Origin of the sequence: Actinomycetospora cinnamomea (assembly GCF_003096675.1) — a bacterium.
Lineage (GTDB): Bacteria > Actinomycetota > Actinomycetes > Mycobacteriales > Pseudonocardiaceae > Actinomycetospora > Actinomycetospora cinnamomea.
Map to the genome: position 1 here is coordinate 57,672 of NZ_QEKW01000010.1, position 57,671 is coordinate 115,342.

50 protein-coding genes and 1 pseudogene (1 of these 51 only partly in view) are annotated in these 57,671 nt (G+C 76.2%); 26 read left to right on the plus strand and 25 right to left on the minus strand.

Going from position 1 to position 57,671, the window contains the following annotated elements:
- Positions 1-1,083 carry the 3' portion of a phosphoenolpyruvate--protein phosphotransferase gene (locus C8D89_RS18420; protein WP_165825790.1) on the plus strand. It extends 633 nt beyond the left edge of the window, so only the last 1,083 of its 1,716 coding nucleotides appear in the window; its start codon lies off the left edge, out of view; the stop codon is at positions 1,081-1,083.
- Here the strand turns inward: C8D89_RS18420 and C8D89_RS30795 are convergent.
- The 4 genes and pseudogenes from C8D89_RS30795 to C8D89_RS18435 all read right to left on the minus strand — a co-directional run bounded on the left by C8D89_RS30795 (position 1,070) and on the right by C8D89_RS18435 (position 3,651).
- The gene (locus tag C8D89_RS30795) at positions 1,070-1,654 is read right to left on the minus strand and encodes an RtcB family protein (protein WP_207787295.1); all 585 of its coding nucleotides are present in this window, start codon (positions 1,652-1,654) and stop codon (positions 1,070-1,072) included. The two genes, C8D89_RS18420 and C8D89_RS30795, sit on opposite strands and share 14 nt — an antisense overlap.
- 4 nt (positions 1,655-1,658) lie before the next feature.
- Positions 1,659-2,153 (minus strand): annotated as a pseudogene (locus tag C8D89_RS31185) (RtcB family protein); the annotation flags it as partial.
- 149 nt (positions 2,154-2,302) lie between these two features.
- On the minus strand, positions 2,303-2,947 hold the full coding sequence (locus C8D89_RS18430; protein WP_243418219.1) for a maleylpyruvate isomerase family mycothiol-dependent enzyme: 645 nt from the start codon (positions 2,945-2,947) through the stop codon (positions 2,303-2,305).
- Between the two features lie 119 nt (positions 2,948-3,066).
- The gene (locus tag C8D89_RS18435) at positions 3,067-3,651 is read right to left on the minus strand and encodes a TetR/AcrR family transcriptional regulator (RefSeq protein ID WP_116709592.1); all 585 of its coding nucleotides are present in this window, start codon (positions 3,649-3,651) and stop codon (positions 3,067-3,069) included.
- Positions 3,652-3,719: 68 nt separating this feature from the next.
- Here C8D89_RS18435 and C8D89_RS18440 point away from each other — a divergent pair, with 68 nt between their 5' ends.
- Entirely contained in the window at positions 3,720-4,847 is a 1,128-nt protein-coding gene (locus C8D89_RS18440) for a cytochrome P450 (RefSeq protein ID WP_116709593.1), read from the plus strand.
- Positions 4,848-4,894: 47 nt separating this feature from the next.
- Here the strand turns inward: C8D89_RS18440 and C8D89_RS30385 are convergent, their stop codons facing one another.
- Genes C8D89_RS30385 through C8D89_RS18450 form a run of 3 tightly spaced genes read right to left on the minus strand, consistent with a single transcriptional unit; the run spans position 4,895 to position 6,317 of the window.
- On the minus strand, positions 4,895-5,251 hold the full coding sequence (locus tag C8D89_RS30385; protein WP_243418220.1) for an FAD-dependent oxidoreductase: 357 nt from the start codon (positions 5,249-5,251) through the stop codon (positions 4,895-4,897).
- Positions 5,248-5,706, minus strand: coding sequence for an FAD-dependent oxidoreductase (locus tag C8D89_RS30390; protein WP_243418221.1), 459 nt, complete (start codon positions 5,704-5,706; stop codon positions 5,248-5,250). Before C8D89_RS30390 ends, C8D89_RS30385 begins: the two co-directional genes overlap by 4 nt.
- Positions 5,703-6,317, minus strand: a complete 615-nt coding sequence (locus tag C8D89_RS18450) for a PadR family transcriptional regulator (RefSeq protein ID WP_116709594.1) — start codon at positions 6,315-6,317, stop codon at positions 5,703-5,705. Before C8D89_RS18450 ends, C8D89_RS30390 begins: the two co-directional genes overlap by 4 nt.
- A gap of 109 nt (positions 6,318-6,426) precedes the next feature.
- Between C8D89_RS18450 and guaA the strand changes: the two genes are divergently transcribed.
- A complete protein-coding gene (gene guaA, locus C8D89_RS18455; protein ID WP_243418222.1) occupies positions 6,427-7,989 on the plus strand; it encodes a glutamine-hydrolyzing GMP synthase in 1,563 nt (520 codons plus the stop codon).
- An 87-nt stretch (positions 7,990-8,076) separates the two neighbouring features.
- Positions 8,077-9,198, plus strand: coding sequence for an aminotransferase class I/II-fold pyridoxal phosphate-dependent enzyme (locus C8D89_RS18460; protein ID WP_116709596.1), 1,122 nt, complete (start codon positions 8,077-8,079; stop codon positions 9,196-9,198).
- Positions 9,199-9,279: 81 nt separating this feature from the next.
- Here the strand turns inward: C8D89_RS18460 and C8D89_RS18465 are convergent, their stop codons facing one another.
- Genes C8D89_RS18465 through ureA form a run of 4 tightly spaced genes read right to left on the minus strand, consistent with a single transcriptional unit; the run spans position 9,280 to position 14,577 of the window.
- A complete protein-coding gene (locus C8D89_RS18465; protein WP_116709597.1) occupies positions 9,280-10,611 on the minus strand; it encodes an MFS transporter in 1,332 nt (443 codons plus the stop codon).
- On the minus strand, positions 10,608-12,293 hold the full coding sequence (locus tag C8D89_RS18470; protein ID WP_423717173.1) for an amidohydrolase: 1,686 nt from the start codon (positions 12,291-12,293) through the stop codon (positions 10,608-10,610). The genes C8D89_RS18465 and C8D89_RS18470 overlap by 4 nt, the downstream gene beginning before the upstream one ends.
- Before the next feature lie 8 nt (positions 12,294-12,301).
- A complete protein-coding gene (locus C8D89_RS18475; RefSeq protein WP_116709598.1) occupies positions 12,302-13,990 on the minus strand; it encodes an urease subunit alpha in 1,689 nt (562 codons plus the stop codon).
- Positions 13,987-14,577 (minus strand): urease subunit gamma, encoded by a 591-nt coding sequence (gene ureA, locus C8D89_RS18480; protein WP_116709599.1) that lies wholly within the window; start codon positions 14,575-14,577, stop codon positions 13,987-13,989. Before ureA ends, C8D89_RS18475 begins: the two co-directional genes overlap by 4 nt.
- A 107-nt stretch (positions 14,578-14,684) precedes the next feature.
- Between ureA and C8D89_RS18485 the strand changes: the two genes are divergently transcribed.
- The gene (locus C8D89_RS18485; protein ID WP_116709600.1) at positions 14,685-15,908 is read left to right on the plus strand and encodes a PucR family transcriptional regulator; all 1,224 of its coding nucleotides are present in this window, start codon (positions 14,685-14,687) and stop codon (positions 15,906-15,908) included.
- Between the two features lie 25 nt (positions 15,909-15,933).
- Here C8D89_RS18485 and C8D89_RS18490 read toward each other — a convergent pair whose 3' ends face one another.
- Positions 15,934-16,410 (minus strand): MarR family winged helix-turn-helix transcriptional regulator, encoded by a 477-nt coding sequence (locus C8D89_RS18490; protein ID WP_207787296.1) that lies wholly within the window; start codon positions 16,408-16,410, stop codon positions 15,934-15,936.
- Positions 16,411-16,454: 44 nt separating this feature from the next.
- Here C8D89_RS18490 and C8D89_RS18495 point away from each other — a divergent pair, with 44 nt between their 5' ends.
- On the plus strand, positions 16,455-16,826 hold the full coding sequence (locus tag C8D89_RS18495) for a cupin domain-containing protein (protein ID WP_116709601.1): 372 nt from the start codon (positions 16,455-16,457) through the stop codon (positions 16,824-16,826).
- A 28-nt stretch (positions 16,827-16,854) separates the two neighbouring features.
- Positions 16,855-18,078, plus strand: coding sequence for an FAD-dependent monooxygenase (locus C8D89_RS18500; protein WP_165825791.1), 1,224 nt, complete (start codon positions 16,855-16,857; stop codon positions 18,076-18,078).
- A 62-nt stretch (positions 18,079-18,140) separates the two neighbouring features.
- On the opposite strand, the gene C8D89_RS18505 is transcribed toward C8D89_RS18500, so the two are convergent.
- Complete coding sequence (locus C8D89_RS18505) at positions 18,141-18,410, minus strand: hypothetical protein (RefSeq protein WP_116709603.1); 270 nt, start codon at positions 18,408-18,410, stop codon at positions 18,141-18,143.
- A complete protein-coding gene (locus tag C8D89_RS18510; protein WP_165825792.1) occupies positions 18,403-19,617 on the minus strand; it encodes a PspC domain-containing protein in 1,215 nt (404 codons plus the stop codon). The genes C8D89_RS18505 and C8D89_RS18510 overlap by 8 nt, the downstream gene beginning before the upstream one ends.
- Positions 19,618-19,791: 174 nt before the next feature.
- On the opposite strand from C8D89_RS18510, the gene C8D89_RS18515 reads away from it, so the two are divergent.
- Both C8D89_RS18515 and C8D89_RS18520 read left to right on the plus strand, forming a co-directional pair.
- The gene (locus tag C8D89_RS18515) at positions 19,792-21,153 is read left to right on the plus strand and encodes a sensor histidine kinase (protein ID WP_423717174.1); all 1,362 of its coding nucleotides are present in this window, start codon (positions 19,792-19,794) and stop codon (positions 21,151-21,153) included.
- A complete protein-coding gene (locus tag C8D89_RS18520; protein WP_116709606.1) occupies positions 21,150-21,815 on the plus strand; it encodes a response regulator in 666 nt (221 codons plus the stop codon). Before C8D89_RS18515 ends, C8D89_RS18520 begins: the two co-directional genes overlap by 4 nt.
- 14 nt (positions 21,816-21,829) lie before the next feature.
- On the opposite strand, the gene C8D89_RS18530 is transcribed toward C8D89_RS18520, so the two are convergent.
- The 4 genes from C8D89_RS18530 to C8D89_RS18545 form a co-directional block, all read right to left on the minus strand.
- The gene (locus C8D89_RS18530) at positions 21,830-23,635 is read right to left on the minus strand and encodes a serine/threonine-protein kinase (protein ID WP_341477324.1); all 1,806 of its coding nucleotides are present in this window, start codon (positions 23,633-23,635) and stop codon (positions 21,830-21,832) included.
- A 100-nt stretch (positions 23,636-23,735) separates the two neighbouring features.
- On the minus strand, positions 23,736-25,229 hold the full coding sequence (locus tag C8D89_RS29815) for a hypothetical protein (RefSeq protein ID WP_207787297.1): 1,494 nt from the start codon (positions 25,227-25,229) through the stop codon (positions 23,736-23,738).
- A 256-nt stretch (positions 25,230-25,485) separates the two neighbouring features.
- Positions 25,486-25,803, minus strand: coding sequence for a hypothetical protein (locus tag C8D89_RS18540; protein ID WP_116709607.1), 318 nt, complete (start codon positions 25,801-25,803; stop codon positions 25,486-25,488).
- Between the two features lie 64 nt (positions 25,804-25,867).
- Positions 25,868-26,233: a chorismate mutase gene (locus C8D89_RS18545; RefSeq protein WP_116709608.1), complete on the minus strand. Its 366-nt coding sequence runs from the start codon at positions 26,231-26,233 to the stop codon at positions 25,868-25,870.
- Between the two features lie 485 nt (positions 26,234-26,718).
- Here C8D89_RS18545 and pcrA point away from each other — a divergent pair, with 485 nt between their 5' ends.
- Positions 26,719-29,058, plus strand: a complete 2,340-nt coding sequence (gene pcrA / locus C8D89_RS18550) for a DNA helicase PcrA (protein ID WP_243418240.1) — start codon at positions 26,719-26,721, stop codon at positions 29,056-29,058.
- A 157-nt stretch (positions 29,059-29,215) separates the two neighbouring features.
- Here pcrA and C8D89_RS18555 read toward each other — a convergent pair whose 3' ends face one another.
- Positions 29,216-30,457: a M23 family metallopeptidase gene (locus C8D89_RS18555; RefSeq protein WP_243418223.1), complete on the minus strand. Its 1,242-nt coding sequence runs from the start codon at positions 30,455-30,457 to the stop codon at positions 29,216-29,218.
- A 290-nt stretch (positions 30,458-30,747) separates the two neighbouring features.
- Entirely contained in the window at positions 30,748-31,683 is a 936-nt protein-coding gene (locus tag C8D89_RS18560) for an esterase/lipase family protein (protein ID WP_243418224.1), read from the minus strand.
- A 337-nt stretch (positions 31,684-32,020) separates the two neighbouring features.
- Here C8D89_RS18560 and sucC point away from each other — a divergent pair, with 337 nt between their 5' ends.
- From sucC to purH, 6 genes are all read left to right on the plus strand, one after another.
- Positions 32,021-33,190 (plus strand): ADP-forming succinate--CoA ligase subunit beta, encoded by a 1,170-nt coding sequence (gene sucC / locus C8D89_RS18565; protein WP_116709611.1) that lies wholly within the window; start codon positions 32,021-32,023, stop codon positions 33,188-33,190.
- Position 33,191: 1 nt separating this feature from the next.
- On the plus strand, positions 33,192-34,079 hold the full coding sequence (gene sucD, locus C8D89_RS18570) for a succinate--CoA ligase subunit alpha (protein WP_116709612.1): 888 nt from the start codon (positions 33,192-33,194) through the stop codon (positions 34,077-34,079).
- 52 nt (positions 34,080-34,131) lie between these two features.
- Entirely contained in the window at positions 34,132-35,727 is a 1,596-nt protein-coding gene (locus tag C8D89_RS18575; RefSeq protein ID WP_133251964.1) for a DUF5336 domain-containing protein, read from the plus strand.
- A 65-nt stretch (positions 35,728-35,792) separates the two neighbouring features.
- Positions 35,793-37,325, plus strand: a complete 1,533-nt coding sequence (locus C8D89_RS18580) for a cell division protein PerM (RefSeq protein WP_116709614.1) — start codon at positions 35,793-35,795, stop codon at positions 37,323-37,325.
- Positions 37,326-37,427: 102 nt separating this feature from the next.
- The gene (gene purN, locus C8D89_RS18585) at positions 37,428-38,045 is read left to right on the plus strand and encodes a phosphoribosylglycinamide formyltransferase (protein WP_116709615.1); all 618 of its coding nucleotides are present in this window, start codon (positions 37,428-37,430) and stop codon (positions 38,043-38,045) included.
- Positions 38,042-39,679 (plus strand): bifunctional phosphoribosylaminoimidazolecarboxamide formyltransferase/IMP cyclohydrolase, encoded by a 1,638-nt coding sequence (gene purH, locus C8D89_RS18590; RefSeq protein ID WP_116709616.1) that lies wholly within the window; start codon positions 38,042-38,044, stop codon positions 39,677-39,679. Before purN ends, purH begins: the two co-directional genes overlap by 4 nt.
- A 177-nt stretch (positions 39,680-39,856) precedes the next feature.
- Here purH and C8D89_RS18595 read toward each other — a convergent pair whose 3' ends face one another.
- Both C8D89_RS18595 and C8D89_RS18600 read right to left on the minus strand, forming a co-directional pair.
- A complete protein-coding gene (locus tag C8D89_RS18595) occupies positions 39,857-41,821 on the minus strand; it encodes an acyl-CoA thioester hydrolase/BAAT C-terminal domain-containing protein (RefSeq protein ID WP_207787298.1) in 1,965 nt (654 codons plus the stop codon).
- Positions 41,822-41,841: 20 nt separating this feature from the next.
- The gene (locus C8D89_RS18600; protein ID WP_116709618.1) at positions 41,842-42,657 is read right to left on the minus strand and encodes an NAD-dependent epimerase/dehydratase family protein; all 816 of its coding nucleotides are present in this window, start codon (positions 42,655-42,657) and stop codon (positions 41,842-41,844) included.
- 121 nt (positions 42,658-42,778) lie between these two features.
- On the opposite strand from C8D89_RS18600, the gene C8D89_RS18605 reads away from it, so the two are divergent.
- The 3 genes from C8D89_RS18605 to C8D89_RS18615 all read left to right on the plus strand — a co-directional run bounded on the left by C8D89_RS18605 (position 42,779) and on the right by C8D89_RS18615 (position 49,250).
- The gene (locus tag C8D89_RS18605) at positions 42,779-43,660 is read left to right on the plus strand and encodes a serine/threonine-protein kinase (protein WP_133251965.1); all 882 of its coding nucleotides are present in this window, start codon (positions 42,779-42,781) and stop codon (positions 43,658-43,660) included.
- Positions 43,657-45,396, plus strand: a complete 1,740-nt coding sequence (locus tag C8D89_RS18610) for a DNA polymerase Y family protein (RefSeq protein WP_116709620.1) — start codon at positions 43,657-43,659, stop codon at positions 45,394-45,396. The genes C8D89_RS18605 and C8D89_RS18610 overlap by 4 nt, the downstream gene beginning before the upstream one ends.
- A gap of 266 nt (positions 45,397-45,662) precedes the next feature.
- On the plus strand, positions 45,663-49,250 hold the full coding sequence (locus tag C8D89_RS18615) for an error-prone DNA polymerase (RefSeq protein WP_243418225.1): 3,588 nt from the start codon (positions 45,663-45,665) through the stop codon (positions 49,248-49,250).
- Positions 49,251-49,253: 3 nt separating this feature from the next.
- Here C8D89_RS18615 and C8D89_RS18620 read toward each other — a convergent pair whose 3' ends face one another.
- Positions 49,254-49,922, minus strand: coding sequence for a GPR1/FUN34/YaaH family transporter (locus C8D89_RS18620; protein WP_116709621.1), 669 nt, complete (start codon positions 49,920-49,922; stop codon positions 49,254-49,256).
- 192 nt (positions 49,923-50,114) lie between these two features.
- Between C8D89_RS18620 and C8D89_RS18625 the strand changes: the two genes are divergently transcribed.
- From C8D89_RS18625 to C8D89_RS18650, 6 genes are all read left to right on the plus strand, one after another.
- On the plus strand, positions 50,115-50,654 hold the full coding sequence (locus C8D89_RS18625) for a hypothetical protein (protein WP_133251966.1): 540 nt from the start codon (positions 50,115-50,117) through the stop codon (positions 50,652-50,654).
- Between the two features lie 48 nt (positions 50,655-50,702).
- Complete coding sequence (locus C8D89_RS18630; RefSeq protein ID WP_116709623.1) at positions 50,703-51,707, plus strand: DMT family transporter; 1,005 nt, start codon at positions 50,703-50,705, stop codon at positions 51,705-51,707.
- A gap of 40 nt (positions 51,708-51,747) precedes the next feature.
- Positions 51,748-52,596, plus strand: coding sequence for a bifunctional methylenetetrahydrofolate dehydrogenase/methenyltetrahydrofolate cyclohydrolase (locus C8D89_RS18635; protein ID WP_116709624.1), 849 nt, complete (start codon positions 51,748-51,750; stop codon positions 52,594-52,596).
- 7 nt (positions 52,597-52,603) lie between these two features.
- The gene (locus tag C8D89_RS30985; RefSeq protein ID WP_341477325.1) at positions 52,604-53,020 is read left to right on the plus strand and encodes a DUF3017 domain-containing protein; all 417 of its coding nucleotides are present in this window, start codon (positions 52,604-52,606) and stop codon (positions 53,018-53,020) included.
- A 129-nt stretch (positions 53,021-53,149) separates the two neighbouring features.
- The gene (locus tag C8D89_RS18645) at positions 53,150-54,382 is read left to right on the plus strand and encodes an NADP-dependent isocitrate dehydrogenase (RefSeq protein ID WP_116709625.1); all 1,233 of its coding nucleotides are present in this window, start codon (positions 53,150-53,152) and stop codon (positions 54,380-54,382) included.
- A 160-nt stretch (positions 54,383-54,542) separates the two neighbouring features.
- Positions 54,543-55,922: an AI-2E family transporter gene (locus C8D89_RS18650; RefSeq protein WP_207787299.1), complete on the plus strand. Its 1,380-nt coding sequence runs from the start codon at positions 54,543-54,545 to the stop codon at positions 55,920-55,922.
- A 4-nt stretch (positions 55,923-55,926) separates the two neighbouring features.
- Here the strand turns inward: C8D89_RS18650 and C8D89_RS18655 are convergent, their stop codons facing one another.
- Both C8D89_RS18655 and C8D89_RS18660 read right to left on the minus strand, forming a co-directional pair.
- A complete protein-coding gene (locus C8D89_RS18655) occupies positions 55,927-56,355 on the minus strand; it encodes a DoxX family protein (RefSeq protein WP_243418226.1) in 429 nt (142 codons plus the stop codon).
- A 127-nt stretch (positions 56,356-56,482) separates the two neighbouring features.
- A complete protein-coding gene (locus C8D89_RS18660; protein ID WP_116709627.1) occupies positions 56,483-56,974 on the minus strand; it encodes a GNAT family N-acetyltransferase in 492 nt (163 codons plus the stop codon).
- Between the two features lie 48 nt (positions 56,975-57,022).
- Here C8D89_RS18660 and C8D89_RS18665 point away from each other — a divergent pair, with 48 nt between their 5' ends.
- Positions 57,023-57,592: a TetR/AcrR family transcriptional regulator gene (locus C8D89_RS18665; RefSeq protein WP_116709628.1), complete on the plus strand. Its 570-nt coding sequence runs from the start codon at positions 57,023-57,025 to the stop codon at positions 57,590-57,592.
- The last annotated feature ends 79 nt before the right edge of the window (positions 57,593-57,671 follow it).

Here is a 57,671-nt window from a genome sequence, read left to right on the forward strand (position 1 = left end):
GCCGTCGTCGGGTGCCCCGGCGCGGCCGGGCTGGCCGACGGGACGCTGGTGCGTGTCGACGGGGCGGCCGGGACGGTCGAGACGGTCCCGGCGGGCACCGCCGTCGGAGCGGATCGCAGCGCGGCCGGGCCGACGACCGTCGACGGCCCGGTGACCACGACGGACGGGCACCGCGTGGCCGTCGTCGCCAACATCGCCGAGGCGAAGGACGCCGAGCGCGCCGCGGCGGTCGGCGCCGAGGGCGTGGGGCTGCTGCGCACCGAGCTGACCTTCCTCTCCGCGGCCACCGAGCCGTCGCCCCCGGACCAGCGGGCGGGCTACGCCGCGACGATGGCGCCGCTGCACGGACGGCCGGTCACGGCGCGCACCCTCGACGCGGGCGCCGACAAGCCGGTCCCGTTCCTGGCCATGGCCCCGGAGCCCAACCCCGCGCTCGGGGTCCGTGGCCAGCGGGTGTTCGACCGCGGTGCGGCCGACCACGACGGGGTGCTCGACCGCCAGCTCGCCGCGCTCGTGGGCGGCGCGGTGGACGCGGGCGTGCGCCTCAAGGTGATGGCGCCGATGATCGCCACCGCGGCCGAGGCGCGCCGCTTCGTCGCCCGGGCCCGCGCCGCCGGGGCCGGCGAGGTGGGCGTGATGATCGAGGTCCCGGCGGCCGTGCTGGGTGCCCGCGAGCTGCTCGCCGAGGTCGACTTCGTCTCCGTCGGCACCAACGACCTCACCCAGTACCTGTTCGCCGCCGACCGTCAGTCGGGCGCGCTCGCCGGGCTCAACGACCCGTGGCAACCGGCGCTGCTGCGCCTGCTCGAGCAGCTCTGCCGCGAGGCCGCCGTGAGCGGGACGCCGGTGGGGGTGTGCGGCGAGGCCGCCGCCGACCCCGACCTCGCCGTCGTGCTGGTGGGCCTCGGCGTGACGTCGCTGTCGGCCTCGCCCGCGGCGCTGCCCGCGGTCGCCGCGCGGATCGCCGCCTCGGACCTCGACGCCTGCCGCCGCGCCGCGAGCGCCGCGCTCGCCGCGCCCGACGCCGCGACCGCGCGCGCCTCCGCCGGCGCGGCCGCCTCCCCAGGTCTCACGTCCCCTTGACGTTCACGATCTGCCGCAGGGTGTGCCGGACCTCCACGAGCCCGGCGGCGTCGGCCATGACCACATCGACGTCCTTGTACGCAGCCGGGATCTCGTCGAGGAACGCGTCGGTGTCGCGGAACTCGATGCCCGCCATGGCCGCCCGGAGCTCGTCGTGGGTGAAGGTCCTGCGGGCCCTGGTCCGCGAGAACGCCCGCCCCGCCCCGTGCGGCGCGCTGCGCAGCGACACGGGCTCGCCCTTGCCGGTGACCACGTAGGACGCGGTGCCCATCGACCCCGGGATCAGGCCGGCGCGGCCCGTCGAGGCGTCGATGGCTCCCTTGCGCGAGACCCAGACCGATTCGCCGTGGTGCTCCTCGTTCTCGGTGTAGTTGTGGTGGCACGAGATGCGCTCCTGCTCCACGACCTCGGTGCCGACGAACTCGCCGGTCCGGCGGACCACCCGGTCCATCATCTCCTCGCGGTTGAGCAGGGCGTAGTGCTGGGCCCACCGCAGCTCGCGGATGTAGGGTCCAGAACTCCTCGGTGTCCTCGGTGAGGTAGGCGAGGTCCCGGTCGGGCAGGTCGACACCGGCACACGCCTCCCGGGCCACGGCGGTGTGCCGCTGGGCGATCTGGTTGCCCACACCCCGCGAGCCGGAGTGCAGGAACAGCCACACCCGGTCGAGGTCGTCGACGGTGACCTCGATGAAGTGGTTGCCGCTGCCCAGCGTGCCGAGCTGCGCCTCCCATCCCTTCTTGTCCCGCGCCGGGTCGAACCCGGCCTCCTCGGCGAGCGCCGTCAGCTCCTCGACCCGTGGTTCCGCGGTCGCCGCGACCTTGCGGTTGTGGTGGCCGGCGCCGAGCGGGATCGCCCGCTCGATCGCCTCCCGCAGCGGGGCGAGCGAGCCCTTCGCCCGGAGCTCGTCGACGTGGAACTGGGTCCGCACGGCGGCCATGCCGCAGCCGATGTCCACGCCCACCGCCGCGGGCATGATCGCCCGCAGCGTGGGGATCACCGACCCGACCGTCGCACCCCGGCCCAGGTGGGCGTCGGGCATCAGCGCGACGTGCGGGTGGATGAACGGCATCGTCGCGGTCCGCTCGGCCTGCTCGCGCGTGCCGGCGTCCAGGATCGACGCCCAGTTGACCAGGCGCTCACCGATCTTCTCCACGCGTCCCTCCCTGCGCTCGCGGCTGTCGGACGCTCACCGGGGGGACGGCCCGGGCTCCGCCCGATTCAGCCGGCGAGCCGCCCGCGCAGCGTCGAGACGCCCGGCCCGTCGAGGTCGTCGAGGTGCGCCGGTCGCCCCGCCATCACCATGATGAGCGCGAGCGTCGGGCCGGTGACGAGCGGGCCGTCGCCGGTCGCGAAGGGCCCGTCGGTGGCCTCCAGGCGCAGGCCGGCGACGAGCCGTCTGCTGTCGACCGTGAAGTCGCGGGCGGCGAAGAACCGGGCGACCTCGGTCGTGGCGGCGACCGGAGGGGTGCGGACGAGGCCCAGCGGGCGGCGGATGTCCTCGGCGTGGACGACGACCTCGCCGAGCCAGGCGGCCGTGTGCCCCGACGGTGCGACGGAGCTGGTCGCAACGGCGCGGAAGCGCTCGAGGGTCTCGGCCGGGGTCGCGCCGCGGTGCTCGGCGAGGCGGCGGGCGTTGTGGACGGCCGGGTCGAAGCGCGCGCCGATCATGCTCGCGATCCAGCGCCACCGCCCGATGCTCGCGGCCGCGGTGAGGTGGGCGACGACCTCCTCGACGGACCAGTCGCCGCACAGCGAGGGGGCCGCCCACCGGTCGGGCGTGAGCGCGGCGAGGTCGCCGGCGAGCGCCGCGCGCTCGACGTGGGTGGCGGCCCAGAGGAAGGCGGCGTCGGTCGTCACGGTCACGGTGGTCCCTTCGTCGACGGGGGTGTCGGGGGTGTGACGGCCGGGAGCGCGCGGACTCATCGGGGCGTTTGCGCTCCGCGCTCGTGAGTGCTTGTCCGTGGTAGGGCACGGACAAGCGCTCACAGGCGCGGCAGCGCAAACGCGAGGTCCAGGTGTCCCTCGAGGGTGGCGAGGGCGTGGTCGGCGTCGACGTGGCCGCCGAGCACGTGGATCGCCAGGCCCTCGACCAGCGAGACCAGGCCCGTGGCCGCGCGCTGCGGGTCGAGGGCGCCGGGCGCCCCGGCGGCGGCGACCTCGGCGGCGATCGCCTCCCGCATCCTCCGCGCGTCCTCGCGCAGCCGGGCCGCGACTGCCGGGCGGGTGGCGGCGTAGGCGTGGAACGCGATCGCGACCCGCCCCTCGAGCTCGCGGTCGGCGTCGACGGGCAGGAGCTGCACGAGCAGCGCCCGGACCCGGGCGCGGGGCCCGTCCGGGGCGGGCCCCTCCTCGAGACGGGCCTGCACGCGGGCGGCGACGACGTCGAGGGCGAAGACCATCATCTCGTCCTTGGTACGGAAGTAGTGCTGCACCATCCCGGCGGTCACGCCGGCCTCCGCCGCCACGTGGCGCAGGCTCACGTCCATGAGCCCGCGCGATGCCGCCACCCGCAGCAGGGCGTCGGCGAGCAGCGTCCGGCGGGAGTGGGGATCGACCTGCTTCGGCACGTTGCGACTGTATTGCGTCGCCGTGCCGACCTGCTTTACGTTGCACTTGCAACGCGAAGGAGGGCGCGATGACCACGCCGCCGCTCGACCGGCCGGACCCCGTCACCCGCACCGACGGCGCCGACGGCACCCCGACCTGGCTCGTCACCTCGTATGAGCTGGTCGCGGCCGGGCTCGCCGACCCGCGGCTGGGGCTGGTGCCGCCCGGGGTCCCGGCCGACGAGCGCGCGTCGCTGTTCCAGGACGGGCCTGCGCACGCCCGCCTGCGGCGCCTCGTGGCCCGCGCGTTCACCCCGCGGCGGGTCGCCGCGCTCGCCCCGCGCATCACCGCCCTGGCCGAGCAGCACGTCGACGCCCTCGTCGCCGCGGCCGCGGGCGGGCCGGCCGACCTCGTCGACCTGCTGTCCGCCCCGCTCGCCGTGGGCGCACTCGGCGAGCTGCTCGGCGTCGACCTCGCCGACCACCCGCGCTTCCGGGGCCTCGTCGAGGACGCCCTGCGCGCCGACCCGGTGGCCGCGGCCGGCGACCCCGCGCTGCTCGCGGAGGCCGAGCGGGCGTGGGGCGCGCTGATGGCCTTCACCGCCGAGCTCGTGGCGGCCGCGCGCGAGCGGCCGGGCGAGGACCTGCTCTCCGCGCTCGTGGCGGTGCGCGACGCCGACGACGGGCGGCTGTCCGACGGCGAGCTGATCGCGCTGGTCAGCGCGCTGCTGGCCGCGGGCGTGCTGACCGTGCGAAGCGGGCTCGCCGTCGCGGTGATCCAGCTGGTGCACGCGGACGCCGTCGCCGGGCTCGCCGACCGGCCGGCGGCCGAGGTCGAGGGGCTGGTCGAGGAGCTGGTGCGACGCCTCGGCGTCGAGGTCTTCCCGCGGTGGGCGCAGGACGACCTGGAGCTCGGCGGCGTCGCGGTCGCGGCGGGGGAGCGGGTGCTGCTGCGGATCGGGGCGGCCAACCACGACCCGGCGCGGTTCGCCGACCCCGAGCGGCTGTGCCCGGGACGGGCGGGCCCGCACCTCGGCTTCGGCCGCGGCCCGCACCACTGCCTCGGCGCCGCGCTCGCTCGCGTCGAGCTGACCGCGGCACTCACGGCGCTGTCCCGCCGCGCGCCCGCCCTCCGCCTGGCCGTCCCGCTCGCCGAGGTGCCGTGGCACCGGGGCGAGGTGGACTCGGGCCCGACGGCGCTGTCGGTCCGGGTGTGAGTGCCTGTCCGTGCCTGGGCACGGACAGGCACTCACGAGACCGGAGGTCAAACCAGCTCCGAGTCGCGCACCTTCTGGAACCCGCGGGCCATGCGGCGCTTCGCCGCCGGGATGCGGTCGACCAGGCGCATGCCGGTGCGCTGGGCGAACACCGAGAGCGGGCCCACGACCGGGCGGCGGGCGGTGCCGCCGTCGTTCATGAACTCCAGCGACTCGCGCACCGCGAGCGACGCGTAGCGGCGCATGAGGTCCTCGTACTCGCCGACGGCCGCGAGCAGGGAGAGCTCGCCGTCGCGGACCCGCACGAGGCGGTCGCGCAGCTCGCGGGCGTCGCGCAGCGCGGTGTTGGCGCCGGCGCCGCGCCCCGGGGTCATGGTGTGGATCGCGTCGCCGATCAGCGTCACCGTGCTCGGTGTCCATGGCGGGACGGGGTCGGCGGTGCGGATCGACAGGCCCACCGCGGCCCCCGGGTCGGCGTCGGCGACCAGCTCCAGCCACCGTGGGTCCCAGTCGGCACAGAGCTCGGCGGCGAGGGCGACGAGGTCGGCGCCCTCGCGCTCCAGGGTGTCGGCCGGCGCGAGGGTGCGCGAGGTGCTGACGCGGTGCGGTACCGCTCGGTGAGCATTGCGAGGGTGTCGTACGGGGCGGCGGTGGTGGCGACGAGCGTCGCGAAGAGCTCGGGGTCGAGGCACGCCTTCAGCGCGCGGGCGCCGTTGGGCGAGATGCCGACGCGGTAGCCGTGCAGCCCGGCGGTGCGGCTGCGGTCGCGCTCGTGGACGGCGGCCTCGATGCCGGCGCGGCGCAGGCTGTGGGCGAGGCACATCCCGCCGGTTCCCGCGCCGACGATCAGGACTTTCACGGTGGCTCCTCCCCGCCGGACGCGGCCCGGCGTGCGGTGTCGATGAGGTCCTCGTAGGCCCAGGTCAGGGCGCCGGACTGCAGGTCGTCGACGAGCCCGGCGATCCAGGCGACGTCGGTCTCGAGGTGGGCCAGCGCGTACTCGGCCTCGACGAGGACGATGCGCGGCAGGTGCTCGCGGACGGCGTCGAGCTCGCGGCGCACGCGCTCCAGCTCGCCGCGGCGGTCGGACAGGCGCAGCGCCAGCGCGTCCGCCGCGACCTCGGGGGCGAGCAGCGGCAGGTAGGCCAGCGCGGCGGTGAACTCGGCGAACTCGTGGCGCGGCGCGGTGAGCATGTCGAGTGTCCAGGTCACCGCGAGCTCGCGGCCGGCGTCGGTGGCCGCGTACACGGTGCGTTCCGGGCGCGTCGCCTCCCGCTCGGTGCCCTGCGCGACGAGCAGCCCGTCGCGCACGAGGCGGTCGACCGTCTTGTAGAGCTGCGAGCGCTGGCCGACGTTGACGACCTGGTCCTTGCCGCGCTCACGGATGAGCTGCTGCATCCGGTACGGGTGCATGGGCTCCTCCGCGGCGAGGGCGAGGACGGCGAGGGCGAGTCCGGAGCGTTGGGTCATGGTGTCCGGGAAGTTAGTGTCGAGGACACTAGGGCGGCAAGGGTTGTGCGCGCTTCTCCGTGCCAGGGCACGGACGCGCGCGCACGAGGCCGTAGGCCAAACTGGGGGAGTGACCGGCAGTGGTGACCGCCCCGTCCTCGTCGTCGACTACGGCGCCCAGTACGCGCAGCTCATCGCCCGCCGGGTGCGGGAGGCGCAGGTCTACTCGGAGGTCGTGCCGCACACGACGCCGGTGGACGAGATGCTCGCCAGGGACCCGTCGGCGATCGTGCTCTCGGGCGGGCCGGCGAGCGTCTACGAGGACGGCGCGCCGTCGATCGACCCGGCGCTCTTCGACGCGGGCGTGCCGGTGTTCGGCATCTGCTACGGCTTCCAGCTCATGGCGGGCGCGCTCGGCGGCACCGTCGCGCCCACCGGCGACCGCGAGTACGGGCGCACCGAGCTGTCGGTCGCCGGCGACGCGGGCCGGCTGCACGACGAGCTCCCCGTCGCCCACCCGGTGTGGATGAGCCACGGCGACGGCGTGACGAAGGCGCCGGAGGGCTTCACGGTCACCGCGTCGTCACGGGGCGCACCCGTCGCGGCGTTCGAGGACGTCGAGCGGCGCTTCGCCGGCGTGCAGTACCACCCCGAGGTCGGGCACTCGCCGCACGGCCAGGAGGTGCTGCGGCGCTTCCTGCGCGACGTCGCCGGCGTCGCGGCCGACTGGAACACCGCGAACATCATCGACGAGACCGTCACCGCGATCCGCGAGCAGATCGGGCCCGAGGGCCGCGCGGTCTGCGGCCTGTCCGGCGGCGTCGACTCCGCGGTCGCGGCCGCCCTCGTCCAGCGCGCCATCGGCGACCGCCTGACCTGCGTCTTCGTCGACCACGGGCTGCTGCGCGAGGGCGAGCGGGCCCAGGTCGAGCGCGACTTCGTCGCCGCCACCGGGGTCGACCTCGTCACCGTCGACGCCGCCGGGACGTTCCTGCGCGAGCTCTCGGGCGTGGTCGACCCGGAGGAGAAGCGCAAGATCATCGGACGGGAGTTCATCCGGGCGTTCGAGGGCGCCGCCCGGGAGGTCGCCGAGGGGAAGGGCGCGGACTTCCTCGTCCAGGGCACGCTCTACCCCGACGTCGTCGAGTCCGGCGGCGGCTCGGGCGCGGCGACGATCAAGTCGCACCACAACGTCGGCGGTCTGCCCGACGACCTGCAGTTCTCGCTGGTCGAGCCGCTGCGGGCGCTGTTCAAGGACGAGGTCCGCCGCGTCGGCGCCGAGCTGGGCCTGCCCGAGACGATCGTGCGCCGCCAGCCGTTCCCCGGCCCGGGGCTCGCGATCCGGGTGATCGGCGCCGTCGACGCCGAACGGCTCGCCACGCTGCGTCGCGCCGACGCGATCGCCCGCGAGGAGCTGACCTCGGCGGGGCTGGACGAGGTGATCTGGCAGTGCCCGGTGGTGCTGCTCGCCGACGTCCGCTCGGTCGGCGTGCAGGGCGACGGGCGCACCTACGGGCACCCTGTGGTGCTGCGGCCGGTGTCCAGCGAGGACGCGATGACCGCGGACTGGACGCGCCTGCCCTACGACGTGCTCGAACGCATCTCCACCCGGATCACCAACGAGTGCGCCGAGATCAACCGCGTCGTCCTCGACGTGACCAGCAAGCCGCCGGGGACGATCGAGTGGGAGTAGGCGCGCTGCGCGCACGTGAGCCTCTCGGCGTGCTCCCCTGGATCTGGTGCCATAGCACGCGAAGGTGCTCACGAGACCGGAGGTCACATGGCCGAGACGATCTTCAGTGAGATGTCCCGGCTGGCGTCGGAGCACGACGCGATCAACCTCGGCCAGGGCTTCCCGGACACGCCGGGGCCGCGCGAGGTCGTCGACGCCGCCGTCGCCGCGATGCACCGGGGCTGGAACCAGTACCCGCCCGCCGTCGGCATCCCGTCGCTGCGCACCGCGATCGCCGACCACCAGCGGCGCTGGTACGGCCTCGACGTCGACCCGAACGGTGGCGTCGTCGTGTGCTCCGGGGCGTCGGAGGCGTTGTCGTCGGCGATGACGTCGCTGCTGCGTCCCGGTGACGAGGTGATCGCGCTCGAGCCGTACTACGACCTCTACGCGGCCACCGCCGCCCTGCTCGGGGCGCGCCTGGTGCCCGTGCGGATCCACGCGCCGGACTACGCGCTCGACGGCGACGCGCTGCGGGAGGCCGTCACCGGGCGCACGCGGATGATCCTGCTCAACACCCCGCACAACCCGACCGGCGCGGTGCTGTCGACCGCGGAGCTGCAGCAGGTCGCGGACGTGGCCATCGCGCACGACCTCGTGGTACTCGCCGACGAGGTCTACGAGCACCTGGTCTTCGACGACGAGCGCCACGTCCCGATCGCGACCCTGCCGGGCATGTTCGAGCGGACGATCACCGTGGGCTCGGGCGGCAAGACGTTCTCGGTGACCGGCTGGAAGATCGGCTGGGCGACCGGCCCGGCGGACCTGGTCGCCGGGGTGCTCGGCGTCAAGCAGTGGTTCTCCTTCGCCGCCGGCACCCCGCTCCAGCACGGGATCGCCGCGGGCCTCACGCTGCCCGACGAGCGGCTCGCGGCCCTCGCCACCGACCTCGCCCGCAAGCGCGACCTGCTCACCGACGGGCTGCGCGAGCTGGGCCTCGAGGTGTTCCACTCCCGGGCGACGTACTTCGTCACCGCCGACGTCGCCCCGCTGGGTGTCACCGACTCGCTGGAGTTCTGCCGGTCCCTGCCCGAGCGCGTGGGCGTGGCCGCCGTCCCGAACCAGGTGTTCCACGCCTCGCCCGAGGGCGTCGAGACCCAGGTCCGCTTCGCCTGCTGCAAACGCGACGAGATCCTCGCCGACGCCCTCCTGCGGCTGCGCAAGCTCTGAGCTCCGTGTCAGCGGTGGGCCATCGCAGACGTTGAGTGTCCGTATCGCCACACGCTCGCCCACCATGCCGGCGCCTGGTGGTCAGGATCGTGGCCGCACCACGCCCTCGGCGCTCAGCTCCGTGTCGGGCGCGTAGAGCCGTGGCGCGACCAGCCCGCTGACGACGGTGACCAGGGCGATCGCGACCAGCAGCAGCCCCGGAGCCCAGGACGCCCCGCCGGCGGCCGCGAGCACGGCGGTCGCGACCAGCGGGACGAAGCCGGACGCGATCCCGGCGAGGTTGGCCGAGAGCGCGATGCCGCTGTAGCGCAGCCGCGCGGGGAAGAGCCGGGCCAGCAGATCACCGGAGACCGCGTAGGGGATCGACAGCATCGCCACCCCCAGCGTCACGCCGAGCACCACCGCCACGGCGTTGCGCGTGTCGAGCAGCCAGAACATCGGCAGCGCCACGAGGGCGGAGGCGACGCCCCCGGCGACGGTGACCCGGGCGGCGCCGAACCGTTCCGCGAGCCGCCCGCCCAGCACGAGCACGCCGATCTCCACGGCGGCGGCGACGAGCGTCGCCCCCAGCACCAGGGGGCGAGGCAGCCCGAGGTCGCCGGTCGCGTAGCTGATGACGAACGTGGTGGCGAGGTAGAAGCCGCCGACCCCGAGGAACGCGGAACCGGCCCCGACGAGCAGCCCCGGCCACGCCCGGGTCACCACCTCGCGGACGGGGGCCGAGGCGCGCGCGTCCTCGGCGAGCAGGCGGTCGAACAGCGGCGACTCCTCCACGCGGCGGCGCAGCCACAGGGCCACGGCGAGCAGCGGGAAGGCCGCCAGGAACGGCAGCCGCCAGCCCCAGGCGTCGAAGTCGTCGGGCGGCAGCAGCGCGACCAGCAGGAACGCCCCGGACGAGAGCAGCGTGCCGACCGGGGAGCCGATCTGCGGCATCGCCGCGTAGCGGCCGCGCCGCTCGGGCGGGGCGTGCTCGACCGCGAGGGTGATCGCCCCGCCCCACTCCCCGCCGACCGCGACGCCCTGCAGCAGCCGCAGCAGGGTCAGCAGGACCGGCGCCGCGATGCCGATGTCGGTGGCGTCGGGCAGCAGGCCGATGAGACCGGTGACCACGCCGATCATCACCACGGTGATCAACAGGCAGGTGCGTCGCCCGATGCGGTCGCCGAGGTGACCGAAGATGATCCCGCCCAGCGGGCGGGCGACGAACCCGACCGCGAACGACGCGAACGCGGCGAGGGTCGCGACGACCGGGTCGCCGGTGGTGAAGTACAGGCGGTTGAACACCAGCGAGGCGGCGGTGCCGTAGAGGAAGAAGTCGTACCACTCCAGCGCGGTGCCGACGAACGCGCCGACGGCGACCCGTCGGGCGTCGGCCGCGGTGGGTGCGGGGGCCGGTGAGGGGTCGTTGCTCATGATGGCTCTCCGTCGGGCGGTAGGCCCAGGACGTCCGCACCGTGGGTGGCGCGTCCGTCCCGGAGGGTGGCGACGACCTCGATGTCGCCGATGCGGTCGTCCTCGACGCGGGTGACGTCGTCGCCGAGGACGACGAGGTCCGCGACGAGCCCGGGGGCCAGGCGCCCGCGGACGTCCTCGTCACCGGCGACCCAGGCGGCGTCGACGGTGTAGGCGCGCAGCGCGGTCGCGGCGTCCACCGCCTCGTCGGCGCCGAGGGTGCGCCCGGCGGCCGTGCGCCGTTGCACCATCGACTGCATCCCGCGCAGGGGGTGTCCGTCGGCGACGCAGGGCCGGTCCGAGCTGGCGGGCACGCGCAGCCCGGCCGCGAGGAACGAGGCGTGCCGGTAGAGCAGGTCGGCCCGGTCGTCGCCGACGGCCGCGGCCATCGAGTCCCCGATCTCGTGGAGGAACCGGGCCTGCGGGACCGGGGTGACGCCCAGGGCGGCCATCCGGTGCAGGGCGGCGTCGTCGACGACCCCGGCGTGCTCGAGACGGTGCCGCGGGGGGCGGGCCCCGGGCCAGGACCGCCGGCCCGCCTCCGCGAAGGCGTCGAGCGCGGCGTCCACGGCGCGGTCACCGATGGCGTGCGCGGCGACCGACCAGCCCCCCGCCACGGCCTCGACGAGGGTGCGCCGCAGGGCCTCCGGGTCGTCGCCGAGGTAGCCCGCGTGATCCCCGCCGTCACCACCGTCGGCGTAGGGCTCCCGCATCGCCGCGGTCCGGGAGCTGAGCGCGCCGTCGAAGAAGATCTTCGCGGGTCCGATCCGCAGGGAGAGGTCGCCGAGCCCCGGCCGCAGGCCCGTGTCGAGCGCGCGGCCCGGTCCGCCGGGCACCTCGTGCAGCACCGCGGCGGCGGGCATGACGTCGACGCGCACCGCGAGGTCCCCGCGCTCGCGGGCGAGCTGGTAGGCGGCGAGCTCGCGCGGGGAGCGCCCGATCCACCCACCCGCGATGCCGGCCTCGGTGACGTGGGTGAGGCCCTGCCGGGCGAACACCGCGGTCGCCGCGGCGATCGCGTCGGCCAGGTCGGTCACCGGGTAGGGCCGCAGGAGGTCGCCGGCCAGCGCCTGGGCGGCCTCGAGGAGGACGCCGGTGGGGTCGCCCGCGTCGTCGCGGACCACGACGCCGCCCGCGGGCACGGTGGCCGACCCGTCGAGGACCCCGGCGCGCGCCAGCACCTCCGTCGAGACCGCGCAGACGTGGGCGGAACGGTGCTTGAGCCAGACCGGCCGCCCGCCGCCGGCGCGGTCGAGCGCGCGCCGGTCCGGCGAGCCGCCGAGGGCGACGTCGTCGTAGCCGCTGCCGACGACGAACGCGTCGGCGGGGAGCCCTGCGGCCCGCGCGGCCACGGCGTCGTAGAGCGCGTCGAGGTCGCGCAGCCCGGCCAGCGGGATCTCGGCCAGCGACTGCCCGAACCAGGCGGTGTGCTGGTGGGCGTCGTCGAACCCCGGCACCACGGTGGCGCCTCCCGCGTCGACGACGTGCCGGGCGCGGACCCCGGCCGGGAGCTCGTCGTCGTCCAGCACGGCGAGCACGCGGCCGTGGTGCACCGCCACCGCCCGTCCCCGCGGGTGCGCGCCGTCCAGGGTGTGGACGTCGGCGCCGCGCAGCAGCAGGTCGATCTCCAGGTCGGGCGGCACGGCTCTCCTCACGCCAGGTGGTGCAGACGGGTCAGGGGCAGCTCGACGGCGTGGTGCAGCGGCACCTCGCGGCCGTCGACGCGCACCGGCGACGGCTCGCCGGGGATCTCGACGCGCGGCGTCGCGGTGTTGAACAGCATGTCGGCCGCGCCCAGGCCGCGGCTCCCCGCGACGGGGGTGTAGCGCGGCCCGGACGGGAGGGCGGCCCGGGCGGCGGGGTCGTCGAGGCAGGCGGCGGCCACGAACTGGTGCGAGAGCCGCGCCGGGGCGCCGCCGCGCGCGCCGTGGAAGCCGCGCATCCGGCGGGGCTGGCCGAGCCGCGTCGACCCCGACCCCGACCCGGCCGCGCCCCACGCGACGAACCCCGACTTGATCACCAGCTCGGGCACGGCGCCGAACCAGGCGGGCGACCAGAGCACGATGTCGGCGACCCGGCCGGCCCGCAGCGAGCCCACGTGGGCGGCGAGGCCGTGCGCGACCGCCGGGTTGTGCGTGAGCTTGGCCAGGTAGCGCAGCACGCGCGCGTTGTTCGCGACGTCCGGGCCGGTCTCGCCCGCGAGGTGGGCCTGGACGTGGGCGAGCTGCCAGGTGCGCCGCACGGTCTCGCCGATGCGGCCCATGCCGAGCGCGTCGGAGTTGACGATGGCGATCGCGCCGTCGTCGTGGAGCCGGTTCTCCGCGGCGATGGCGTGCTCCCGGATGCGGCTCGCGGCGATGCTGCGGTCGCTGGGCAGGTCGGGGTGCCCGCGGTGCACGGTCATCGTCATCGGCCCCAGCTCGCGGACGGTCGCCGGGGTCAGCGGCAGCGTGGGCGTGGTGGAGGACGTCAGCACGGAGTCCCGCCCGACGATCCGCAGCAGGTCTGGGTGCCCGCCGCCGCCCTCGACGTGGTACGCGTGCACGGTCCGGTCGCCGATCGCGTCGAGGGTGTCGTCCAGGTAGCCCGACTCGTTCAGGGTGTCGGTGTGCAGGGCGACGGGCAGGTCGGCCTGCTCGGCGACGCCCAGGCACGTGTCGACGGCGTCCGGCCCGGCGCCCCAGTCCTCGTGGACCTTGAACCCGCCCGCGCCGGCGAGCACCGACCGCTCGAGCAGCTCCGCCGAGCCGGACGACCCGCGGGCGAGGAACGCGGCGTTCACCGGCGCGCCGGTCCAGGACGCCATGAGCGTGTGCAGGTTGGGCGCGGGGTTGGCGCCGACGTCCCACACCCCGCCGATGCCCATGCCGACCACCGTCGTCACCCCGGCCGAGAGGGCGGCCGGGGCCAGGTCGGCGTTGGAGAGGTGGACGTGGGAGTCGACGGCGCCGGGCGTCGCGACGAGGCCCTCTCCCGGCACCATCGCGGTGTGGGCGTCGACGACGAGCTCGACGCCGTCCTGGACGTCCGGGTTGCCGGCGCGCCCCACGCCCACGATCCGCCCGTCGGAGACCCCGATCGACGTCTTGCGGATCCCGAGCACGGGGTCGAGCAGCAGGACCCCCAGGACGACGAGGTCGAGGGCGCTGTCGCGGGGCGCCCGGTCGGCCACCAGGGCGCCCTGGCGGGCGGTCTTGCCGCACCCGCCCAGCATCTCCTCGCCCGGCTCGGTGTCGTCGGCGGCGACCTCCACCCACAGGTCGGTGTCGCCGAGGCGCACGCGGTCGCCGGTGGTCGGGCCGTAGAGCCGGGCGTACTCGCCGCGGTCGAGGGCGGTCACCGCGCCGCACCCCCGAGGCGGACCGCGGTCGCCGCCCGCGTCGCCCCGACCTCCACCCGCAGGGCCGTGCCCGCGGCGATGTCGAGGCGCAGGTGCGCGGGGTCGGTGCCGTCGCCGACCTCGACCCGCAGCCGCCGGTTGAGCCGGTCGAGCGGGACGTGCGAGGTCACCCAGACCGCCTGGTCGCCGTCGTTGCGCAGGACGACGTCGTGCCGCGCCCGGCCGGGGGCGAGCTCGATCGTCCCCGCGGCGGGGCGGACGGCGCCGGGCCCGCCGGGGACGGGCGGGCCGAAGGGCCGGTCCACGTGCACCAGGGTGGTGCCGTGCGGGAAGAGCGCCTCGACCTGCACCGACGGCACGGCCGCGGCGACGCCGTCGACCAGCCGGTCGGGCGGCACGACCTCGCGGGCGCGGCGCACCACCTCGTCGAGGTCGTGGCCGTCCCAGGCCAGCTCGCAGACCTCGTCGCAGACCAGGGCGACCGCCTCGGTGGCCCCCAGCCGGGCGCCGCGGGCCAGCCGGCGGCGCGCGAGCTCGGCCGCACTGTGCAGCAGCACCCTCTCCTGCTCCCGCGGGGTGAGGTGCACGACGTCCTCCCGGGCCGGGCATCGGTGGTCAGTGGCCCCAGCGTGCCCCTGACCGGGGTCCGGGAGTAGACGTGTTCGACGCGTCCTGCTGGCCGTAGCTTGGGCAGATGCACAACCCCGCGGAGTCGTCGGCCGAGCGTGCGCGCCGGTGGCGGGAGCTCGTGGAGCGGGTGCGCGACGACGCCGACGCGCTGCGCGCGGCGTTCCTCCGGCGCGTGCGCGCGGTCCCGTCCTACGCGCGGGGCCTCGTCCCCGACGAGCGGCTCGAGGTCGACGCCGACGACACGTTCGCCTACCTGCTCGGGCGCCTCGCGGGACGCACCGTGCCGGAGCGGCTGTGCGAGCTCGGACCGGCCATCGGCCGGGACCGCGCCCGTCGCGGCGTGCCGCTCGACGACCTGCTGACCGCGGTCCGCCAGGACTTCCAGGTGCTCTGGGAGGCGCTGCGCGCGCGGGCCGCCCTGGACGAGGCGGCGCTGCTGGTCGATCGTGTCCAGACCGTGTGGGCCGTGGTCGAGGAGTACTCCACGCGCATCCGGCGCGGCTACCAGGAGGAGGAGGCGGTACTGGCCCGCGAGCGCCAGGGCGAGCGCACGGCTCTCGTCGCGGCCCTCCTCGCGGTCGACGACCCCGCACCGGAGGACGTGGCCCGGGCCGCGATCGCCCTGGAGCTCGACGCGGACGACGACGTGCTCGTCGCCGCGGCAGCCGGCGGTGACGCCGTGGCGCTGCGCCGGGCGGCGGACCGCCTCGCGGCCGACGGACGGCCGGTCCACGTGCAGCCGGCCGGGAGGCACAGCGTGCTGCTGGCGCGGTGGGAGGGACCCGAGGGCGCCCCGGTGCGGGCGGCGCTCGAGGGGGTGCGGTGCGGGGTCGGGCCGACGGCGCACGGCCTCGGGGAGGTTCCGCGCAGCGCCCGGCTGGCCGGCGAGCTCGCCGAGGTCACCGCCGGCGGGCCGGTCGAGCCGCGGACGCTCGCCTCGGCCTGGCTGCCGCTGGCCGCCGCCCGTCTCGGGGACGTCGGCGCCGACCTGGTGGCCGCCGAGCTCGGCGGCCTGGACGGCGTGACGCCGGCGGAGCGGGAGCGTCTCGTCGCGACCGTGCTGCGCTACGTCGCCACCGGCTCGGTCGCCGACACCGCCGCGTCGTCGTTCTGCCACCGCAACACGGTGCTGAACCGCCTGCGCCGCGTCACCGCCCTCACCGGCCGCGACGTCACCGTCCCCGCCGACGCCGCGGTCCTCGTGCTGGCGCTGACCTGCCGCGACCGACCCGCTCGAGGGCCGCGCGAATGTCAGCGGTGGGCCATCGCTGACGTTGAGTGTCCGTAACGCCACACGCTCGCCGGCGATTCGATCACCACGCCGGCCGCAGCGGCCCGGGGCCGACGACGCGTCGCAGCATCGCGTGCAACGCCCCCAGTGACCCGCCGGGCAGCACCTCGCCCCAGCCGGCGACGACCTCGGCCGCCGCCTCCTGCGCGGCGCGGGTGCACGCCTCGCCACGCGGGGTCAGGCGCAGCAGCCGGGCGCGGGCGTCCCGGGGGTCGGGCTCGCGCACCACGTAGCCCCGCGCGACGAGGCCCGCGACGAGCTGGCTCGCGGCCTGCTTGGTCGTCCCGAGGTGCTCGGCGAGGTCGACGACCGTGGTGTCGGCGGCGGCGATGCGCGCGAAGGCGAAACCGTGGGCGGGGCGCAGGTCGTCGTACCCGCGGGCGGTCATGCCGGCCTGCACGCCGTCGATCACCTCGGTCGCGGCCCGCAGCACCAGCATGGCCAGGTCGGTGGCGGTGCGGTCGTCCACGAGCAGGAGCTTGACACGGAGGTCAAGCACATTAACTATTCGGTCAATCAGCTTGACCGAACAGGAGACCTCCGATGCCCGTCCTCCGTCCCGCCGACGCCGTCCGTCACGAGGCCCACGGCGCCGCCTTCCACGCCCTCGTCGCCCCGTCGCGCGGCAGCGCCGAGCTGTGCGCCTGGCGCCTCGAGGTCCCGGCCGAGCAGGTCGGGGCCCCTCACCGGCCCAGCCGCGAGGAGGTGCTGCTCGTCCTCGAGGGCGAGCTGCGCGTCACCCTCGACGGCGAGACGACCTCGGTGGCGGCCGGCGACGTCGTCCTCGTCCCTGCCGGCGCGGAACTGCGCGTGGACGGGGGCGCCGGAGCCGCGTCGGTGTGGGTGACCACCTCGCCGGGGCTCGAGGCGGAGCTGGCCGACGGCACGCGGCTCGCCCCTCCGTGGGCACGATGACTCCACGATCGAGACGTACGATGATGGAGTGACCGGTGTCGTGGTGGTCGGCGGGGGCCCCGCCGGCGTGCTCCTGACCTACCTCCTCGCCCGCGGCGGCGCCGAGGTGACGCTGCTCGAGTCGCGCCAGGACTTCGCGCGCCGGTTCCGCGGCGACACCCTCGCACCGGGCGTGCTTGAGTACCTCGACACGCTCGGGCTGGCGCGGCCCCTCCTAGCCGAGGTGCCGCACACCCGCTCCGACGCGTTCCGCTGGCACACCCCCACCCGCACCTGGACGCTCGTCGACTACCGCGGGGCCAGCCGGCGGTTCCCCTTCTACGCGCTGATCCCGCAGGCCGAGTTCCTGCCCTGGCTCGCCGACCGGGCCCGCGCGCACGGGGCCACGGTGCACATGGGCGCACGGTTCTCGGCGCTGCGCCACGACGACGAGGGGCGGGTGTCCGGCGTCGCGTACACCGTCGGCGCGCAGCGGCACGTCCACGACGCGTCCCTGGTCGTCGGCGCCGACGGGCGCAACTCGAAGGTCCGGACCGCCTCCGGGCTGGCGGCCACCGAGCTGGGCGCGAGCCTCGACATCCTCTGGCACGCCCTGCCCCGCCGGCCCGAGGACCCCTCGTACTCCGGGCTCGACCTGTTCGGCACCCCGCACGGCAGCGTCGCCCTGCTCGACCAGGGCACCGACTGGCAGCTCGGGTGGACGATCCGCGCCGGCTCGCTGCCCGAGGTGCGCGCGCGGGGCGTCGGCGCCCTGCGTGACGCCGCGGTCGGGGTCCTGCCGTGGCTCGAGGGCCGGCTCGACGACCTCGCCGACGTCGCCGACCTGACACTGCTGCCGGTGCGGATCACCACCGTCGAACGCTGGACGCGCCCCGGCCTCGTGCTGCTCGGCGACGCCGCTCACGTGATCTCGCCGGTGGGCGGAAACGGCATCAACCTCGCCCTCGCGGACGCCGCCGACCTCGCCAACCGCCTCGTCGGCCCGTTGCGCCGCACCCCGCCCGACCCGCGCCAGCTCGACGCCGCCGCGGAGGGCCTCGAGACCGCCCGGCGCCCCGCGGTGGAGCGGGAGCAGCGGGCCCAGGTGCGCACCGAACGCGCGGCGGCCGCGCGCACCGGCCGGGGCGACGACGGTCCGCCGACGGCCCTGCGGGTGCTGTCCCGGGTACCGGGGTTCCCGCGGTTCGCGGGGCGGCGGGGGCGGGTCGAGGTGCCGGCGCCGGTGGACGTGATCGCCGTCGCGGCGCCCTGAGACGCGCCACCGGCCGGCACCGCGCGGGGCGGTACCGGCCGGGGGGCGGGTCAGGGTCGGGGTCAGCGTCGGCGCAGCGTCGCGAGGAGGACGCCGATCCCGACGCCGACGGCGCCGAGGGCGAGGACCCATCGCGGGTCGACGCTGACGAGCGCGCCGGTGAGGGCGAGGACGGCGACGACGATCGCGGTCAGCCCGGCCACGAGGGCCAGCGGGTCGGGCCCCGGCCGGCGGGCCGGGACACCGTCGGTGTCCGCGTCGAGCGTGTCCACGTCCTGGTGGATCGTGTAGGGCTGGTCGGTGTAGGACTCCCGGGCCGAGCGCTCATCCACGGCGCACCTCCACGTCTCCGCCGCCGCTGACGGCCTGCACATCGATGACCGGGCCACCGGGCCCGTCGGGACCGAGGTCGGTCACCGGTCCCGCGCCGAGCCCGAGGCACTCGGCGTCGCCGCCGCCCGACTCGCACGACGCGGTCACGTCGGCGGTGCGGGGCACGAGCACGGTGACGTCGCCGGCGCCGCTGCGGACCTCGGTGCGCACGGGCGGCGCGCCCGGCGGGATCGCGGCGAGGCCGCGCAGGTCGAGGGTGGCGTCGCCGAAGGCCGTCTCGTAGACGGGCGCGACGGCGTTCGGCGTGGGCGCCCAGGAGGCGTCGCCGAGGGTCTGGGCCGATCCCGGGCGGTCGTCCGCCCAGGGCGGCCCCTCCCGCCACGGCCCGCCGTCGTCGTTCGCGGCGGCCACGAGCAGCAGGCTCAGCGGCACGGCGGCCAGGAGCAGTCCGCGCCCGCGGTGCAGGAACGCGCCGACGACGAGGCCGGCGCCGACCACGGCGAGCGCGGTGCCCGCGATCGCCGTCGCGCCGAGCGGCACGAGGCCCAGCAGGCCCAGCCCGGCGACCAGCCCGGCGGCCAGGACGGCCGCCCCGAGGGTCACCGGCACCACCTTCGAGCGCGGGGGCTTCGGTGCGGGCGGCGCCGCCGGCTCGGGCAGGTCCCACGCGAACGGCGCGGCACCGAGCGGGTCCCACGACGGCGGCTGCGCGGTGTCGCCGCCCTCGGACCCGGCGGCTCCGGCGGATCCGGACGCGGTCCCGTCCGTGACGGCGGCCGGACGCTGCGGGTCGCGCAGGTGGGCGCGGCTGTGGTGCAGCAGGTACAGCAGGACCAGGGCGACGACGATCCCGATGACCGTGCCCAGGTCGCCGGAGAACGCCGACCCGATCGCGACGATCCCGAGGATCGCGCCGAGGACGATCGCCCACACCGGCGTCTCCCGTCGGCCCGCGGCGTCGACCCGCGGCAGCACGAGGATGCCGGCCAGGTACACCAGCAGGCCGACGCCGTAGAACAGCGAGACCACGAACGCGACGCGCACCAGCGTCGGGTCGATCGCGTAGCGCCGCGCGATCGCGGCGGCCACGCCCGCGATCTTGCGGTCCTCCTTGAGGCGGGCGGGGCGCGTCGCCCACATGTCCCGCAGGGTCGCGCCGACGTCGGACCCCGCCGGCGCCCGCGACCCCTGCCCCGGACTGCTCATCGTCCTCATCCTCCTCCGATGCGCCGCCCCCGTGGGCGGTGTGCCACCGAGACTGCGTGGCGCGGCGGCCCGAGACCTCCGGGAGCGACCCCGGTCCCGACCCCGAGACGACCCCGAGGACCACGGGGGTCGCGACGGCCCCGCCGGGGGTCCGTGACGTGTGACGATGGGTCCGTGAGCGAGGTGGACCAGGTGCCGGGCACGCGGGCGGGCGAGCAGCCCGCGCCGCCCCCGACGCCCGGACCGACGCCGGCCCCGACGCAGGGACCCACCCCGATCCCGCGCATCCGGCGCCGTCGCCAGGGCTCGGTGGTCGCGGGCGTGGCCGGCGGGGTCGCCGACCACCTCGGTGTCGACGTCTTCCGCGTCCGCCTGGTGTTCGTGGTCCTCGTCGCCGCGGCGGGCGCCGGGTTCCCGGCCTACGCCGCGCTGTGGCTGTTCTGCCCGATCGAGCCGCGCGGCGTCCGGCGCGACGTCCCGCCCCGCGAGCGCCAGCAGGGCCTCGCGCTCGCCACGCTCGGCGTGGGCCTCGCGTTCGCGCTCTCCGCGGTCGGCGGGCAGCTCTCGGGCTGGGTGATCGGGCCGCTCGGGGTGGTGCTCGCCGGCGTCGCCCTGGTCTGGCGCGAGGCCGACACCGGCGCCCCGACCGTCGACGGAGGCCCGCCGCGCCGGGCGCGCTGGCTCGCCGGGCGCCGCCTCGGGCTGCTACGGGTGCTGGCCGGGTCGCTGCTGGTCGCCGCCGGCCTCGCCGCCGTGCTGCTCGGCAACGTCGACCTCAACCAGGTGCAGTTCGGCCTGCTCGCGGCCCTGGCCACGCTGGCCGGCGTCGTCGTGCTCACGATCCCGTGGTGGCTGCGCCTCGTTCGCGAGCTCGGCGCCGAGCGCCGCGAGCGCATCCGCGGCCAGGAGCGCGCGGACATCGCCGCCCACCTGCACGACTCCGTGCTGCAGACGCTCGCCCTCATCCAGAAGCAGGCCGGCGAGGACCCGGCGGGTCGCGAGGTGCGGCGCCTGGCGCGCAGCCAGGAGCGCGAGCTGCGGGCGTGGCTCTACGGCCCGCCCGGCGGCGACACCGGCCGCGCGACACGGGCCGGCGACGCCACCTTCTCCGTGGCGCTCGCGGCCGCGGCCGGTGAGGTCGAGGACGACTACGGCGTGCGGGTGGCGCCGGTGGTGGTGGGCGACGCCCCCGCCGACCCCGACACCACCGCGCTCGTCGCCGCGGCCCGCGAGGCCATGGTCAACGCCGCCAAGCACGCGGGGGTCGACGAGGTCGACGTGTACGCCGAGGTGGAGCCCGAGGCCGTCGAGGTGTACGTGCGCGACCGCGGCTGCGGGTTCGACCCGGACGCGGTCGGCGAGGACCGGCGCGGTCTGGCGGGCTCGGTCCGCGACCGCATGGGCCGCCACGGCGGCACGGTGCGGCTGCGCACCGCGCCGGGGGAGGGCACCGAGGTGGGCCTCGTCCTGCCCCGGCGCCGACGGGCGACCGCCCCGGCCGGCGGGCCCGAGACCAGCGAGGAGGAGACCCGGTGAACGACCAGGACCCGGTGACCGTCGTGGTCGTCGACGACCACGCGCTGTTCCGGCGCGGGGTGCGCGCCGAGCTCGAGACGACGGCCCGGCACACGGTCAGCGTGGTCGGCGAGGCCGGCTCGGTGGACGAGGCCGTGGCCGTGATCGCCCACCGGAAGCCCGACGTCGTGCTGCTCGACGTCCACATGCCCGACGGTGGCGGGGCGGCCGTGCTGGCCCGCACCCGGCCCGAGCACCCGGAGGTCGTGTTCCTCGCGCTGTCGGTCTCCGACGCCGCCGAGGACGTCATCTCGGTCATCCGCGCCGGGGCCCGCGGCTACGTCACCAAGACCATCTCCGGGCGCGAGCTCGCCGATGCGATCGTCCGCGTGCGGGCGGGCGACGCCGTGTTCTCGCCGCGCCTGGCCGGTTTCGTGCTCGACGCGTTCGCCGACCGTCCGGGTGCCACCGGCGTCGTCGACCCCGAGCTGGACCAGCTGACCCGCCGGGAGCGCGACGTCCTGCGGCTGCTCGCCCGTGGGTGGTCGTACAAGGAGATCGCCGCCGAGCTCGTGATCTCGGTGAAGACCGTCGAGACCCACGTGTCGAGCGTGCTGCGCAAGACCCAGTCGTCGAACCGCCACGAGCTCACCCGGTGGGCGAGCGACCGCCGCCTGGTCTGAGCAGGCGGGGGCCGTCAGCCGTCGTCGTTCCCGCCACCGCGGTCGCCGTCACCACCGCGGTCGTCGTCGCCGGAGCCGTCGTCGTCGGAGCCGGGCCCGCGCCCGTCGTCCGCGTCCCGGTCCCCGCCGCGGTCCTGCTCGCGTTCTCGGCCGCGGTCCTGGTCGCGGTCCTGGTCGCGGCCCTGGTCGCGACCGCCGCCCCGGTCGTCGCGGTTCCCGCCCGGGCCCGCGCCGGACGACGGGGCGGGCCGTGTCGACGGGCCCGACGCGACCGGCTGGTCGAGGCTGAGGCCGGTGGCCGCCGCGCGGGGGCTGGCCTGGCTGACGCGCTCGTCGGCGTCGATGAGCCAGCGCCCGTCGGGGCCGCGGACCATGCCGAGCTCGTGGACCTCCGTCGTGCGGTCGCGGCCCTCGGGCGCGAACTCGAGCGTCGCCCGGACGGTGTCGGCGTCCACGGCCTCGGCGTCGACGACACGCACGGAGCTGATCGTGGACCAGAACGCCTCGTAGGCCGAGAACCCGCCGGTGCGAGCCTGCAGGTTCGGGCCGAGACGCGCCCAGCCGGCGGCCTCGTTGCCGGTGACGACGCCGTAGTAGTCGCGCACCGCGTCCACCATCGCCGCCTGCGGGTCGCCGCCCGCCTCCCCCTCGGCGGGCGCGCCGACGGTGGCCCCGGTGCTGCCGGTGCCCGAGGACGACAGCAGCGCGACGCCGACCACGCCGCCCGCGAGGAGGGCGACGAGCAGCACCGTGACGACGATCGCCGTCGTCGGGCGGCGGGCCGTGCGACGCCGTGCGGGCGTCTCGACGGGCAGGCCCTGGCGGGTGGGCGGACCGGCCGGCGCGGGCCCGCTGCCGGGCGCGGGCGACGCGACGGCGCGTTCCGCCACCGGCGGGGCCCAGGCCGGGTCCGGCGAGCGCCGCGCCTCGGGGACGGGCGACGCCCCGGGGCCCGCGGGGGCGAGCGGGACGAGGTCGGCCAGCGGCGTCTCCGCCCGCCCGCCCGCGTGCGCGATCCGTCCCAGCTCCTGGCGGGCCTGCGCGGCCGTCGGGCGCTCGGCGGGGTCGTCACGCAGCAGCCGCATGAGCAGCGCGGTGAGCGGCCCGGCCCGCGTCGGCGGGACGACCTTGCCGGCGGCCACCGCGTGCAGCAGCGCCAGGGCGTTGTCGTCGGCCCCGAACGGCGGGATGCCCTCGACCGCGGCGTAGAGCGTGGCGCCCAGCGAGAACACGTCCGACGCGGACGTCGAGTCCTCGCCGCGGGCGACCTCGGGAGCGAGGTAGGCGGGGGTGCCGGCGAGCATCCCGGTGCGGGTCAGGGTGAGGTCGCCGGTGGCCCGCGAGATGCCGAAGTCGGTGATCTTGACGGTGCCGTCCGCGCCCAGCAGCACGTTGCCGGGCTTGACGTCGCGGTGGACGATCCCGGCCTGGTGCGCGGCGTCGAGCGCGTCGGCGACCTGGCGACCGATGCGCGCGACCGTGCGCGGCTCGAGGACGCTCTGCTCGCCGAGCACGGCGGCGAGGCTGCGCGAGGGTAGGTACTCCATGACCAGCCACGGCTCGTCGCCCTCGATGGAGGCGTCGAACACCGAGATGGCGTGCGGGTGCTGCAGGCGGGCCGCGATGCGGCCCTCGCGCAGCGTGCGCTGGCGGACCTCGTCGGCCTCGCGGTCGTCGAGCCCGGCGTGCAGGAACACCTGCTTGACGGCGACGATCCGGCCGAGCCGCTCGTCGGTGCCCCGCCAGACCACGCCCATGGCCCCCGAGCCGATGCGCTCCTCGAGGCGGTAGCGCCCGGCGACCACGCGGGGAGAGCTCACCGGCAGCTCCGGGTCCGCGTGTTCACGGGGGTCACAGTAGAGGTCCCTACCGGGTGACGACCACGTGCCCGCACCCGGGCGCACGGCGTCCGCGACCCGGTCAGGAGCCGCCCAGCAGGTCGTCGACGGCGTCGTCCAGGGCGCCCGTCGTGTCCTCCACGGCGTCGCCCGCGGAGTCGACGACGTCGCCCACGCCCTCGACCGTGTCGTCCACCGTGTCGTCCACCGTGTCGGCCGTGTCCTCGACGAGCCGGGACGCCGTGCGGCCCGCCACCGGCACGTCCTCCACCGCGTCCGCAGCCGTCTCGCCGACGTCCTCGACGGTGTCGGTGACCTCGTCGGTGGTCGGCTCGACGACGTCGTCGGTGGTCGCGCGCAGCGTGCGGTTGGTGGTCCGGCCGACGCCGTCGACCGTGTCGGTCGCGGCGTCGGCGACGGGCGCGACGACCTCGTCCTCGACGGTGCGCAGGGTCTCCCGCGCGGTGCCGCCGACGCTGCGCACGGGCGTGCGCACCGGCTCGGGCAGCGCGCCACCGGCCGAGTCGGTGGTGCCGCCGACGACCTCGCCGACGGTCCCGACGAGCCCGGAGCCGCCGCCGGATCCGCCGCCCGTACCTCCGCCGGTACCTCCGCCCGAGCCGCCCGAGCCGCCCGAGCCGCCCGAGCCGGCCGATCCGCCGGGGAGCAGCGGGCCGAGGAGGCCACCACCACCACCGCCACTGCCGCCACCACCACTGCCGCCGCCGGTGCCGCCGCCCGTGCCGCCGCCCGTGCCCCCGGCGGGGGCGACCGCGCCCCCGCCGCCGGCACCGGGGAGGCCCCCCGGCACGCCGGGCGCGGGCGCCGTCGCGAGCCCGGGGACCGCGACCGCGCCCGCCCCGCCGGGGACCCCCGGCGCCGCGAGGTCCAGGCCGAGGTCGGCGACCGCGGCGCTGAGCGCCACGCCCGCCGTCCCGGGCACGGCGGCCGCGACACCGCCGACCGGCGGGACGTCGCCGGGCAGCTGACCGGGGACCAGCGGGGGCAGCGCGAGCGGCGCGCCGGGCAGCGGGGCCAGCTCGAGGGGCAGGCGCGGCGCCACCCCCGCGACGCTCGCCATCGCGCCCGCGACGAGCAGCACGCCGGTGCTCGCCCCGAGGGCACGGCCGCGGCCGCGCCGGAACGGGTTGGTCCGCCGGCGGGCCGAGCGCCCAGGTGTCGGCGCCGGTCGGGACACGCCGACCGTGGGCGACGAGCCGGCGGGCTCCGCGGCCCGGTCGGCCACGGTCACGCCCTCGTCGGTCGCCCGGCCGGGGGCGGGCGCGGCCAGCCGGGCGAGGATCTCCGTCACCGAGATGCCGTCGGTGTGGGAGGGGACGTCCCGTGGCGGGACGGCCGTCAGGTCGTCGACCGCGCGGCGGGGGACGGGGACGAGCTCGATCCACCGCTCGCACGTCGCCGGGTCGTCGGTGATGTCGTCGCCGGTGTCGTCGACGCGGTCGTCATCGGCGTCCGGGGGCGGACCCGGCGGCGGCACGGTCGGCGGGGCGAGCAGACCACCGGCGCCGGTCTCCGGCCCCTCGACCCACGCGTGCCGCCCCCCACCCTCACCCATCTCGCCGCTCCTCAGCTCCCGGGTGCACGTCCCGACCCCCGGGTTCACCGGATCGGGAACGCGCCGTCCACTGCGTGTGGCGACATGGCTACTCGCACGTCACCCGGACGGGGAGCGTCCGTCCAGGGGAGAGACGCCATCGTCCGGGTCTGGTCGCCCAGCGGGCGTGTCACCCGGCCCTGAGACAGGTCGACGACGGTTACGACCGGTCGCCGAGGAGCATGCACCGTTCGGCGCCGGTGAACGGTCGTTCGGCTCAGCGCGGCGGCGACGCCAGGCGCTTGCGTGCGCCCTGCAGCTGGTTCACCGAGACGAGGCCCACCCCACCGCCGACGAGCAGCCCGATGACGTCCAGGGGGATGCCGCCGTTCGTGAGGAGCAGCGCCACCAGCGCGCCGAGGGCGAGCCCCCCGGCGGCCGGGACGCGGCCCCGGGCGTCCGCCGCGAGGTGCGACGCGCCCGGCCGCTTGGAGGCCACCGACGAGATCATGAGCAGGTACCCGCCGTACCCGAGCGCGGCGAGCAGCCCCAGCACGGTGACGATCGTGGCGATCAGGTCGATGACCGTTCCCATGGGCACCAGCGTGCCACTCGACGTGTGTGGTCGCCGCTGGTCGAGGCGCGATCGTGTCCCGACGTCAGCTGCGCCCGCCGAGGCGGCCGCGGCCGAGGCGCAGCAGGAGCATCCCCAGCTCCCGGCCCTCGGCGCCGAGCTCGCGGAAGCGGGCGAGCACCTGCATCTCGCGGTTGTAGACGATGCGCGGCCCGCCGGCGGCCATCCGGGCCAGGCCGATGCGCTGCGAGATCTCCGAGCGGCGCCGGATCAGGCGCAGCAGCTCCGCGTCGATGGCGTCGATCTCCTCGCGCAGCGCGGGGATCTCGTCGGCGATCGCGGGGGCGAGCGCGGCGGCCTCGCCCTCGCCGGCGTCGCCGTCGGTCGCGGGGGTGGAGCCGGCGGCGGAGCTTGCGGTGGAGCTTGCGGTGGAGCTGGCGGTGGCACTCACGGGATCGGCCTCCTGGGTGTGTCCGGATGCTTCCGGGTCGGTGGGCCCACGACCCCGGACACGAGAACGCCCCGGGGTCCGTGGACTCCGGGGCGGCGTGGGTCGGGCGCGGCGGGCGCGTCAGTCGTCCACGGGCACCGGGGTCCGGTACCCGTAGAAAAATCGAACGGCCTGCACGTGCACGCAGGTCATCATGCCACCGCCCTCGCGTGCGGCCAACCGCCCGAGCGTGTGTGGCCCCGAGCGCCTGCGGGCCGCTCGGTGTCGGAGGGCCCCGGTAGCGTGGGACGACGATGAGCACCGGTCCCGCCACCCGCCCCCTCGAGCCCGACACCCCGTCGGGCCCGCCGGCGCGCTCGGCGGCGTCCGCCCTCTCCCGTCGTCTCGCCGCGGCGGCCGCCGGGGGTGGTGACGCCGGGGCCGGGGCGGCGGTGCGCCGGGCGGCCGAGCGCCCGGATCCGGAGCACGACCCCCTGCTCGAGGGCATGAACCCGCCGCAGCGCGAGGCCGTGGTGCACACGGGGTCGCCGCTGCTCATCGTGGCGGGCGCCGGGTCGGGCAAGACCCGGGTGCTCACCCACCGCATCGCCTGGCAGATGCGTCACCAGGGCGTGGGGCCGGGCCAGGTCATGGCCATCACGTTCACCAACAAGGCCGCGGCCGAGATGCGGGAGCGGGTGGCCGCGCTGGTCGGGCGGCGGGCCAACGCGATGTGGGTCTCGACGTTCCACTCGATGTGCGTGCGCATCCTGCGTCGCGAGTACCGCCACCTGGACCTGAGCTCGACGTTCTCGATCTACGACGCCGACGACTCGCGGCGGCTCGTCGCGTCGGTGGCCCGGGGGCTCGACCTCGACGCCAAGAAGTACTCGCCCCGCGGGCTGCTGGCGCGCATCTCGGCGTGGAAGAACGAGCTGGTCCCGCCGGTGGAGGCCGCCGACGCCGCCACCACCGAGGCCGAGAAGCGCACGGCCGAGGTCTACACCGTCTACCAACAGCGGCTGCAGCAGTCGAACTCGCTCGACTTCGACGACCTCATCGGCCGCACCGTCGACCTGCTGACCCGCTTCCCCGACGTCGCCGAGTACTACCGGCGCCGGTTCCGGCACATCCTCGTCGACGAGTACCAGGACACCAACCACGCGCAGTACATGCTGGTCCGGGCCCTGGCGGCGGGCAGCGAGGACGGCGCGGTGCCGCCCGCCGAGCTGTGCGTCGTCGGCGACGCCGACCAGTCGATCTACGCCTTCCGCGGCGCCACCATCCGCAACATCGTGGAGTTCGAGCGCGACTACCCCGAGGCGCGCACGATCCTGCTCGAGCAGAACTACCGCTCCACCCAGCGCATCCTCACCGCGGCCAACGCCGTCATCAGCCGCAACCCGGACCGTCGCGACAAGCGGCTGTGGACCGACGCGGGCGACGGAGAGCTGGTGGTCGGCTACGTCGCCGACAACGAGCACGACGAGGCCGCGTTCGTGGCCCAGGAGATCGACCGGCTCGTCGACGCGGGGGAGTACCGGTTCGGCGAGGTCGCGGTGTTCTACCGGACCAACGGCCAGTCGCGGGTCTTCGAGGACGTCTTCATCCGCCTCGGGCTGCCCTACAAGATCGTCGGTGGGGTGCGGTTCTACGAGCGCCGCGAGGTCCGCGACGCGCTGGCGTACCTCAAGGTGCTGTCCAACCCCGAGGACACGGTGTCGCTGCGCCGCATCCTCAACGTGCCCAAGCGCGGTATCGGCGACCGCGCCGAGACGGTGGTCGCCGACGCCGCCGACCGCGATCGCACCACCTTCGCCGCCGCGCTGCGCCGCGCGGCCGCAGGCGAGGTCCACGGCCTGGCCACGCGCTCGCAGCGCAACATCGCCGACTTCGTCGAGATGCTCGACGGGCTGGCCGAGCTCGTGGTGGGCGGGGCGCCGGTGGACGAGGTGCTCGAGGCGATCCTCGAGCGTTCGGGCTACCGCGCCGAGCTCGAGGGCTCGGAGGATCCCCAGGAGCAGTCCCGCCTGGAGAACCTCCAGGAGCTCGTCAGCGTGGCCCGCGAGTTCGTCCAGGACGCCCGCAACGCGGAGGGCCTGGACGAGGACACGATCGTCGCGGAGCGGACCGAGGAGCAGGCCGCGAACCAGGACCCGGCCCAGGACGAGGACGGACCGGCCCCCGGCTCGCTGGAGGCATTCCTCGAGCGGGTCTCGCTGGTCGCCGACGCCGACTCGATCCCCGACGGCGGGGACGGCGTGGTGACGCTGATGACGCTGCACACCGCCAAGGGCCTGGAGTTCCCGGTCGTGTTCGCGACGGGCTGGGAGGACGGCGTCTTCCCGCACTCGCGGGCGCTGGCCGACCCCGCTGAGCTCAGCGAGGAGCGCCGGCTCGCCTACGTCGGCATCACCCGCGCCCAGCAGCGCCTCTACCTGTCGCGCGCGGTGATGCGGTCGGCGTTCGGCCAGCCGCAGGCCAATCCGCCGTCACGCTTCCTCGACGAGGTCCCCGCCGACGTGTGGGACTGGCGGCGCCTCGAGCCCAGCGCGGAACGCTCGTCCCCGGTCGGGCGCACGCGCTTCGGCGCCGGGCGCTGGGCGAGCCCGGGCACCGACATCAGCGGGCGCCCCTCCCGCCCGTCGCCGATGCGCCCGGACTGGAAGGAGGCGCCGACGATCTCCCTCGACGTCGGCGACCGCGTCAGCCACGACAAGTACGGCCTCGGCACCGTCACCTCGGTCGACGGCGTGGGCTCGCGGGCCACGGCGACCATCGACTTCGGCTCCTCGGGCACCGTGCGGCTCATGCTCATCGGCGGCGTGCCGCTCACCAAGCTGTAGCACCGGCCGCGGGCCTCCCGGAGGGAACGCCTCCCGGGAGCGAGGGGCACGTTCCGCAGCCCGGGCGGCGTTCGAGCATGCTCGACGTGCCCCTCGGACACGACGAGGGCCCCGGAGCGCGTGGCTCCGGGGCCCTGGCCGTCCTGCGGGGAGCGGACTAGTCCTGTCGGGACCCCAGCGAGATGCCGCGCTCGGCGAGCCACGGCAGCGGGTTGATCTTGTTCTCGCCGTTCTCCCACACCTCGAAGTGCAGGTGCGGGCCGGTCGACCGGCCGCGGTTGCCGATCTCGGCGATCTCCTCGCCGGCGCGGACCTGCTGGCCCTCGCGGACGTAGGAGCGGTTGACGTGCCCGTAGACGTTGATCGTCCCGTCCTCGAGCTGGACCTTGACCCACATGCCGAAGCCGCTGGCCGGCCCGGACTCGATCACGGTGCCGTCGCCGACCGAGACGATCGGGGTGCCGATCGGGCCGGCGATGTCGATGCCGCGGTGCGAGCTGCCCCACCGGGCGCCGAAGCCCGAGGTGAAGCGGCCCTCGGCGGGCTTGACGAAGTCGGGTCGTGCGGCCTCGGCGGCGGCGCGGGCCTGGGCGGCGGCGCGCTCGGCCGCCTTGTTCAGCGCGCCGACCTGGCCGGCGCGCTCCTCGGACGACGCGGAGGACGACGCGTCCGAGGAAGCCGTGGAGGACGTGGGGCCGGCCCCCGCGGGCGCGGTGACCGGCAGGACGCCGGAGGTGGCCGCGTCGAGTCCGGACGCCGGGCCCGCGCCGGCGGCACCGGAGGTCGCGTCGGCGGTGGAGCTGTGGTCGGACGCGAGCGCGAGCTCGGCCGTGGTGGGCGCGTCGCCGAGGGCGTCGAGCCCGGCGAGGCTGTGCCCCGCCGTGGCGAGCGCGCCGGCGGCCACGGCGGCCACGGCGAGCCGGCCGCGCAGGGCGGAGGGACCACCGGTCTGGCGCCCGGTCGGGGGTGCCGGGCGGCGCTCACCCCGTACGTCGCGGCGCTGGGGGGCGCGGCGGGGGTCGCGCGGGTCGTGCCGCGGGTCCGGCGGGCGCTGCGGGGCCCGAGGGGCCTGCGTGCCCTGCCGCTCGACGGGGTGGCCGCCGGTGGGGGGCTCCTCGGGGCGCGGGGGCCGGGGGCCGGGCGGGGTGGGCGCGGGACCGGGGCGTACCCCGATCGGACGGGCGGGCACCGGGCCCGGGGCGTGCCCGGGACGGCTGACCAGGCCCGCGGCGTCGCCCCCGCGGCGCCCACCGCGGGCGCCGAGCCCGGGCAGACCGCCGGCGAGGCCGCCGAGGTCGGGGAAGCGCGGCGCCGACGGTCCGCCCGCGAGGGCGGGGGTGAGACCGAAGGAGCCGAAGAGGGGCGCGGACGGCGGGCGGGGGGAGCTGTGACTCGCCAAGACCATCCTTCCCGCTGATCGGGGTCGGTCGCGCCGGCGCGGGCCGGGGAAGCCCTGACGGAACGTTCGGGGTCGTTCCGTATGCCGTTCGTGACCTGACCGTGATGAGGACGGCGAGAAGGTAGCCACGCGCTCACGCTGCGGGCAAACGACACGAGTCCCCTGAGTCGGTCGCTACGCCGTGCGTGCGGGCGTACGCGCCGAGCGGTCGTCACCGGGTCGGGTGACGCGGCCCGGTCCGCGCGGCCGCGGGCACGCCGCTCGTCGCGGCGTCCCGGGCGGGGCCGTCGTCAGCCGGCGAGTGCGCGGTCCCGGGCGCCCTCGGGCACGCAGCGGGCGAGCAGCCGCGTCACCAGGTGGACGACGTCCGGATCGATGGTCATCGACAGGTGCCCGACGTGCTCGAGCACGACCTCGGAGACGTCCAGGTCCGGGTGCTCGAGGCGCGCGGCGGACTGCGGGATGATCAGCTGGTCCTGCTTGCTCCACACCGCGACGACGTGCGTGCGGCACCCGGGCGCCGGCTCGTCGAGCTCGCGGATCAGGTCGGAGCCCGGGCAGAGCTGCTGGGGCACCCGGGTCGGCGGCAGGAAGTGCGCGATGAGGCTGCCGCGGTGCGGCGTGCCGAGGGTGACGAGCGTGTCGACCCGCGCGTCGCCCCCGAGGCGCTGGACGTAGTAGCGGGCCATCAGCCCGCCGAGCGAGTGCCCGACGATGTGGACCTTGTCGGACCCCGTGCTGGCGCAGATGCGCTCGACGTGGTGGCCGATCTCGCGGGCGGCGACCCGGATGTCGCCGGTGAAGGCGGTGAGGACGCTGAAGTTCACCGCGTGCACGACGCCGAACCCGCGCCGGCGCAGGGCCCGGGCGAGCAGGGTGAAGATCGAGCGGTTGTCGACGATGCCGTGCACCAGCAGCACCGGCGTCGTCGAGGCGTCCATGTCCGAGACCACGAGGCTGCGCTGCGAGGGGCTCAGCGCGGCCGTGCGGTGGTGGACGAACGTGCCCGCCGGGCGCAGGACCTCGTCGACCAGACCCCAGGGGTAGAGCGAGAGGTGCACGGCCGTGTAGGCGATCTCGACGGCCAGCCCGCGGACGCCCGCCGGGACGCCGACCTGGCGCGCGGCGTACAGGGCCCCGCGCCACAGGGCGCCGGCGATGACGCCGAGGGAGCTCTCCGTGCGTGCGGGGGCGTGCGGCGCGTCCGGCTCCGCTGCCGGGACCACGGGTCCGACTCCGCGCCGCTGCGAGTCCCTCGACATGACGCCCGTCACGTCCATGGGGTGGACGTTAGGCGTTGTTCACACCGGTGTCCGCCGGGTGTCGGGTCCAGACCGATCAAGATCGGGTGGCGGGGCCCGGCCGGAGCACGCCTGGAACGATCCAGCACCTCGCGACCCGGGCACCCTGTGTCCTGGGTCGCCCCCGTACCCACGACCAGGGCCGTCCCGCGTGGATAGGGTCGCCGCGCATCCGTCGAGACGTGGCGCCACGGGCGCCGCGCGACCTCGCCCGGACACCGCCGCGCGGCGGCGCCGGCGAGTTGGTGAGGAGAGTTCACGAGTGGACCTGTACGAGTACCAGGCGAAGGACGTCTTCGCCGCCCACGGGGTGCCGGTGCTGCCCGGTCGCACCGTCGACACCGCCGCGGAGGCCGAGCGCGCCGCGCAGGAGATCGGCACGGCGGTGGTGGTCAAGGCGCAGGTGAAGACGGGCGGGCGCGGCAAGGCGGGCGGCGTCAAGCTCGCGAAGGACCCGGCCGAGGCCAAGGAGAAGGCCGAGGCGATCCTCGGGCTGGACATCAAGGGCCACGTCGTGCACCGGGTCCTGGTCACCGAGGCCAGCGACATCGCCGAGGAGTACTACTTCTCCTTCCTGCTCGACCGGTCCAACCGCACGTTCCTCGCGATGTGCTCGGCCGAGGGCGGCATGGAGATCGAGGAGCTCGCGGTCGAGCGGCCCGAGGCGCTGGCGCGGGTGCCGATCGACCCGATCGCCGGCGTCGACCGCGCGAAGGCCGACGAGATCGTGAAGCAGGGCAAGCTGCCCGCGGAGATCGCCGACGAGGCCGCGCAGGTGATCGTCAAGCTCTGGGAGACGTTCGTCGGCGAGGACGCGACGCTGGTCGAGGTCAACCCGCTGGTGCGCGACCCGCAGGACCGGGTCATCGCGCTCGACGGCAAGGTCACCCTCGACGACAACGCCGACTTCCGGCACGCCGAGCACGCCCAGCTGGTCGACGAGCGGACCGCCAACCCGCTCGAGGCCAAGGCCAAGGAGAAGGGCCTCAACTACGTCAAGCTCGAGGGCGGCCAGGTCGGCATCATCGGCAACGGCGCGGGCCTGGTCATGTCGACCCTCGACGTCGTCGCCTACGCCGGCGAGGCGCACGGCGGCATGAAGCCCGCCAACTTCCTCGACATCGGCGGCGGCGCCTCGGCCGAGGTGATGGCGGCCGGGATGGACGTCATCCTCGGTGACGACGACGTCAAGAGCGTCTTCGTCAACGTCTTCGGCGGCATCACCGCGTGCGACGCGGTGGCCAACGGCATCGTCGAGGCGCTGGGGATCCTGGGCGACGACGCGACCAAGCCGCTCGTCGTCCGCCTGGACGGCAACAACGTCGACGAGGGCCGCCGGATCCTCGCCGAGGCGAACCACCCGCTGGTCACGGTGGTGGACACGATGGACGACGCGGCCGCGAAGGCCGCCGAGCTGGCTGCGAGGGCCTGACATGTCGATCTTCCTCGACGAGAACAGCAAGGTCATCGTCCAGGGGCTGACCGGCTCCGAGGGCATGAAGCACGCCACGAAGATGATGGCGTCCGGCACGAACATCGTGGGCGGCGTCAACGCCCGCAAGGCGGGCACGTCGGTGGAGATCTCGGGCTCGACGGTGCCGGTGTACGGCGGCGTCGAGGAGGCGATGAAGGAGACCGGGGCGAACGTCTCGGTGCTCTTCGTGCCTCCGAAGTTTGCCAAGGACGCCGCGGTCGAGGCCATCGACGCCGGCATCGGGCTCGCCGTCGTGATCACCGAGGGCATCCCGGTGCACGACTCGGCCTGGTTCTGGGCGCACGCCTGCGCCAACGGCAACCGCACGCGGATCATCGGCCCCAACTGCCCGGGCATCATCAGCCCCGGCAAGTCGAACGCCGGCATCATCCCCGCCAACATCACGGGCCCCGGGAGGATGGGCCTGGTCTCCAAGTCGGGGACGCTGACCTACCAGATGATGTACGAGCTGCGGGACATCGGCTTCTCCACCGCGATCGGCATCGGCGGCGACCCCGTCATCGGCACCACGCACATCGACGCGCTCGAGGCGTTCGAGGCCGACCCGGAGACCGAGGCCATCGTCATGATCGGCGAGATCGGCGGCGACGCCGAGGAGCGTGCCGCCGACTTCGTGAAGGCCAACGTGACCAAGCCCGTGGTGGGCTACGTTGCGGGGTTCACGGCCCCCGAGGGCAAGACGATGGGCCACGCCGGCGCCATCGTCTCCGGCTCCGCGGGGACCGCACAGGCCAAGAAGGAGGCGCTCGAGGCCGCGGGGGTCAAGGTCGGCAAGACGCCGACCGAGACCGCCGACCTCGCCCGCTCGCTCGTCTCGCGGGGCTGACCGGCCACCCGGCCGCCCCACCGCCGACGCCGCCGTCCCGGGAGGACACCTCATGAGCTCACCACCTCCGGGCCCGCCCGCGGGCCCGTCCGGACAGCAGGGGTCCGGGCCCGGCGGATGGGGCCCGCAGGGAGGCTCGCCCTACGGCGGGTCCTCCTGGGCCGGCGCGGGTCAGCAGGGCCCGCAGGGTCAGCAGCCCTACGGCGCCCCGGGCCAGGGGGGCCAGGGCGGCGTGCCCGGCGGCCCGGGCGCTCCGGGCCACGGCGGCCAGGGGTACGGGCAGGGATACGGGCAGGGCCAGGGGTACGGCCAGGCGTACGGCCAGGGCCAGGGGTACGGCCAGGGCTACGGCGCCGCCCAGGGCGGGCCGGCCCACCCCGGCTCGGGCGGCTTCCCGCAGGCGACCACGACGATGGCCACCTCCACGCCCTCGGCGGCGGAGACCGGCGGCGGCGCGACCGGTCCGTCGCGGCCCGGCGGGCCCGGCGCGTCCGGGGCCGAGCGCGGGGTCGCGCTCGCCGCGGGCGTGCTCGCGCTGCTCGCCTACGTCATGACCTTCTTCGGGTCGGCGGAGCCCTCGGGCGTCGCCTCGGACCTCAGCGCCGCCTTCGGTTCGCTCTTCTACATGCCGCTCGTGCTCGCCGGCGGCCTCCTCACGGCGGCGTCGCTGCTGCCGGGCACCACCCGGACGCTGGTGCCCGGCGCGGTCGTCGGCGTCACCGGGGCCCTCGCCATGTTGCCGCTGCTCGCGTACGCCGACGGCCTGCTCGTCGTGCAGGTCGTGCTCGCGGTGCTGGCGGCCGTCGCCGCGGTCGTCGCCGTCCTGTTCGCGGCGGGTGTGGTCGGCGCGCCGGCCGGCCGCTCCGGGTTCCCGGGCGCCGGCGTCACCGGCGGTGCGGCGGCGGGCGGGCCGTGGGGCGGCGCCCCGACCGGCCCGCCCTCGGGCGCGCAGCCCGCGCCGGGTGGCGGCCAGCACGGTTACGGCGCCGCGGGGCAGCACTCCGGGCCCGGCTCCGGCCAGTTCGCCGCGCCCCGCGGTCCGGGCGGGCCGGGGGGCCAGGCCGGTCAGGCCGGTCAGGCCGGTCAGGGCGGACAGGCCGGTCCCTACGGGGGCCCGCCGTCCGGCGCCCACGGCGGCTACGGCAGCGCGGCGGCCACCACGCAAGTCGTGCCCGGCGCGACGGCGGCCGGTGGATCCGGGTCGCGCGGCGAGGCCGGCGAGGGCGGGCGCGACCGCGACGAGGCCGGTGCGGCGAGCACCACCGTCTCCCCGACGGCCGCGCCGAGCGGCTCCCCCTCCGGCGCTGCGGGCTTCGGCACGTTCGGCACCGGGGACGACCCCGGGTCCGGCTCCTCGACGCAGGGCTCGTCGGGTGCGGGGTCGGACACCCCGCCCCAGGGCTCGCCGCGGGCGGGCTCGACCCCCGGCTACGGCACGCCGGGCCCCGGGTGGGGCGCGCCCTCGTCCGGCCCGGGCGCGTCGTCGTCCGTGTCGTCCTCCGGTGACCCGGCGCCCTCGAACGGCCCGATCGCGCCCCCGCCGCCCGGGGAGCGCCGGGGCGCCCACGAGTCCGGCGAGGACCCGGGGCGCCCGCAGACCTCGTCGTCCGACGAGCGCCACAGCGAGTGGGGCTCCCCGCCCCGCTGAGCGGGTCGCCGGGCCACGCGGCGTGGCGGCCCGGGAGCACCGCCGCCGCCTGACAGGCTCGGGTCGTGACGGTGCCGACCAGCGAGACCTCTCGGCGTGCCCGTCGCGGTGACACCGCGCCGGCGCCGGCCGGGTCGCCGGCCTGGGTGCCGGTGCTCGCAAGGGTGGCGCTGCTGCCGCCCGCGGTCTGCTACGCGATCGCGGTGGTGCTGGCCGGCGTGGTCGCGGCGCTCGCGTCCGGAACGACGCCGGGAGGGGAGCCGGGGCTCGGGCAGGCGCTCGCGGTCGGTGTGCCGCTCTGGCTGGTCGCCCACCTCGTGCCCCTCCAGGTCACCGGCGCGCCGCTCGGCGTGCTGCCGCTGGCCCCCGCGATGGCGCTGTCGGTGCTGATCGCGGGCACCGCGCGCGGCGCCGTCCGTCGTCTGGGCCGTCCCGCCGACGCGCGGGGACCGCTGCACGGCGTCCTCGTGCCCGTCGTGGCCACTGCGGCCGCCGCCCACGCCGTGATCGGGGTGTTGGCCGCGGCGCTGCTGACCCCCGAGGCCGTGGTCGACGCCTCGCCCGGGCTCGCCGGTGTCGTCTGCGGCCTGCTCGGTGGGCTCGCCGCCCTCGCCGGGGCCGCCCGGCCCTGCGGCCTGGCCCTCGTCCCGCGCCGCCTGCCCGCCTGGGCCCGGCACGGCCTGCGCGGTGCCGGTCTCGCGGCCACGGCGCTGCTGACCGCCGGGGCGGGTCTGCTGCTCGCGGCCCTGCTGGCCGACGGGGCCGCGGTGCGCGCCGTGTTCGCCGACGTCGCGCCCGAGGCCGGCAGCGGTGCGGGGCTGGCGCTGGTCTGCGTCGCCTACCTGCCGAACGCGGTGGTCGCGGCCGCCGCCTGGCTGATCGGCCCGGGGGTGTCGATCGGGCTCGCCGCGGCGACCCCGACCGGGATCAGCTCGGGCCTGCTGCCCCCGATCCCGCTGGCCGCGCTGCTGCCCCAGAGCCCGCCACCGACCTGGGCGGGGCTCGCCTTCGCGGTGCCGCTCGCCGTCGGGAGCGCCGTGGGCTGGCGCCTCGCGCCGACCGCCCGCGACGCGGCCACCCGCATCCGGGCGACCGTCACGGCCGCCGTCGGCGCGGGCGCCCTCCTGGGGCTCGCGGCGGCGCTGTCGGGCGGGCGGCTCGGCGCGGGCCCGTTCGACCCCGTGACCGTCCCGGCCCTGCCGGTGGCCCTGGCGGTGCTCGGCTGGGTGCTCGTCCCCGGCCTCGTCGTCGCCCTGCTCGCGGTGCCCCTGGGCACGCCCACCACGCGCGGACGGCCGCGCCGCCCGTCCACCCCGGTCGCCGCCACGCAGGCGGCGCGCGACGAGCCCGGGAACGCCGGAGAGGACGCCGCCGAGGCCGCCCGCGCTCAACCCGGGCCCGCGCCGGACAGGGCAGGCGGGCCGGACGCGACGGACGGGCCGGAGGCGACGGACGACGTCGAGGCCGCGGATGCGACGTCCGGGGCCGACGACAGCGCCGGGGACGCGCCCGCCCGACCGCGCGCCTCCACCCGCTCCCCCCGCCGCGGCGCCGGCGCGTCGCGCACCCGGAGACGCCGCAGCGGTCGCGGAGCGTGACGCCCACGACCGGGGGCGGCGCCGGTCGGAGCAGGCCCCTAACCTGGTGCCGACATCCGCGGCGGCCCGGGAGCAGCGCTGACCACCACCGAGCAGCACCGCTTGCGACTGCCGTCGCCCGCCCGCGTCACCGTCCTCGCGTCGGGCTCGGGCAGCCTGCTGCAGGCGCTGCTCGACGCGGGGGACGACGCGGAGCACCCGGCGCGCGTCGTCGCGGTCGTCTCCGACCGCGCGGGCGTCGGCGCGCTGGACCGGGCGACGGCCGCGGGCGTGCCCACCGCCGTCGTCCGCCCCGGCGACCACCCCGACCGCGTCGCCTGGGACGAGGCCCTGGCCGCCACCGTCGCGGGGACCGAGCCGGACCTCGTGGTCTCCGCCGGCTTCGCCCGCCTGCTCGGCCCGGCGTTCCTCGCCGCCTTCGGCGGGCGGACGATCAACACCCATCCCGCCCTGCTGCCCGCGTTCCCGGGCGCGCAACCGGTCCGCGACACCGTGGCCTACGGCGTGAAGGTCACCGGCGCGACCGTTCACCTGGTCGACGCGGGCGTGGACACGGGCCCGGTCCTGGCCCAGGAAGCCGTCACCGTCGATCCCGACGACACCGAGGACACCCTGCACGAGCGCATCAAGGTGGTGGAGCGACGGGTCCTCGTCGAGACCGTCGCGGCGCTGGTCCGCCACGGCGCCACCGTCACCGGACGAGGAGTGAGAATCCCGTGACCGCCACCGAACCGCAGGTCGCCGCCCTCGCCGAGGGCCGGCGCCCGCTCCGCCGCGCCCTGGTCAGCGTGTTCGACAAGGCCGGCCTGCTGGACCTGGCCACCGGGCTGCACGCGGCCGGCGTCGAGATCGTCTCCACCGGCTCCACCGCGGGGCGCATCGCCGACGCCGGCGTCCCGGTCACGCGGGTGGAGGAGGTCACGGGGTTCCCCGAGTGCCTCGACGGGCGCGTCAAGACGCTGCACCCGCGGGTGCACGCCGGCCTGCTCGCCGACACGCGCCTGCCGACGCACACCCAGGCGCTCGAGTCGCTCGACATCGCGCCCTTCGACCTGCTGGTGGTCAACCTCTACCCGTTCACCGCCACCGTGGCCTCCGGCGCGTCGCCCGACGACTGCGTCGAGCAGATCGACATCGGCGGCCCGGCGATGATCCGCGCGGCGGCGAAGAACCACGAGTCGGTCGCCGTCGTCACCGACCCGACGCGCTACCCGTGGCTGCTCGAGCAGGCGCAGGAGGGCGGGGTCGTGCTCGCGGACCGGCGCCTGCTGGCCGCCGAGGCGTTCCGGCACACCGCGTCCTACGACGTCGCGGTGGCCTCGTGGATGGGCAACGTGCTGACCTCGGACGCCGAGCCGGGCTCACCGTTCCCGGGCTGGGTCGGCACCACGGCCCGGCGCCGGGAGGTGCTGCGCTACGGCGAGAACCCGCACCAGGCCGCCGCGCTCTACGGCGACCCGGAGGACGCCACCGGGATCGCCGGCGCCACGCAGCTGCACGGCAAGGAGATGTCGTACAACAACTACGTCGACACCGACGCGGCCTGGCGCGCGGCCCACGACCACGACGGGGTCTGCGTGGCCATCATCAAGCACGCCAACCCGTGCGGGATCGCGGTGGCGACCGGTGACGAGCCCGGTGACGACCCCGCTGACGACCCCGCTGACGACGTGGTCGCCGCGGTGCACCGCAAGGCCCACGCCTGCGACCCGACCAGCGCGTTCGGCGGCGTGATCGCGTCGAACACCGAGGTCAGCACGGCCATGGCCGAGACGGTTTCGGAGATCTTCACCGAGGTCATCGTCGCCCCGTCGTACGCCGAGGGCGCCGTGGACGTCCTCGCGCGGAAGAAGAACATCCGGGTGCTCACCGCGACCTGGGCGCCCGCGGCGGCCGAGCTGCGCCCGATCTCCGGGGGCCTGCTGCTCCAGCAGCGCGACGCCGTCGACGCACCCGGCGACGACCCCGCCCACTGGACCCTGGCCTGCGGCGACCCCGCCTCGAGCGAGCAGCTCGCCGACCTCGCCTTCGCCTGGCGGGCCTGCCGGGCGGTCAAGTCCAACGCCATCCTGCTCGCCCACGGCGGCGCGACGATCGGCGTGGGCATGGGCCAGGTCAACCGGGTCGACGCCGCGAAGCTGGCCGTGGCCCGCGGCGGCGACCGCGTGGCCGGCTCCGTGGCCGCGTCCGACGCGTTCTTCCCGTTCCCGGACGGGTTCGAGGTGCTCGCCGACGCCGGCGTCGCCGCGGTCGTCCAGCCCGGCGGGTCGGTGCGTGACGAGCAGGTGATCGAGGCCGCGCAGCGGGCGGGCGTGACGATGTACCTCACCGGGACGCGCCACTTTGCGCATTAGCGCTCGTGCGCGCTTGCCCGCGCCCTGACACGGGAAAGCGCTCACACCCTCACGCGCCCGGCGCCACGTCCACCCGGCGTTGCCGCAGCCACGCCCCGGCGCGGGCCAGCGCGCGGCCGCGGTGCTGCAGCATCGCGGCGAACCGCCGCGCCTCGCTTCTGACCATCGTCCCCGCGTTCAGGTGGTGGCGGGCGTCACCGCCGTGCGCCGCTGCAGGAAGGCGGGGACGCGCTCGGTCACGTCCCGCTGTGCTGCGGCGAGCCCGGCCCGGGTGCCGCCGAACGCGATGCCGCCGGTCCAGGGCGCATCGGTGGGGAACGTGCCGAGCCGGATCAGGTGGCCGGCGCCCCGGTAGTGCAGGTGCTGGTCGTCGTCGCGGTGCCGGCGTGCGAGCAGGGCGTCGGCCATCGGTCCCGACGGCCAGAGCTGGTCGTCGTCACCGGACACGCACAGGATCGGGCACGGGACGCGCTCGGACGGGATCGCGGCGGCGCCGACACCGCGCGCGAGCCCGGCCTCGTAGGCCGGCCGCAGGCGCAGCAGCGACGGGCGGTGGGCGGCGGTGTCGCGCCGGACGCTCCAGTCGTTGCGGACGATCTGGGGCATGAGCGCGCCGCTGGGCAGCGGCTGCCAGGGCAGGGGCGTCCCGCCGCGGGCCCAGGACGCGGTGTCGGGCACCTCGCCGCCCCCGCCGACGGCCTGCCAGGTCACGCTGCTGGGGCTGACGAGGACGAGGGCCGACAGGCGCGGTCCCAGCCCCGCGGCCGCGGCTGCCAGCAGCCCCTCCGACCCCCGCGAGACGGCCATGGCCGCGACCCGGGACCGGTCGACCGCGGCGTGCCCGGCGAGCAGGTCCAGGGCGGTGGCGAAGCGTTCGAGCGGGACCTCCTCGATCGCCTCCCCGATCGACCCCGCGCCCTGCGGCTCGGGGATCCAGGGCGCGGCGAGCGCCACGAAACCTCGCGAGGCGAGGAGCGCGGCGTGCGCGAACTGCGAGTCCGACCCGCCCTCCGAGCCGCCGAAGCACGCGACCGCGGGCAGCCCGCTGCCCCCGCCCGGCGGCAGCACCAGCGTCCCGCGCAGGCCGCCGACGTCGACCGAGGTCGGCTCCACCCCGTCCGCGGCCGTCCGCCGGGTCGCTGTGCGGCGCGCCGACCGCGTCCCCGAGCGGGCGGTCAGCGTCACCCGCCACGGGTCGACGGGCGGGACGAACAGGTCGGGCACGGCGCCCTCGGCGCCGAAGCGCATGGCCCACAGCGGGGCGGCCGGGTCGGCGGCGTCCCAGTCACCCGAGGTCGGGGCGGTGGCCGCGAGGTCGAGCGCGTCGGCGGCGGGGAACGCGGCCGTCGCGCGCCAGGGTCGGCCGACGAGGTCCACGCCCTCCGCCGTGAGCTCCACCTCCTGCGTCGCGCCGCGGACGACGACGTCGAACGGCTCGTCGTGGCGGGAGTCCGCCGGCGCCTCGATCACCAGCCCCTCGGTGACGTCCGGGGCGGGCGCGGGCTGCGGGACGACGGCGGGCGCGCCGGCGGAGCGGCGGTCGACCTCCGTCGAGCGGGCGGAGAACCAGGGCGGGAACGCCCCCGAGATCACGCCGCCGATCCCCATCAGCGCGAACGGGGCGACCCAGTAGCAGAGGATCGACAGGGTGTCGTCGGCGTCGAGCAGGGTCGCGTCGCCGTCCACGACCGGCGGGATCGCCGAGAGCACCGTCATCGCGGCGAACAGGCCGGCCCAGAGCCACGTCATCGCCGTCGTGATCGCCCGGAAGCCGTCGGTGCGCGCGGTGACTGCGTCCACTGAGGCGGTCGCGTAGTCGAGGACGAACGGGCGCCGCAGGGCGAGCCCGGCCAGCACGATGAGGAGCAGCCCGGCGTTGCCCAGCGGCTGGATCCACCGCTCGAGAACGGTGTCGGGTACGACGAAGGCGACGGCGGTGAGGAGGACGAACACCACGACGCTGCCGACGTCGAGGGTCTTCGGACGCTCGTGCCGGAGCCGGCCGACCACCACGGCGAGGGCGGCGACGGCGAGCGCGACGAGCAGCGCGGTGCGGAACGCGACGTTGCCGACCAGGATCCAGTAGACGATCCACGGGAGGAAGCCGAGGACGTAGCCCATCGGGTCATCCTGGCTGGTCACGGGCCCGCGGCGCGACGGTGTCACCTGTCGGGTGGGTACCGGCCCGGTGCCTCGGACCCCGGGCCGCAGAACTCGCCCCCGACGAACCCGTCGGTCTCGGGATCCCCGTGCTCGCCGACCTCGGCGGCGAACACCTCGGCGTCGTCGCGCGGCCGGTAGCCGAGCTCGTGGGCGCCGGCGAGGGCCCAGCGGCGCCGAATGTTGGCCGAGACACCCCAGACGATGCGGAAGCCCGGCGACGGGCAGGTCAGGGCCGCCTCGACCAGGCGGCCGCAGTCGTCGGGCGAGAGCCACGTGGCGAGCCCCCGTCGATCGGTGGGCCGGTCACGGCACGTCCCGATCCGCAGGCACACGACGTCGAGGCCGTGCCGGTCGTGGTAGAGGCTGCCGAGCGCCTCGCCGGCGACCTTGCTCACCCCGTAGAAGGTGTCGGGCCGGGGCGGCAGGCCGTCGGGCACGGGGTCGGTGCCGGGGTGGAAGCCGACGGCGTGGTTGCTGCTGGCGAACACGACGCGGCCGACCCCGGCGCGCCGTGCGGCCTCGAACACGGCGTAGGTGCCGTGGATGTTCACGGCGAGGACGTCGTCCCACGCCTCCTCGCCGGCGTACCCGCCGAGGTGGACGACGGCGTCGACGGCTCGACCGTCTCCCGCGCACGCCGCGGTGACCGCGTCGAGGTCGGCGACCGATGCGGTGACGGTCTCCTCGCCCGGTGCGGGGTCGGGGACGGCGGCGACGTCGAGCAGGCGCAGCGTGCGGGCGGGGCGCGCGAGGCGGGGACGCAGGTAGCCGCCGATGCGCCCGGCGGCGCCGGTGACGAGGACGCGCTCGGACATGGGTGCACCCTGCCCGACCGCCCCGACATCGTCGGGGTGACCCACGCCCGCGGGCTCGGCGACTGTCGGGGGCGTGGGTTAGCGTTCTCCTGAGTTCGAACACGTGTTCGAGGAGGCGCTCATGGGTGGTGCGTCGTCGTCGCCCGCCGGGCAGGTCCCGGCGCGGCGGTGGTCCGACCTGGGGGTCGTGCGGGCCTCCGAGCTGGGGGAGCTGCGGGGGCGGCGGGGTGCGCGCACGGTACCGCCGGCCCCGGTGGTCGAGCCGGCTGCAGTGGTCGACCCGGCCCGGCCGGAGCCTCCCCCCGACCGCGAGGGTGCGGCGGTGCTGCCGGTGGTCGGCCCGCTGGCGGAGCTCCTGCCCGCCGGCGGGCTGCGGCGCGGGTCGACGGTCGCGGTGTGCGGGTCGACGTCGCTGCTGCTCGCCGTGCTGGCCGAGGCGTCGCGGGCGGGGTCGTGGTGCGCGCTGGTGGGCCTGCCCGACCTCGGGGTCCAGGCCGCGGCCGAGGCGGGGCTCGACCTGGCGCGCACGGCGCTGGTGCCCCGCCCCGGGCCACGTCCGGCGGCGGTGGTGGCGGCGCTGGTCGACGGGGTCGACGTGGTCGTGCTCGACACCACGCTGCCGGGCGTGCGGTGGTCGGCGGGCGACCGGCAGCGGCTCGGGGCCCGGGTGCGCCAGCGCGGGGCGGTGCTGGTCCCGGTCACGGGGTCGCCGGGCACGTGGCCGGGCGCCGAGGTGGAGCTGCGCGCCGAGGGCGGCGCGTGGGCCGGGCTCGGCGGTGACGGCGCCGGCCGGTTGCGCTCGCGGCGGGTCCGCGTGCGGTGCGCGGCCCGGGGACGCCCCGGCGAGCGGGAGGCCCCGCTGCTGCTGCCGGGGCCGGCGGGGACGTGTGCGCCGGACGGGGAGCTCCCGGTCGGGGCGCCGCTCACCGGCCCGCCGGTGCCGCGGGGGCGGCCGGCGCCGGGATCAGCAGACGTGCCCGTGCGCATCGGGGTGGCGGGGTGAGCGCGCCGACGCGGGTGCTGGCCCTGTGGTGTCCCGACTGGCCGGTGGTGGCGGGCGCGGCCGAGGCGGGCCTGCCCGCCGCGCGGCCCGCCGCGGTCCTCGCGTCGCACCGGGTGGTGGCCTGCTCGGCGACGGCGCGGGCGCAGGGCGTGCGCCGGGGGCTGCGCCGGCGCGAGGCCCAGGCCCGCTGCCCGGACCTGGCGGTGCTCGCCCGCGACCCCGAGCGCGACGCCCGCTGCTTCGAGCCGGTCGCGGCGGCGGTGGAGGAGCTGGCGCCCGGGGTGGAGGTGGTGCGTCCGGGGCTGGTGGCGCTCTCGGCGCGGGGGCCCGCGCGCTACTTCGGCGGGGAGGAGGTCGTGGCCGAGCGCCTGGTCGACCACGTCGCGGGACGCACGCGCGTCGAGTGCCAGGTCGGGGTGGCCGACGGGCTGTTCGCGGCCGGCCTGGCCGCGCGCCGGTCGCTGCTGGTGCCGCCGGGGGAGAGCCCGGCGTTCCTCGCGCCGCTGCCGGTCACCGAGCTCGAGCTCGAGCCGGGCGTCGAGCCGGACACCGCCGGCGCCGACGACGACGCGAGCGCCGCGCGCGCCGAGCTCATCGGCCTGCTGCGTCGGCTCGGGCTCACCACGCTGGGTGCCTTCGCCGCCCTGTCGGCCACCGACGTGGCCTCGCGCTTCGACGCGGCCGCCGTCCGGGCCCACCGGCTGGCCCGGGGGCTCGACGAGCGCCCGCCGTCCCGGCGCCGGATCCCCGACGAGCTCACCGCCGAGCTGCCGCTCGACCCGCCGGTCGACCGCGTCGACGCCGCCGCCTTCGCCGCCCGCGCGCTGTCCGAGCGGCTGCACGAGGCCCTGGGCCGGGCGGGCCTGGCGTGCACGCGGCTCGGCGTGCAGGCCCGCACCACCGCCGGCGACGAGCTGGCCCGGGTGTGGCGCTGCGCCGAGCCCCTCACCCCGGCGGGCACGGCCGACCGCGTCCGCTGGCAGCTCGAGGGCTGGCTCTCCCGGCGCGGGCCCGGGTCGGGGGACGGCCGGGGGGACGGCCGGGGGGACGGCCGGGGGGACGGAGGCCTGACGGTGCTGCGCCTGGTGCCCGAGGAGGTGGTCGACGCCGGGCGGCTGCAGCTCGGGCTGTGGGGCGAGGTCGGGGTGGCCGACGAGCGGGCCGGGCGCGCGCTCGTGCGCGTCCAGGGCCTGCTCGGGCCCGGGGAGGTGCTCACGGGGGTGCCGGGTGGCGGGCGCGGCCCCGGCGAGCGGGTTCGGCTGGTGCCCTGGGGCGACGAGCGTGAGCCGGCGCTCGACCCGGCCGCGCCCTGGCCGGGGGCGCTGCCCGCGCCCTCGCCGGCCCGGGTGCCGCCCGAGCCGCTGCCGGCGAGGGTGCTCGACGCCGCCGGCGCGCCGGTGCACCGCGCGTCCCGCGGCCGGCTCTCGGCCCCGCCCGCGCACGTGGCGCTCGGCACCGACCCGGCTGCGCCCACAGCCCCCGTCCGGGCGTGGGGCGGTCCGTGGCCCGACCCCGGCCGCTGGTGGGACCCCCGGGCGGTCCCGGGCGGCAGCGTGCGCATCCAGGTCGTGTGCGCCACCGACGCCGACGAGATCGCTGCCGGCCGCGTCCCCGAGCCCGACCCGGCCGCCGACCTCGCGCCCGATCCGGTGGCCTCCGGCGCCGACGCGGTCGGGCGGGCGCTGCTGCTGGTCCACCGCGACGGCCGCTGGGCTGTGGAGGGAATCTATGACTGAGATCGGAGTCAGCCGCGACGGAGCCGGTCGGCCGAGGCGAGGACCTACGCCCGAGATCGCATCGAGGTCGATGGCGGTGCACCGGGCTCCGACTCCTCCGACTCCTCCGACGACACGGACGCCCCTCGTCCGCGGCGACGAGAACGACGGCGGGACGACGGCGGGGCGCCGAGCCGGTGACCCGGTGGACGTCGGTCTCGACGCGATCAAGGCCATAGGTCAGTGGTCCCGATCCGTCGGGGTCGATCCCGGAGCGGGAGGCGCCGATGGGCTGGGGTAACCCGCCGGTGAGCTGGTCGGAGATGGAGCGCCTGCTGGCCGGGCACCCTTCCGACAACCCGAGCATGCAGGGTCGGGGCAACGGGACGCGCAAGGCGATCCAAGGAGAGCCGCGAGCGCGGGGCGAGCCCCACGTCGGCCACGTCGGCCCCTGGCCCCCCGGGGACGGGGATCCGCCGGACGACTTCGTCCGCGACCCTTTGGCGTTCGACGACAGCGAGCGGACCGACGGTCCCGGCCGGATCCGCCCGCCGCGGGACGAGCAGTTCCCCGGCGACGGCGGCGACAGCCCGGCGTGGTCGCGCCACCGCACGCCCTACCGGCCGCCGGCGGGGACGCGGACGACGGGCGTCACGGTGCCGTACGCCGAGCTGCACGTGCACTCCAACTTCAGCTTCCTCGACGGCGCGTCGCACCCCGAGGAGCTGGTCGAGGAGGCCGCGCGGCTGGGACTCGAGGCGATCGCGCTCACCGACCACGACGGCGTGTACGGCGTGGTGCGCTTCGCCGAGGCCGCGCAGGAGCTGGGGGTGCCGACGGTCTACGGCGCCGAGCTCTCGCTGGGCCTGACCGCGCCGCAGAACGGGGTGCCCGACCCCGAAGGCGACCACCTGCTGGTCCTGGCCCGCGACCCCGATGGTTACCGGGCGATCTCGCGGGCGATCACCGAGGGGCAGATGCACACCCACGGCGAGAAGGGCCGCCCGGTGTACGACCCCGAGCGGGTCGCCTCGACGCTCGGCGGGCACGTCCAGGTGCTCACGGGGTGCCGCAAGGGATCGGTGCGCCGCGCGCTCGCGACCGGCGGGGCCACCGGAGCCGCAGCCGCCGCCCGCGAGATCGACCGCCTCGTCGCGCTGTTCGGCGCGGACAACGTCGCGGTTGAGCTCACCGACCAGGGCCTGCCCGACGACACCGAGCGCAACGCGGCCCTGGCCGAGCTCGCCGGGCGCGCCGACCGCGGGCGCGGGCTGCGCACCGTGGCCACCACGAACGCGCACTACGCCACCCCCGACCGTGCGCGGCTGGCCGCGGCGCTGGGTGCCGTACGGGCGCGGCGCAGCCTCGACGACGCCGAGGGCTGGCTGCCGCCCGGCGCGGCGCACCTGCGGTCGGGGGCCGAGATGGCCGAGCGGTTCGCGCGCCACCCCGAGGCGGTCGCCCACGCGGCGCGGCTGGGACGCGAGTGCGCCTTCGGCCTCGAGCTGCTGGCGCCCGAGCTGCCGCCGTTCGCGGTGCCCGAGGGCGAGACCGAGGCGAGCTGGCTGCGGCGGCTGACGTGGATGGGCGCGGCGGTGCGCTACGGCGACCGGATGCGCTCGCCGCGGGCCTACGAGGTGATCGACCACGAGCTGGACGTCATCGAGCGGCAGGGTTTCCCCGGCTACTTCCTCATCGTCGCCGACATCGTGCGGTTCTGCGACGACCACGACATCTACTGCCAGGGCCGGGGCTCGGCGGCCAACTCCGCGGTGTGCTTCGCGCTCGGCATCACCCACGTCGACGCCGTGGCGATGGGCCTGCTGTTCGAGCGGTTCCTCTCCCCGGAGCGCGACGGCTACCCCGACATCGACCTCGACATCGAGTCCGACCGCCGCGAGGAGGCCATCCAGTACGTCTACGCCCGCTACGGGCGCGACCGCGCCGCCCAGGTCGCCAACGTCATCACCTACCGGCCGCGCTCGGCGGTGCGCGACGCGGCGCGGGCGCTGGGGTTCGCCCAGGGCCAGCAGGACGCCTGGAGCAAGCAGATCGACCGGTGGGGTGGGCCGGGTGGAGGGGCAGCGGAGCTGGCCGGCCAGGTCCCGGGGATGCCGGTCGCCGTCGCGAGCCTCGCCGAGCAGATCGCCGGGTTCCCGCGCCACCTCGGCATCCACTCCGGCGGCATGGTCATCTGCGACCGCCCCGTCGACCAGGTGGTGCCCGTCGAGTGGGGGCGCATGCCCGGGCGCAGCGTCATCCAGTGGGACAAGGACGACGCGGCGGCGGTCGGGCTGGTCAAGTTCGACCTGCTCGGGCTGGGAATGCTCTCGGTGCTGCACTACGCGGCCGACCTGGTCGCCGAGCACCACGGCGTGCACGTACGCCTGCACGACCTGCAGGCCGTCGACGAGAAGGTGTTCGCGATGCTCGCCGAGGGCGACTCGGTGGGCGTGTTCCAGGTCGAGTCCCGTGCGCAGATGGCCACGCTGCCCCGCCTCAAACCGCGCGAGTTCTACGACCTCGTCGTCGAGGTGGCGCTCATCCGCCCCGGGCCCATCCAGGGCGGGTCGGTGCACCCCTACATCCGGCGGCGCAACGGGCTCGAGCGCGTCGTCTTCGACCACCCGCTCTGCGAGCCGGCGCTGGCCAAGACGCTGGGGGTGCCGCTGTTCCAGGAGCAGCTCATGCAGCTCGCGGTGGACGTCGCCGGTTTCACGGCGGCCGAGGCCGACGAGCTGCGCCGCGCCCTGTCGGCCAAGCGCTCCAGCGAGCGGATCGAGCGGATGCGCGAGCGGTTCTACGAGGGCATGGCGGCCAACGGGATCACCGGCGACCTCGCGGACACGATCTTCAACAAGACCAAGGCGTTCGCGAACTTCGGCTTCCCCGAGAGCCACTCGATCAGCTTCGCGTCGCTGGTCTACGTCAGCGCCTGGTACAAGCTCTACTACCCGGCGGCGTTCTGCGCGGCGCTGCTGCGCGCCCAGCCCATGGGCTTCTACTCCCCCCAGTCGCTCACGGCCGACGCCCGCCGCCACGGGGTGGTCGTGCTCGGCCCGGACGTGCAGGTCGGGGCGGACACCCCGGGCCTCGAACCCCACGCCGACAGCACCGGTGGGGTCGCCGTCCGGCTCGGGCTCGCCGAGGTCCGCGGGCTGGGCGAGGAGGTGGCCGCCCGGATCGTGGCCTGCCGGGACGGACCACAGGGCGGCACCGAGCACGGTGCCTACCGGGACGTGGCCGACCTCGCCCGGCGCGCCGAGCTGACCGCCGCGCAGGTCGAGGCGCTGGCCACCGCCGGGGCGCTCGGGTGCTTCGGGCTCGAGCGGCGCGAGGCGCTGTGGGCGGCCGGGGCCGCGGCCGCCGGGGTCGGGGTGGTGCGCGACGGTGTGCGCCACGACCGGCTGCCCGACACCGCGGTCGGCCTCGAGGCGCCGACGCTGCCGGGGATGAGCGCGGTCGAGCTCACGGTCGCCGACGTGTGGGCCACCGGCCTCACCCCCGACAGCCATCCGGTGACCCACCTGCGGGCCGCCCTCGACGAGCGTGGCGCGCTGTCGGTGGCCGCGGTCGCCGGCGTCACCGAGGGCGAGCGCATCGAGGTGGGCGGGGTGGTCACCCACCGCCAGCGCCCGGCGACCGCGGGCGGCACGACGTTCCTCAACCTCGAGGACGAGACCGGCATGCTCAACGTCGTCTGCTCCGAGGGGCTCTGGGCGCGGCACCGGGTGGTGGCGCGCACCAGCGCCGCGCTCGTCATCCGAGGCCGCGTCGAGCGGGCGCCCGACGCGTCCACGGTGGTCAACCTCATCGCCGACCGCGTCGAGCGCCTCGAGCTGCGCGTGCCCTCGAGCTCGCGGGACTTCCGCTGAGCGTCACCCGCCGATGATCGGCTTGCCCATCGGCAGCGGCTTGCCGCCGGTGGCCTGGCCGAGGGCGTCGACGAACAGGTACACGCCGACGAGGGCGAACGCGAACACCACGACGCCGCCGACGAACAGCAGCCCGGTCGAGCCGCTCGAGGTGCCGAGCAGCACCAGCAGCAGCGCTGCGTCGATGAGGACGAACAGCAGCGTGAACGCCGCGGGCAGGCGCAGCGAGGCCAGGGTGAGCACGACGATGCCGATCAGCCAGGTCAGCAGGAACGTCTCCTGGGCCCCGGTGGCCACGGCGGTGTCGGTGGAGGTCGGGCCGAACCAGTCGGCGCCCAACGACGTGGCCAGGACGGCGAAGCTCAGCCAGAACCCCGTGAAGATGCCGAAGATGGCGGCCGGCGCACCCGCCCCGACGCGGACCGCCCAGACGGTGGCGACGAGCTGCCCGATCCCGGTGCACATGAACAGGATCGGCAGCATGCCCACCAGCGCCGTGCTCGAGGAGCCGGTGAAGCCGACCAGGTACAGGCCGAGGGCCACCGAGCCGATCACGAACGTGGGCACCCCGACGAGTGCCGGGTTCGCGCCGGCGGCGGCCGCGTCGTCCGCACCGCTGCCGGTGTCGGGTGCTGCGTGGGCGGCGGTGGACTGCGCGTCGATGGTGGTCATTCCACTCCTCCTGTGGTCGACCGGGGCAGTCCCGCGGGCTCCTGTGGTCCCGGCGGGCGCACTGCTTCACCCCGATGTAGGAAGAGTGTGAGTTGAGACACGCCGTGAGCGCACCGGGCCGGACGGAGGGGGACGACCGGAGGGGGTGCCCGTCCGTCCGCACCGGTGGGCGACCCAGGGCATGCTGCGGTCATGGGCACAGGGCGGGGGAGACGCAGCGGGACCTCGGCCGTGCTGGGGGAGGCCGCGCGGGGTGTGGTCGGCGGCGCGGTGGGCACGGGGGCCATGGCGTTCGCGGCGCGGCTGCGGCGTGAGGCGTACGCCCGGCGTCACGGGATCGCGGTCTCGGAGATCGACGAGGTGCTCGACTACGACGACAGCGAGCACGTCGTCGTCGCCGCCTCCACCCTCCTCGACGCCGTGGTCGGCTGGGCGCCGCGGAGCGCGCGGGGTCGCCACGCGCTGTACTGGGTCGTGCACTGGGGCTACGGCTCCGTCGTCGGCGCCACCCACGTCGTCCTGCAGCGCGCGTTCGGCCGCGAGCCCGCGCCGGGTCTGGTGTTCCTCGCCGGCACCCAGGCGATGGCGCTCGGCCTGTTCCCGGTGCTCGGCGGCACCCCGCCGCCCTGGCGCTGGCGTCGCGACCTGCTGCGCACCAGCTTCGTGCAGCACGGGATCTACGCCGGGGGCGTCGCTGCGACCAACGCCCTCACCGCGCGTCGCGCGGTGTGATCCGGTGATCACTCCCGGGGAGCGCCGCGGAGCGTAGGTTCGCCCGGCGTGGCTCCACCGCGCTCGCGCACCGCGCTCGGCCTCGCCGCGGCCTTCGTCACCGGCGGGTTCATCGTCGCGCAGGCCCGGGTGAACGCCGAGCTCGGCACGCAGCTCGGCGACGGCGTGCTCGCCGCGGTCATCTCGTTCGGTCTGGGGCTCGTGCTGCTCCTCGTGCTCATGGCGCTGGTCCCCGCGGGCCGCCGCGGGCTGCGACGGGTCGGCGCCGCGCGGCGCCGCGGGTCGCTGCGCCCGTGGCAGCTGCTCGGCGGGCTCGGGGGTGCGATGCTCGTCGCCGGCCAGGGGCTCACGGCGCACGTGCTGGGCACGGCCCTGTTCACCATCGCGGTGGTCGCGGGGCAGTCCAGCGGCGGGCTGGTCGTCGACCGGGTCGGCCTCGGGCCCGCCGGCCCGCAGGCCACGACCCTGCCCCGGATCGTCGGGGCGGTCCTGATGCTCGGGGCGGTCGTGCTCTCGGTCGCTCCGTCGGTGAGCACGGAGGCGCCGGTCGCGCTGGCGCTGCTGCCGCTGGTCGCCGGCGTGGCCATCGCCACCCAGCAGGGCCTGAACGGGCGCGTCGCGGCGGCCGCCGGCGGCGACCCCGACGACCCGGACGCCGAGCGGGGATCGGTCCTGACCTCGGTGCTTCCTGCCGCCACGATCAACTTCATCGTCGGCTTCGCGGCGCTCGTCCTCGCGGGCGTCGTCGCGATCGCCGTGCTCGGCCCGCCGAACCCCCTGCCGACGGCCTGGTACCTCTACCTCGGCGGCCCGTTCGGTGCGGTCTTCATCGGGCTGAGCGCCTGGGTGGTCGGCCAGATCGGTGTCCTGCTGCTCTCGCTCGCGGCCGTCGCCGGGCAGGTCGTGTTCGCGCTGCTCCTCGACGTCGTCCTGCCCTCGGCCGCGGGGGCCCCGGGTCTGACCACCGTGCTCGGGGCCGCCCTGACGCTCGTGGCCGCCGGGGTCGCCGCCGCGCCCTGGCGGGCGCGGCGGCGGGCCCGCGCGGGGCGGTGAGGCGCCCGGGTCCCCGCCCGGTACCTGCCATGATGAGGTGGTGACCGCGACGAAGCTGGACGGCAAGGCCACGCTCGCGACCATCCTCGAGGACCTGCGGGCGCGGGTGGACGCCCTCACCGCGGCGGGGCGCACGCCGGGCCTCGGCACGGTGCTGGTGGGCGACGACCCGGGCTCGCACTCCTACGTGCGCGGCAAGCACAACGACTGCGCCAAGGTCGGTATCGCCTCGATCCGCCGCGACCTGCCCGCCGACGCCACCCAGGCCGACGTCGAGGCCACGATCGACGAGCTCAACGCCGACCCGGCGTGCACCGGTTACATCGTCCAACTGCCCCTGCCGAAGGGCCTCGACGCGGGCGCGGCGCTCGAGCGCATCGACCCGGACAAGGACGCCGACGGCCTGCACCCGACGAACCTCGGGCGACTGGTGCTGCAGGAGCCGGGCCCGCTGCCGTGCACCCCGCGCGGCGTGGTCGAGCTGCTGCGCCGCTACGACGTCCCGCTGAACGGCGCGAAGGTCACGGTCCTGGGTCGTGGCGTCACCGTCGGCCGCCCGCTCGGCCTGCTGCTGACGTTGCGTTCGGTGAACGCCACCGTCACCCTCTGCCACACGGGGACCAAGGACGTCGCCGCCGAGCTGCGCGCCGCCGACGTCATCGTGGCCGCCGCCGGGGTGCCCGGTCTGGTCACCGCCGACATGGTCAAGCCGGGCGCCGCGGTCCTCGACGTCGGCATCACCCGCGGCGAGCACGGCCTCGTCGGCGACGTCGCCCCCGAGGTCGCCGAGGTCGCTGGCTACCTCGCGCCGGTCCCCGGCGGGGTCGGCCCGATGACGCGCGGGATGCTGCTGACCAACGTCGTCGAGAGGGCGGAGCGGGCGGGGTGATCGCCCGGTGACGACCGTGTCCCCCCGGCCGACCCCGCCCTCCGGACCCGTGCCGCCCGACGACAGCCCCACCGAGGTGCTCCCGTCGAGCGCGGGGCGCCACGCCCGCCCACCGCGCACGCGGCAGGAGCGCCGCGCGGAGCTCCTGCGCAAGGTCCGCGCCCACCTGCCGTTCCTCGCGGTCATGCTCGTGGTCGCCGTCGCGTTCGGCCGCATCGCCCTGCAGCACTGGCGCGAGGGCACCACCGAGCTCGGTCTCGCGCTGCTGCTCGCGGGCGTGCTGCGCGCGAGCCTCACCCGCACCGCCGCGGGCCTGCTCGCCGTGCGCAGCCGGCGGGTCGACATCGTCACGTACACGCTGTTCGGCCTGGTCGTCATCGCCGTGTCGCTGACGATCACGGGAGGACCGCTCGCGACCCGCTGACCGCACCGGCTCCGGTCCGCCACGCCTGGTGTCACACCGCACGCCCGTCGTGGGTACTCCGCCCGTTGATAGCGTGCGGGCAGGTGGACGGCGCCGAGCGTCGGCGCTCACGAGGAGGGCTCACGAGTCGTGGCGAAGATCAAGGTAGAGGGCACCGTCGTCGAGCTCGACGGTGACGAGATGACGCGGATCATCTGGCAGTTCATCAAGGACAAGTTGATCCACCCGTACCTCGACATCGATCTCGAGTACTACGACCTGGGCATCGAGCACCGCGACGAGACCGACGACCAGGTCACCGTCGACGCCGCCAACGCGATCAAGAAGCACGGCGTCGGCGTCAAGTGCGCGACGATCACGCCGGACGAGGCGCGGGTCGAGGAGTTCGGGCTCAAGCGCATGTACCGCTCGCCCAACGGGACGATCCGCAACATCCTCGGCGGCGTCATCTTCCGCGAGCCGATCGTCTGCCAGAACATCCCGCGCTACGTCCCGCACTGGACCAAGCCGATCGTCGTCGGCCGTCACGCGCACGGCGACCAGTACCTCGCGCAGGACTTCAAGGTCCCGGGTCCCGGCACGGTCACCATCAGCTACACGCCCGACGACAGTGCTGGATCTCCTGGGGTGGAGCCGATGGAGTTCCAGGTCGCGAAGTTCCCCGAGGACGGCGGCGTCGCGCTGGGGATGTACAACTTCAAGGAGTCGATCGTCGACTTCGCCCGCGCCTCGCTGCGCTACGGGCTCGACCGGAACTACCCGGTCTACATGTCGACCAAGAACACCATCCTCAAGGCGTACGACGGCATGTTCCGCGACACCTTCGAGGAGATCTTCGAGTCCGAGTTCAAGGACGACTTCGAGAAGGCCGGCCTGACCTACGAGCACCGCCTGATCGACGACATGGTCGCCGCGGCGCTGAAGTGGGAGGGCGGCTACGTCTGGGCCTGCAAGAACTACGACGGCGACGTGCAGTCCGACATCGTGGCGCAGGGCTTCGGCTCGCTGGGTCTGATGACCTCGGTGCTGATGACCCCCGACGGCACGGTCGAGGCCGAGGCCGCCCACGGCACGGTGACGCGGCACTTCCGCCAGCACCAGCAGGGCAAGGAGACGTCGACCAACCCGGTCGCGTCGATCTTCGCCTGGAGCCGCGGGCTGTCCCAGCGGGGCAAGCTCGACGGCAACGACGCGCTGGTCGACTTCGCGCAGAAGATGGAGGACGTCTGCGTGAACACGATCGAGAGCGGCAAGATGACCAAGGACCTGGCGCTGCTCGTCGGCAAGGACGCCGACTACCTCAACACCCAGGACTTCCTCGACGCGATCGACGAGGGCCTCCAGAAGGCCGTCGCGAACTAGCGGGACCGACCACCGGGCCCCTTCCCCGCCGCGCGGGGGAGGGGCCCGCGTGTGTCCGGGTCACGGTCCGGGTAGCACGCGGCGGGGTTCGGGCAACCCCGCCGCGATCCGAACCCGTCCGCGCGCCCCGGAGGCCCCGATCGCTGACAGACTCTCGACCATGGACGAGGCCCCCGCCTCGCGGGACATCGCGCGCGGGCAGGCGCCCACGCGCGGCCACGTCATCGGCGAGGGCCTGGCGTGGGCCGCGCGGTGGAGCCTGCGCTTCCTCCTGGTCGCCGGCGGCCTGACGCTCTTCGGCCTGCTCGTCATCTGGCTGTGGGCGATCGTCTTCCCGGTGTTCCTCGGCCTGGTCATCGCGACGGTGCTCGAGCCGCCGGTGACGTGGTTGCGCGCGCACCGGTGGCCCGGCGCCCTGGCGACGGCCGTGGTCCTCCTCCTCGCGCTGGCCCTCTTCGGGGGGATCATCGCGCTGATCGCCCCGGCCGTGGCCGGGCAGTTCCCCCAGATCATCCAGGGGGCGGTCGGCGGCATCCAGCAGATCCAGACCTGGCTGCAGGGCCCGCCGTTCAACCTGGGCGCGAGCCAGATCGGTCAGTACGTCCAGGCCGCCACCGACCGGTTGCAGCAGAGTGCCGGACAGATCGCCGGCGGCGTCGTCACCGGGCTCACGGCGGTCGCGAACGGGGTCGTCAACGCCGTCCTCGCCCTGGTGCTGGCCTTCCTCTTCGTCAAGGACGGGCCGAAGTTCCTGCCCTGGCTGCGGCGCATGGCCGGGCCGACATCGGGGGGCCACCTCGCCGAGGTCGGCGGGCGGGCGTGGCTGCGCCTGGGCGGGTTCATCCGCAGCCAGGCGCTGATCGGGTTCGTCGACGCGGTGTTCATCGGCATCGGCCTGGTGATCTTCGGCGTGCCGTTGGCCCTGCCGCTCGCGGTGCTGACGTTCTTCGGCGCGTTCATCCCGATCGTCGGCGCCCTCGTGGCCGGGGCGCTCGCGGTGCTCATCGCGCTCGTCGTCCAGGGGTTCGCGACGGCGCTCGGGGTGCTGATCCTGATCCTCGTCGTGCAGCAGGTCGAGGGGAACCTGCTCCAGCCGCTGGTCCAGGGTCGGGGTCTGGGCCTCAACGCGGCCGTCGTGATCCTCGCGGTGACCGCCGGGTCGAGCCTCGCCGGCATCGCCGGGGCGTTCCTCGCCGTGCCGGTGGCCGCTGTCCTCGCCGAGATCCTCCGCTACCTCGGCGAGCGGATCGACGCGCAGACGGGCGAGGGGGGCGATCCGGAGGAGGCGCCGGGCGAGCCGGAGGCGACGGACGCGGTGGCGGGCGCGGCGACCGTCCCGGCCGGCGGCCGGCCGGCGGACGCCACGGACGGCTACACCGACGGCGGCACCGAGGACCCCGCCGAGGCCGACGCCGACGGCGGCACCGACGGCCCCACCGACGCCGGTTCGGGAGCGAGCTCCCGCGCGGGAGACGGGGACGGCGCCGTGCCGACCGCGCGGACCCCGGGCATCGAGGACCGCTCGGTCGGCGGCGGGTAGCGCGTCACGCCCGGCGGGTCGACCAGAGGCGGCGCGGGTCGCGGAGCAGCGCGGCGGTCTCGTGGCGCCGCGCCCAGGCCACCACGGCCACGAGCACGAGCACCACGGCCGGGACGGGGACCATCGCGACGCCCACCGTCGCGGCGGTGATGACGACGGCGCCGATCATGAGCGCGACGAAGGCGGTTGCGGCGAGCCCGGCGAGGCGCGGGATCAGCAGCCCGATCGCCCCGAGCAGCTCGAGCACGCCGATGGTCACGGTGCCCGCCGGCCCGATCCCCATGGCCGCGAAGCCGGCGACGACCGTCGGGTCGAGCCCGACCTTCCCGATCCCCGACGCCACGTAGACCGCGGCGAGCAGCACCTGCAGCACGACCAGGGCGTACCGGCGCGCGCGGGAACGGGTGGCGGTGGGCGTGGCGATCGTGGTCATGGTCATCGTCCTCTCGGTTGCGCAACTCCTTGGTTGATATGAAAGCAGGACTATGAGGTAGCGTCAAGGGGTGGGATGTGTCAGCGGTGGGCCATCGCTGACACTCGACGTCCGTATCGCCACACGCTCACGTGGGCGTGGTGAGGTCGAGCGCGTACGACTGGCCGACGAGCTCGGCGCCGAACTCGCGGTGCCGCTCCTCGCCTGTGAGCACGAATCCGGTACCGAGGTAGAGGCGCCGGGCGGCGGCGAGGGGTTCGTTGGTCCAGAGGACGAGCCGCTCGTGCCCCGTGGCGCGGGCGAAGTCGACGCAACTCGCAACCAGTCGGCGCCCGACGCCGTGACCCCGGGCGCTGGGGTCGACCAGCAGCAGGCGAAGCCGCGCGGTGCGGGCGTCCTCGTGCACACACAGCACGCTGCCGACGCGGACACCGTCCAGTTCGGCGATCCAGCCGGCCTCGGCGCCGTCCCGCCGCACTTCGGCGTGGTCCGCGAGGATCCGCGCGGTCACCGCCTCGACGTCCCAGCCGTACTCCTCGGCGTAGCGCTCGCCGTGGGCCAGGAGCACCCAGCCCAGATCCCCGGGGCGATCGAGCGCCCGGATCGTCACCTCGCCCATCGCGACCTCCTCACTGAAACGGGCGTTTCAGTGAAGCACACTGGGCGGGTGGCTGGCACGGCTCCGGACGGCGGATCGGCGCGGCAGCAGGAGCTGCTCGAGGCGGCGTACGCGTGGGTGCTCGAGCGCGGGTGGGCGGGGATGTCGCTGCGCCCCCTCGCCGAGGCGATCGGCTCGAGCCCCCGGGTGCTGCTGTTCCTGTTCGGCAGCAAGGACGGGCTGGTGCGCGCGCTGCTGGCCCGCAGTCGGGCCGACCAGCTGGCGGTGCTCGACGCGGTCGGCGATTCCGGTGACCTGGCCACGGTCGGCGCGCGCGTGTGGGCCTGGCTCGCCGCTCCGGAGCACCGTGCCCTGCTGCGGCTGTGGCTCGAGGCCTACACGCGCTCGGTGGGCGACGCCGGTGACGGCCCGTGGGCGGGGTTCGCCGCCCGCACGGTCGCCGACTGGGACGCGCTGCTCGCCCGCCACCAGCCCCCGGCACACCGTGACACCGCCGCCGGCGTCGCCGAGCGTGCCCTGCTGCTGGCGGTGCTGCGCGGCGCGCTGCTCGACCTGCTCGCCACGGGCGAGACCGCGCGCCTCGACGCCGCGGTCGGCGCGCACCTCGCGGCGTTGTGAACGTGCCGTGTGCCGTCGCCGCCCGCCCCCGGCGTGTCGCGCGAGCGAGGCTGTGGCGATCCTGGCATCCAGTGCCAGC

Coding starts and splice junctions, on each gene's coding strand:
- C8D89_RS18615 (WP_243418225.1), top strand. CDS start 45,663: ATGGGCTGGGGTAACCCGCCGGTGAGCTGGTCGGAGATGGAGCGCCTG.
- C8D89_RS29815 (WP_207787297.1), bottom strand. CDS start 25,229: ATGGGTGAGGGTGGGGGGCGGCACGCGTGGGTCGAGGGGCCGGAGACC.
- C8D89_RS18620 (WP_116709621.1), bottom strand. CDS start 49,922: ATGACCACCATCGACGCGCAGTCCACCGCCGCCCACGCAGCACCCGAC.
- C8D89_RS18495 (WP_116709601.1), top strand. CDS start 16,455: ATGCCCGTCCTCCGTCCCGCCGACGCCGTCCGTCACGAGGCCCACGGC.
- C8D89_RS18575 (WP_133251964.1), top strand. CDS start 34,132: ATGAGCTCACCACCTCCGGGCCCGCCCGCGGGCCCGTCCGGACAGCAG.
- C8D89_RS18650 (WP_207787299.1), top strand. CDS start 54,543: ATGGACGAGGCCCCCGCCTCGCGGGACATCGCGCGCGGGCAGGCGCCC.
- C8D89_RS18660 (WP_116709627.1), bottom strand. CDS start 56,974: ATGGGCGAGGTGACGATCCGGGCGCTCGATCGCCCCGGGGATCTGGGC.
- C8D89_RS18510 (WP_165825792.1), bottom strand. CDS start 19,617: ATGAGCAGTCCGGGGCAGGGGTCGCGGGCGCCGGCGGGGTCCGACGTC.
- C8D89_RS18485 (WP_116709600.1), top strand. CDS start 14,685: ATGCACAACCCCGCGGAGTCGTCGGCCGAGCGTGCGCGCCGGTGGCGG.
- C8D89_RS18460 (WP_116709596.1), top strand. CDS start 8,077: ATGGCCGAGACGATCTTCAGTGAGATGTCCCGGCTGGCGTCGGAGCAC.
- C8D89_RS18465 (WP_116709597.1), bottom strand. CDS start 10,611: ATGAGCAACGACCCCTCACCGGCCCCCGCACCCACCGCGGCCGACGCC.
- C8D89_RS18655 (WP_243418226.1), bottom strand. CDS start 56,355: ATGACCACGATCGCCACGCCCACCGCCACCCGTTCCCGCGCGCGCCGG.
- C8D89_RS18540 (WP_116709607.1), bottom strand. CDS start 25,803: ATGGGAACGGTCATCGACCTGATCGCCACGATCGTCACCGTGCTGGGG.
- C8D89_RS18450 (WP_116709594.1), bottom strand. CDS start 6,317: ATGACCCAACGCTCCGGACTCGCCCTCGCCGTCCTCGCCCTCGCCGCG.
- C8D89_RS18440 (WP_116709593.1), top strand. CDS start 3,720: ATGACCACGCCGCCGCTCGACCGGCCGGACCCCGTCACCCGCACCGAC.
- C8D89_RS18625 (WP_133251966.1), top strand. CDS start 50,115: ATGGGCACAGGGCGGGGGAGACGCAGCGGGACCTCGGCCGTGCTGGGG.
- sucD (WP_116709612.1), top strand. CDS start 33,192: ATGTCGATCTTCCTCGACGAGAACAGCAAGGTCATCGTCCAGGGGCTG.
- C8D89_RS18600 (WP_116709618.1), bottom strand. CDS start 42,657: ATGTCCGAGCGCGTCCTCGTCACCGGCGCCGCCGGGCGCATCGGCGGC.
- pcrA (WP_243418240.1), top strand. CDS start 26,719: ATGAACCCGCCGCAGCGCGAGGCCGTGGTGCACACGGGGTCGCCGCTG.
- C8D89_RS18605 (WP_133251965.1), top strand. CDS start 42,779: ATGGGTGGTGCGTCGTCGTCGCCCGCCGGGCAGGTCCCGGCGCGGCGG.